General features: G+C 39.3%; 66 protein-coding genes (2 of these 66 cut by a window edge). 58 read left to right on the forward strand and 8 right to left on the reverse strand.

Translation table 11 applies throughout. From position 1 onward, the window contains the following. Positions 1–230: the 5' end (the start) of a DUF309 domain-containing protein gene (locus PQ511_RS12365; protein ID WP_273852212.1), read on the reverse strand. It extends 298 nt beyond the left edge of the window; 230 of the gene's 528 nt are visible here — the first part of the coding sequence; it begins with the start codon at positions 228–230; the stop codon falls past the left edge of the window. 158 nt (positions 231–388) lie between these two features. Between PQ511_RS12365 and PQ511_RS12370 the strand changes: the two genes are divergently transcribed. From PQ511_RS12370 to PQ511_RS12440, 15 genes are all read left to right on the forward strand, one after another. Continuing rightward, entirely contained in the window at positions 389–1138 is a 750-nt protein-coding gene (locus PQ511_RS12370; protein WP_273852213.1) for a segregation/condensation protein A, read from the forward strand. Further along, positions 1135–1713 carry an SMC-Scp complex subunit ScpB gene (gene scpB / locus PQ511_RS12375; protein ID WP_273852214.1) on the forward strand — a complete coding sequence of 193 codons (579 nt, stop codon included), beginning with the start codon at positions 1135–1137 and terminating at the stop codon, positions 1711–1713. The genes PQ511_RS12370 and scpB overlap by 4 nt, the downstream gene beginning before the upstream one ends. Positions 1714–1743: 30 nt before the next feature. Next, entirely contained in the window at positions 1744–2085 is a 342-nt protein-coding gene (locus PQ511_RS12380; protein WP_273852215.1) for a hypothetical protein, read from the forward strand. A gap of 156 nt (positions 2086–2241) precedes the next feature. Then, entirely contained in the window at positions 2242–3336 is a 1095-nt protein-coding gene (locus PQ511_RS12385; RefSeq protein ID WP_273852216.1) for a type III polyketide synthase, read from the forward strand. Further along, complete coding sequence (locus tag PQ511_RS12390; protein ID WP_273852217.1) at positions 3337–3885, forward strand: isoprenylcysteine carboxyl methyltransferase family protein; 549 nt, start codon at positions 3337–3339, stop codon at positions 3883–3885. Positions 3886–3951: 66 nt separating this feature from the next. Continuing rightward, positions 3952–5106 carry a D-alanyl-D-alanine carboxypeptidase family protein gene (locus PQ511_RS12395; protein ID WP_273852218.1) on the forward strand — a complete coding sequence of 385 codons (1155 nt, stop codon included), beginning with the start codon at positions 3952–3954 and terminating at the stop codon, positions 5104–5106. Continuing rightward, entirely contained in the window at positions 5099–5692 is a 594-nt protein-coding gene (locus tag PQ511_RS12400) for a nucleoside recognition domain-containing protein (RefSeq protein WP_273852219.1), read from the forward strand. The genes PQ511_RS12395 and PQ511_RS12400 overlap by 8 nt, the downstream gene beginning before the upstream one ends. Further along, entirely contained in the window at positions 5689–6207 is a 519-nt protein-coding gene (locus PQ511_RS12405) for a spore maturation protein (protein ID WP_273852220.1), read from the forward strand. The genes PQ511_RS12400 and PQ511_RS12405 overlap by 4 nt, the downstream gene beginning before the upstream one ends. Before the next feature lie 140 nt (positions 6208–6347). After that, complete coding sequence (locus PQ511_RS12410; RefSeq protein ID WP_273852221.1) at positions 6348–7085, forward strand: pseudouridine synthase; 738 nt, start codon at positions 6348–6350, stop codon at positions 7083–7085. Between the two features lie 64 nt (positions 7086–7149). After that, positions 7150–7677 (forward strand): thiol-disulfide oxidoreductase ResA, encoded by a 528-nt coding sequence (gene resA / locus PQ511_RS12415; RefSeq protein ID WP_273852222.1) that lies wholly within the window; start codon positions 7150–7152, stop codon positions 7675–7677. 12 nt (positions 7678–7689) lie between these two features. After that, on the forward strand, positions 7690–9315 hold the full coding sequence (gene resB, locus PQ511_RS12420; protein ID WP_273852223.1) for a cytochrome c biogenesis protein ResB: 1626 nt from the start codon (positions 7690–7692) through the stop codon (positions 9313–9315). A gap of 29 nt (positions 9316–9344) precedes the next feature. After that, positions 9345–10544, forward strand: a complete 1200-nt coding sequence (ccsB, locus tag PQ511_RS12425) for a c-type cytochrome biogenesis protein CcsB (RefSeq protein WP_273852224.1) — start codon at positions 9345–9347, stop codon at positions 10542–10544. Positions 10545–10729: 185 nt separating this feature from the next. Next, positions 10730–11446 carry a response regulator transcription factor gene (locus PQ511_RS12430; RefSeq protein ID WP_224591781.1) on the forward strand — a complete coding sequence of 239 codons (717 nt, stop codon included), beginning with the start codon at positions 10730–10732 and terminating at the stop codon, positions 11444–11446. Beyond that, the gene (locus PQ511_RS12435) at positions 11446–13227 is read left to right on the forward strand and encodes an ATP-binding protein (RefSeq protein ID WP_273852225.1); all 1782 of its coding nucleotides are present in this window, start codon (positions 11446–11448) and stop codon (positions 13225–13227) included. The genes PQ511_RS12430 and PQ511_RS12435 overlap by 1 nt, the downstream gene beginning before the upstream one ends. A 157-nt stretch (positions 13228–13384) precedes the next feature. Then, positions 13385–14194 carry a histidinol-phosphatase gene (locus tag PQ511_RS12440; protein WP_273852226.1) on the forward strand — a complete coding sequence of 270 codons (810 nt, stop codon included), beginning with the start codon at positions 13385–13387 and terminating at the stop codon, positions 14192–14194. 42 nt (positions 14195–14236) lie between these two features. Here PQ511_RS12440 and serA read toward each other — a convergent pair whose 3' ends face one another. Continuing rightward, positions 14237–15820 (reverse strand): phosphoglycerate dehydrogenase, encoded by a 1584-nt coding sequence (serA, locus tag PQ511_RS12445; RefSeq protein WP_273852227.1) that lies wholly within the window; start codon positions 15818–15820, stop codon positions 14237–14239. 164 nt (positions 15821–15984) lie between these two features. Then, positions 15985–16233, reverse strand: a complete 249-nt coding sequence (locus PQ511_RS12450) for a ferredoxin (RefSeq protein WP_098444014.1) — start codon at positions 16231–16233, stop codon at positions 15985–15987. A gap of 167 nt (positions 16234–16400) precedes the next feature. Here PQ511_RS12450 and PQ511_RS12455 point away from each other — a divergent pair, with 167 nt between their 5' ends. The 4 genes from PQ511_RS12455 (at position 16401) to PQ511_RS12470 (ending at position 20319) form a co-directional block, all read left to right on the forward strand. Next, on the forward strand, positions 16401–17498 hold the full coding sequence (locus PQ511_RS12455; RefSeq protein ID WP_273852228.1) for a YpbB family protein: 1098 nt from the start codon (positions 16401–16403) through the stop codon (positions 17496–17498). After that, positions 17498–19036: a RecQ family ATP-dependent DNA helicase gene (locus tag PQ511_RS12460; protein WP_273852229.1), complete on the forward strand. Its 1539-nt coding sequence runs from the start codon at positions 17498–17500 to the stop codon at positions 19034–19036. Before PQ511_RS12455 ends, PQ511_RS12460 begins: the two co-directional genes overlap by 1 nt. Beyond that, on the forward strand, positions 19017–19613 hold the full coding sequence (locus tag PQ511_RS12465; protein WP_273852230.1) for a CPBP family intramembrane glutamic endopeptidase: 597 nt from the start codon (positions 19017–19019) through the stop codon (positions 19611–19613). Before PQ511_RS12460 ends, PQ511_RS12465 begins: the two co-directional genes overlap by 20 nt. Before the next feature lie 265 nt (positions 19614–19878). Further along, entirely contained in the window at positions 19879–20319 is a 441-nt protein-coding gene (locus tag PQ511_RS12470) for a DUF2663 family protein (protein WP_273852231.1), read from the forward strand. Positions 20320–20322: 3 nt separating this feature from the next. On the opposite strand, the gene PQ511_RS12475 is transcribed toward PQ511_RS12470, so the two are convergent. Continuing rightward, the gene (locus PQ511_RS12475) at positions 20323–20538 is read right to left on the reverse strand and encodes a hypothetical protein (RefSeq protein WP_273852232.1); all 216 of its coding nucleotides are present in this window, start codon (positions 20536–20538) and stop codon (positions 20323–20325) included. Between the two features lie 210 nt (positions 20539–20748). Here PQ511_RS12475 and PQ511_RS12480 point away from each other — a divergent pair, with 210 nt between their 5' ends. The 5 genes from PQ511_RS12480 (at position 20749) to PQ511_RS12500 (ending at position 24343) form a co-directional block, all read left to right on the forward strand. Next, entirely contained in the window at positions 20749–21384 is a 636-nt protein-coding gene (locus PQ511_RS12480; RefSeq protein WP_273852233.1) for a CBS domain-containing protein, read from the forward strand. 58 nt (positions 21385–21442) lie between these two features. Then, a complete protein-coding gene (locus PQ511_RS12485) occupies positions 21443–21841 on the forward strand; it encodes a hypothetical protein (RefSeq protein ID WP_273852234.1) in 399 nt (132 codons plus the stop codon). Then, the gene (locus tag PQ511_RS12490; protein WP_273852235.1) at positions 21838–22596 is read left to right on the forward strand and encodes a metallophosphoesterase; all 759 of its coding nucleotides are present in this window, start codon (positions 21838–21840) and stop codon (positions 22594–22596) included. The genes PQ511_RS12485 and PQ511_RS12490 overlap by 4 nt, the downstream gene beginning before the upstream one ends. Before the next feature lie 93 nt (positions 22597–22689). Further along, positions 22690–23613 (forward strand): MerR family transcriptional regulator, encoded by a 924-nt coding sequence (locus PQ511_RS12495; protein ID WP_273852236.1) that lies wholly within the window; start codon positions 22690–22692, stop codon positions 23611–23613. A 139-nt stretch (positions 23614–23752) separates the two neighbouring features. Further along, the gene (locus tag PQ511_RS12500; protein WP_273852237.1) at positions 23753–24343 is read left to right on the forward strand and encodes a genetic competence negative regulator; all 591 of its coding nucleotides are present in this window, start codon (positions 23753–23755) and stop codon (positions 24341–24343) included. Positions 24344–24373: 30 nt separating this feature from the next. On the opposite strand, the gene PQ511_RS12505 is transcribed toward PQ511_RS12500, so the two are convergent. Next, positions 24374–25087, reverse strand: coding sequence for a PIG-L deacetylase family protein (locus PQ511_RS12505; RefSeq protein WP_273852238.1), 714 nt, complete (start codon positions 25085–25087; stop codon positions 24374–24376). A 203-nt stretch (positions 25088–25290) separates the two neighbouring features. Between PQ511_RS12505 and PQ511_RS12510 the strand changes: the two genes are divergently transcribed. From PQ511_RS12510 to PQ511_RS12520, 3 genes are all read left to right on the forward strand, one after another. Continuing rightward, the gene (locus PQ511_RS12510; RefSeq protein ID WP_273852239.1) at positions 25291–26205 is read left to right on the forward strand and encodes a D-alanine--D-alanine ligase family protein; all 915 of its coding nucleotides are present in this window, start codon (positions 25291–25293) and stop codon (positions 26203–26205) included. Between the two features lie 276 nt (positions 26206–26481). Continuing rightward, positions 26482–27762: a Glu/Leu/Phe/Val family dehydrogenase gene (locus PQ511_RS12515; protein ID WP_273852240.1), complete on the forward strand. Its 1281-nt coding sequence runs from the start codon at positions 26482–26484 to the stop codon at positions 27760–27762. A 119-nt stretch (positions 27763–27881) separates the two neighbouring features. Beyond that, positions 27882–28877 (forward strand): YpdA family putative bacillithiol disulfide reductase, encoded by a 996-nt coding sequence (locus tag PQ511_RS12520; protein WP_273852241.1) that lies wholly within the window; start codon positions 27882–27884, stop codon positions 28875–28877. Between the two features lie 35 nt (positions 28878–28912). Here the strand turns inward: PQ511_RS12520 and PQ511_RS12525 are convergent, their stop codons facing one another. Continuing rightward, entirely contained in the window at positions 28913–29884 is a 972-nt protein-coding gene (locus tag PQ511_RS12525) for an asparaginase (RefSeq protein WP_273852242.1), read from the reverse strand. 125 nt (positions 29885–30009) lie between these two features. Here PQ511_RS12525 and prsW point away from each other — a divergent pair, with 125 nt between their 5' ends. The 7 genes from prsW (at position 30010) to rpsA (ending at position 35893) form a co-directional block, all read left to right on the forward strand. Further along, positions 30010–30699, forward strand: coding sequence for a glutamic-type intramembrane protease PrsW (prsW, locus tag PQ511_RS12530; RefSeq protein WP_273852243.1), 690 nt, complete (start codon positions 30010–30012; stop codon positions 30697–30699). Positions 30700–30920: 221 nt separating this feature from the next. Next, on the forward strand, positions 30921–31625 hold the full coding sequence (gene sleB / locus PQ511_RS12535; RefSeq protein WP_273852343.1) for a spore cortex-lytic enzyme: 705 nt from the start codon (positions 30921–30923) through the stop codon (positions 31623–31625). A 14-nt stretch (positions 31626–31639) separates the two neighbouring features. After that, complete coding sequence (gene ypeB, locus PQ511_RS12540; RefSeq protein ID WP_273852244.1) at positions 31640–32989, forward strand: germination protein YpeB; 1350 nt, start codon at positions 31640–31642, stop codon at positions 32987–32989. A 13-nt stretch (positions 32990–33002) separates the two neighbouring features. After that, a complete protein-coding gene (locus PQ511_RS12545; protein ID WP_273852245.1) occupies positions 33003–33170 on the forward strand; it encodes a DUF5359 family protein in 168 nt (55 codons plus the stop codon). A gap of 134 nt (positions 33171–33304) precedes the next feature. Next, on the forward strand, positions 33305–33976 hold the full coding sequence (gene cmk / locus PQ511_RS12550; RefSeq protein ID WP_273852246.1) for a (d)CMP kinase: 672 nt from the start codon (positions 33305–33307) through the stop codon (positions 33974–33976). A gap of 4 nt (positions 33977–33980) precedes the next feature. Continuing rightward, entirely contained in the window at positions 33981–34565 is a 585-nt protein-coding gene (locus PQ511_RS12555; protein WP_273852247.1) for a lysophospholipid acyltransferase family protein, read from the forward strand. Between the two features lie 182 nt (positions 34566–34747). Beyond that, positions 34748–35893, forward strand: a complete 1146-nt coding sequence (gene rpsA, locus PQ511_RS12560; protein ID WP_273852248.1) for a 30S ribosomal protein S1 — start codon at positions 34748–34750, stop codon at positions 35891–35893. A 65-nt stretch (positions 35894–35958) separates the two neighbouring features. Here the strand turns inward: rpsA and PQ511_RS12565 are convergent, their stop codons facing one another. Beyond that, on the reverse strand, positions 35959–36099 hold the full coding sequence (locus tag PQ511_RS12565; RefSeq protein WP_273852249.1) for a YpzI family protein: 141 nt from the start codon (positions 36097–36099) through the stop codon (positions 35959–35961). Positions 36100–36221: 122 nt separating this feature from the next. Between PQ511_RS12565 and PQ511_RS12570 the strand changes: the two genes are divergently transcribed. From PQ511_RS12570 to ndk, 17 genes are all read left to right on the forward strand, one after another. Then, positions 36222–36821, forward strand: coding sequence for a YphA family membrane protein (locus tag PQ511_RS12570; protein ID WP_273852250.1), 600 nt, complete (start codon positions 36222–36224; stop codon positions 36819–36821). Next, the gene (locus tag PQ511_RS12575) at positions 36818–37708 is read left to right on the forward strand and encodes a YIEGIA family protein (protein WP_273852251.1); all 891 of its coding nucleotides are present in this window, start codon (positions 36818–36820) and stop codon (positions 37706–37708) included. The genes PQ511_RS12570 and PQ511_RS12575 overlap by 4 nt, the downstream gene beginning before the upstream one ends. Beyond that, the gene (locus PQ511_RS12580; protein WP_273852252.1) at positions 37705–37890 is read left to right on the forward strand and encodes a capping complex subunit for YIEGIA; all 186 of its coding nucleotides are present in this window, start codon (positions 37705–37707) and stop codon (positions 37888–37890) included. The genes PQ511_RS12575 and PQ511_RS12580 overlap by 4 nt, the downstream gene beginning before the upstream one ends. Before the next feature lie 196 nt (positions 37891–38086). Then, a complete protein-coding gene (gene der / locus PQ511_RS12585; protein ID WP_226657405.1) occupies positions 38087–39400 on the forward strand; it encodes a ribosome biogenesis GTPase Der in 1314 nt (437 codons plus the stop codon). Between the two features lie 49 nt (positions 39401–39449). Then, positions 39450–40049, forward strand: a complete 600-nt coding sequence (gene plsY, locus PQ511_RS12590) for a glycerol-3-phosphate 1-O-acyltransferase PlsY (protein ID WP_273852253.1) — start codon at positions 39450–39452, stop codon at positions 40047–40049. A 12-nt stretch (positions 40050–40061) separates the two neighbouring features. Then, positions 40062–41117, forward strand: a complete 1056-nt coding sequence (locus PQ511_RS12595; protein WP_273852254.1) for an NAD(P)H-dependent glycerol-3-phosphate dehydrogenase — start codon at positions 40062–40064, stop codon at positions 41115–41117. A gap of 69 nt (positions 41118–41186) precedes the next feature. After that, a complete protein-coding gene (locus PQ511_RS12600) occupies positions 41187–41438 on the forward strand; it encodes a stage VI sporulation protein F (protein ID WP_098443984.1) in 252 nt (83 codons plus the stop codon). Positions 41439–41764: 326 nt separating this feature from the next. Continuing rightward, positions 41765–41962, forward strand: coding sequence for a DUF2768 domain-containing protein (locus PQ511_RS12605; RefSeq protein WP_273852255.1), 198 nt, complete (start codon positions 41765–41767; stop codon positions 41960–41962). A 30-nt stretch (positions 41963–41992) separates the two neighbouring features. Next, positions 41993–42712 carry a YphF family lipoprotein gene (locus PQ511_RS12610; protein WP_273852256.1) on the forward strand — a complete coding sequence of 240 codons (720 nt, stop codon included), beginning with the start codon at positions 41993–41995 and terminating at the stop codon, positions 42710–42712. A gap of 220 nt (positions 42713–42932) precedes the next feature. Beyond that, positions 42933–44411: a stage IV sporulation protein A gene (spoIVA, locus tag PQ511_RS12615; protein WP_160918975.1), complete on the forward strand. Its 1479-nt coding sequence runs from the start codon at positions 42933–42935 to the stop codon at positions 44409–44411. Positions 44412–44775: 364 nt separating this feature from the next. After that, entirely contained in the window at positions 44776–45048 is a 273-nt protein-coding gene (locus PQ511_RS12620) for an HU family DNA-binding protein (protein ID WP_048309232.1), read from the forward strand. Positions 45049–45167: 119 nt separating this feature from the next. Beyond that, positions 45168–45734, forward strand: a complete 567-nt coding sequence (gene folE, locus PQ511_RS12625) for a GTP cyclohydrolase I FolE (protein ID WP_224594272.1) — start codon at positions 45168–45170, stop codon at positions 45732–45734. 22 nt (positions 45735–45756) lie between these two features. Beyond that, positions 45757–45978 carry a trp RNA-binding attenuation protein MtrB gene (mtrB, locus tag PQ511_RS12630; protein WP_098443979.1) on the forward strand — a complete coding sequence of 74 codons (222 nt, stop codon included), beginning with the start codon at positions 45757–45759 and terminating at the stop codon, positions 45976–45978. A 203-nt stretch (positions 45979–46181) separates the two neighbouring features. Then, the gene (locus PQ511_RS12635) at positions 46182–47009 is read left to right on the forward strand and encodes a heptaprenyl diphosphate synthase component 1 (RefSeq protein ID WP_273852257.1); all 828 of its coding nucleotides are present in this window, start codon (positions 46182–46184) and stop codon (positions 47007–47009) included. A gap of 3 nt (positions 47010–47012) precedes the next feature. Then, positions 47013–47741 (forward strand): demethylmenaquinone methyltransferase, encoded by a 729-nt coding sequence (locus PQ511_RS12640; protein ID WP_273852258.1) that lies wholly within the window; start codon positions 47013–47015, stop codon positions 47739–47741. Between the two features lie 20 nt (positions 47742–47761). After that, on the forward strand, positions 47762–48733 hold the full coding sequence (hepT, locus tag PQ511_RS12645) for a heptaprenyl diphosphate synthase component II (protein ID WP_273852259.1): 972 nt from the start codon (positions 47762–47764) through the stop codon (positions 48731–48733). A gap of 101 nt (positions 48734–48834) precedes the next feature. Continuing rightward, a complete protein-coding gene (gene ndk / locus PQ511_RS12650) occupies positions 48835–49278 on the forward strand; it encodes a nucleoside-diphosphate kinase (protein WP_273852260.1) in 444 nt (147 codons plus the stop codon). A 93-nt stretch (positions 49279–49371) separates the two neighbouring features. Here the strand turns inward: ndk and PQ511_RS12655 are convergent, their stop codons facing one another. Then, positions 49372–50790: an amidase gene (locus PQ511_RS12655; protein ID WP_273852261.1), complete on the reverse strand. Its 1419-nt coding sequence runs from the start codon at positions 50788–50790 to the stop codon at positions 49372–49374. Between the two features lie 220 nt (positions 50791–51010). Here PQ511_RS12655 and aroC point away from each other — a divergent pair, with 220 nt between their 5' ends. The 7 genes from aroC to PQ511_RS12690 form a co-directional block, all read left to right on the forward strand. Next, positions 51011–52183: a chorismate synthase gene (gene aroC / locus PQ511_RS12660; RefSeq protein ID WP_273852262.1), complete on the forward strand. Its 1173-nt coding sequence runs from the start codon at positions 51011–51013 to the stop codon at positions 52181–52183. 2 nt (positions 52184–52185) lie between these two features. Beyond that, positions 52186–53262, forward strand: coding sequence for a 3-dehydroquinate synthase (gene aroB / locus PQ511_RS12665; RefSeq protein WP_273852263.1), 1077 nt, complete (start codon positions 52186–52188; stop codon positions 53260–53262). Next, positions 53259–53621, forward strand: coding sequence for a chorismate mutase (gene aroH / locus PQ511_RS12670; protein WP_273852264.1), 363 nt, complete (start codon positions 53259–53261; stop codon positions 53619–53621). Before aroB ends, aroH begins: the two co-directional genes overlap by 4 nt. A gap of 274 nt (positions 53622–53895) precedes the next feature. Further along, positions 53896–55416 carry an anthranilate synthase component I gene (gene trpE / locus PQ511_RS12675; RefSeq protein WP_337957765.1) on the forward strand — a complete coding sequence of 507 codons (1521 nt, stop codon included), beginning with the start codon at positions 53896–53898 and terminating at the stop codon, positions 55414–55416. After that, positions 55409–56434, forward strand: coding sequence for an anthranilate phosphoribosyltransferase (gene trpD, locus PQ511_RS12680; protein ID WP_273852266.1), 1026 nt, complete (start codon positions 55409–55411; stop codon positions 56432–56434). Before trpE ends, trpD begins: the two co-directional genes overlap by 8 nt. Then, a complete protein-coding gene (gene trpC, locus PQ511_RS12685) occupies positions 56427–57197 on the forward strand; it encodes an indole-3-glycerol phosphate synthase TrpC (RefSeq protein ID WP_273852267.1) in 771 nt (256 codons plus the stop codon). The genes trpD and trpC overlap by 8 nt, the downstream gene beginning before the upstream one ends. Beyond that, positions 57145–57198 carry the beginning of a phosphoribosylanthranilate isomerase gene (locus PQ511_RS12690; RefSeq protein ID WP_273852268.1) on the forward strand. 624 nt of this gene lie beyond the right edge of the window, so the window shows 54 of its 678 coding nt (coding positions 1–54); the start codon lies at positions 57145–57147; its stop codon lies off the right edge, out of view. The genes trpC and PQ511_RS12690 overlap by 53 nt, the downstream gene beginning before the upstream one ends.

The raw sequence follows: 57198 nt of genomic DNA on the forward strand, positions 1-57198 counted from the left end.
TCATTTAAGACGATATGTTTCGCATTCGCTATCATTCTCTTTGCACCAGTAAAATTACCCCGTCGATGGTGATAAAGACCAACAGCAATTTGGATAAGCCCTACCCAATGCAACTTACGACTTCCTCGGGCATCTTCCTTCCAATGTTCTTCAAGAATTTCATGACATTCAAAATAGTCACGAAGACCGTGGAAATGAGCCAGATATTGAATGTAAGCTTCTGGATACATAGTGATTCCTCCATTTCTTTTTGTAGTTTAGCACAATTGCGTAAGGCATCGAAAGTGCATGACTTCTCAAGCGTTTAAAAGAGATCAGTCATCCGTCGTATCGTTTAAATATGATATAATCGGTATACTCAATGGACATGAATAAAGGAAGATGGAAAATGATGCAATATAATGTAAAAGTTGATGCGTTTGAAGGTCCGCTGGATCTACTACTGCACCTTATAAATAAGTACGAAGTTGATATTTATGATATACCAGTCTCGCAAATTACGGATCAATATTTAACGTTTGTACACACCATGCAAGAGCTAGAACTTGATATCGCCAGTGAATATCTCGTGATGGCTGCAACGCTACTTGCAATTAAAAGCAAAATGCTACTTCCACAAAAAGAAGAAGAAATGCTAGAACAGGATCCAGAATTTGAAGAAGACCCTCGTGATGAGCTTGTTCAACGACTTGTTGAGTATCGAAGGTTTAAAGAAGCGGCGAATGATTTAAAGAAAAAAGAATCTAGTCGTAGCTTGCTCTATGCCCGACCTCCAGCTGACATAAGTGAATTTAGCACTGAAGACGACCAAACTTCAATTGGTGATGTCACTTTATACGATATGCTAGCAGCATTTCAAAAGATGTCGAGACGAGTAAAAGACAAAAAGCCAAAGCGTACAACAGTTCAAAGTGAAGAAATACCAATTGAAGATCGAATGAATGCGATTCGTTATCAGTTACAAGGGGGGCATAAGAAACGGTTTAGTGATCTCTTTAGCGAAGCCGATCGTGGACATATGATTGTAACGTTTCTCGCTGTTCTTGAATTAATGAAAACGAGAGATGTTGCATGTGAACAAGATCAAAACTTTGGTGAAATCATGATTTTTGAAAGAGAAGGGAAGGCATCAGTGTGACAAATGAAGAAATAAAGAGCATCATCGAAAGTCTTCTGTTTGTGGTTGGTGATGAGGGGATTACAGTCAAAACCCTTTGTGAAACCATTTCATTGCAAGAAGACACCCTTCTAGATGCAATAAAAGAACTCCAACATGAATATGATGAAAAAGAACGCGGTTTTATGATTAGCTTTATTGGTGGAGGTTATCAGCTAACGACCAATGCCAAAAACGCATCTTATATCGAGAAATTAGTGGACACACCAGGTAATCATAATCTGTCGCAAGCTGCTTTAGAAACACTTGCGATCATCGCCTATAAACAACCGATTACAAGAATTGAAATTGAAGAGATTCGAGGAGTTAAAACAGATAAGCCTCTTCAAACGTTAATGAGTAAATTACTTATTAAAGAAGCCGGGAGAGCCGAAAAAGCAGGGAGAGCGATTCTTTATGGAACGACACGCGAATTTCTTTTTCATTTTGGATTGAGCTCAATTAACGATCTCCCGCCTCTTCCAGATGGAAGCGAAGATACAGAGGAGGACGAAGCAGATTTATTCTTCGAAAAATTCCAAGAACTTCCAGATTAATCTGTGGTTAATGGTGAAGGAGGATAATTGATGAAAATTATTGATGTCACTTATGAACATTTGAAAAAAGAGCGTTCAAATTCCCCAGAAGATTCATTTGTTCGCTCTACTGCCACATATGTGCTGGACGGGAATGAAAAGAAATTTCATGTCTTGTATCCTGCTGTCTTTGGGGAGAATGCGGTAGCGAAAGGGATATGGGAGTATGAGGCACCTTTACATGAAGCTATTGCTTTAATTCTCATTTCATCTTACCCAGGGAGAAAGCGTCTCTATATTAATAGTGAAGACGATTTTTTCAGTATACTTGAAAAGACCGATTTACATGAACTAAACACGAATTTAACGAACATTAAGAAACATATTGAATAGGTGAATTTGAGAGATGCCTCGGAGTAGAGGCGTCTCTTTTTGTAGTAGATTATCATTTTGAAACGAGATAAATAAGTTCCTCTCAGATGGAACTTCCTGTATAAAAAGGTGGCGGATTCCGAAAACTAGTTGAAAAGATAAAAGGAGTTAGAGTCGATGATCCTATCAATCGGGAAATGTTTACCTCCTTATTGCCTCGAGCAAAAGGAAGCTGCCTCGTTTGCAAAAAAACAGTTTGGTCAGCACTTTAAAGATATTGAGCGCCTTCTTCCTGTTTTTGAAAGTGCAGGAATCGATACTAGATATTTTGCGATGCCGTTAGATTGGTACAGTACCGGTCCTAGCTTTGAAGAAAAAAACGATCGATATATTAAGCTGGCTGTTGAATACGCCAAAAAAGCAGTTGAGGACTGTCTGCAAAATCCATTTTATCTCAATGAGGCTGTAAGCTGTGAAGAAGTGGATGCAATCTTTTTTGTTTCAACGACCGGTATTTCAACGCCAAGCATTGAGGCAAGACTTATGAACGTTCTTCCATTTTCTTCTCATACCAAACGAATCCCGATTTGGGGGCTTGGCTGTGCAGGTGGAGCTTCAGGTATTGCAAGAGCACACGATTATTGCCTTGCTCACCCGGATGAGGCTGTTCTTGTTATTAATGTGGAATTGTGCAGTTTAACCTTCCAACACGGCGACTATTCAAAAAGTAACCTCATAGGAACTGCCTTATTTGCAGACGGCACTTCTTCCGTCTTAATGATTGGAGATCAGTCACCTATTAAGGAACGGACCAACATGAAAAGTCTTCCTAAAGTCGTCGCCACCCGATCGACATTAATGCCGGATTCGGAAGGTGTGATGGGCTGGGAAGTAAGTAATGAAGGCTTACACGTTGTTTTTTCTAAGTCAATTCCATCAATCGTCGCCAATTGGCTTGAACCCAATGTATTACAGTTTCTCTCCTCTTTGAATAAAACGACCCACGAGATTGATTATTTTATTGCCCATCCTGGAGGGACAAAAGTATTAACTGCTTATGAGGAAGCACTCGACTTCAGTCATGTGATGACATCTGTGTCTCGCGAGGTGTTAAGAAAGTACGGCAACATGAGCTCGGTGACGGTCATATACGTACTAGACCAATTCTTGCGGAATGGATGTAGGGAAGAAGAGATTGGACTTATGGCTGCACTAGGCCCGGGATTTTGTTCAGAATTGCTGCTTTTAAAATGGATGAAGGGCGGGGTGTAAATGGTTTTTTTGTTTGCTGGAATTTTTATTATTCTTATCATACAACGATTAGGTGAACTTCAGCTTGCAAAGAAAAATGAGCGATGGATGAAAGCAAGAGGAGCAAAGGAAGTAGGTCAAGATCATTACAAATACATTGTGTGGTTACACATCAGCTTTCTTCTAGCTGTAGGCATTGAAACGATATTACGCGGCTTTTCGTTATCGATGATTTGGATGGTGATGTTAGGAATATTTGTTCTAGCCCAAATACTTCGGATTTGGACCATCCGAAGTCTAGGAAGGTTTTGGAATACAAAAATCATTGTATTGCCAGAAGCGAATGTTGTTCAAAAGGGACCTTATCGGTTTATGAAACACCCCAACTATGTCATTGTGGCACTTGAAATCATGTCTCTCCCACTTATTTTTTCCTCTTACATTACAGCGGCTGTTTTTACACTTTTAAACGCGTTATTGCTCTTAAAAGTACGAATTCCTATTGAAGAAAAAGCGTTAAAAGATGTCACAGACTATCAGGTTATTTTTTCAAATGTGAAAGGTGATTGAGAGACATATCCCGCCATTTAGGCTCATAGACTTGTACAAATACAGAGCCTAAGGGACGTGGATGTCATGAAGAAATCGTTAAGGACAAAAATTGGCGTCTTTATTTTCATTGCCGCTCTGCTGTTCCTCATGCTTCCAGGAGAGGCATTTGCAAGCATCGGCGTTTCAGCAAGAAGCGCTATATTGATTGAACAAGAAACAGGGAGAGTTCTTTATGAGAAGGACGCTTATACTCAGCGAAGAATAGCAAGTATCACAAAAATAATGACAGCTATTCTTGCTATTGAGTCAGGAAAAATGAATGAAAAAGTGACGGTTAGTCAGAATGCTGCCGGAACGGAAGGGTCCTCTCTCTACTTAAAAGAAGGTGAAAAGATTACGCTTGAAAATTTAGTGTATGGATTAATGCTGCGTTCAGGAAATGATGCTGCTGTCGCTATTGCTGAAGAAGTTGGAGGAAGTTTAGAGGGATTTGTGACATTAATGAATCAAAAGGCTGAAGAAATTGGGATGTCGCATACCGTATTTATGAATCCACATGGTTTGGATGATCATGAAAATCATCTTTCAACAGCGTATGATATGGCTATTTTGACACAGTATGCCATGAATAATGACACGTATCGCATTATTTCAAGCACGAAGGTACATAAGGCACCCAATGCTTCAGAAGATTGGGATTATGTATGGCGTAATAAGAATAAAATGTTGAACTTATATCCAGATTCGACCGGGGGAAAAACTGGTTATACGAAACGTGCTAAAAGAACGCTTGTTTCAACAGCAGAAAGAGACGGGATGACGCTTATTGCTGTCACGTTAGATGCTCCTGATGACTGGGATGACCATATTTCAATGTTCAATTGGGGTTTCTCGAACTATGAGCTTACTCTACTTGAGCCAAAAGGAACCTTGAAGGCCGTGAAAAAAGAACCTTACAAAGGCAACGTCATTTTAAGTAGGGATCTAATTTACCCGTTAGCCAAAGAAGAAAGAGACCAGGTTAAATCAACGATACAACTTGTAAAGCCACCGGATAAAGAAGATTGGGATAAGCTAGGTTCAAATGAGCCGGTTGGTATGTATTTCGTAAAATTAAATAATGAAACAGTCATCAAAGCTCCAATCATCTATGAGTCAGCCAAGAAAGAAACGAAAGGATTTTGGAATTTCTTTAAAAACCTATTTACGATTGACACCGGACGTGAGTTAAATGGTTAATCTCATTTGGGCTGGTTTATTTCTGATAGGTATCCTCTACGCATTTATTAATGGAACGATGGAAGAAGTGAATAAAGCAATCTTTACAGGTGCAGAAGAAGCAGTAGCAGTGTGTATCGGGTTATTAAGTGTTCTAATCTTTTGGCTAGGATTAATGAAAATCGCTCAAAAATCTGGCCTACTTGACTTACTGGGGAAAGGATTTAAACCCATTGCTAGCAAACTTTTTCCGGAAGTACCACCAGAGCACCCAGCAATGGGGTATATTCTCTCTAACATGATGGCGAACATGTTTGGTCTTGGTAATGCAGCAACACCGATGGGGATAAAAGCAATGGAAGAACTTAAGAAGCTTAATAATATGAAAGATAGCGCATCGAGATCAATGATTACGTTGTTAGCACTTAACACCTCTAGCTTAACACTGATTCCAACTAGCGTAATCGCAATAAGGATGAAGTATGGTTCAGTATCACCGACTGAAATCGTAGGTACCACAATTGCCGCAACAGCATGTTCGACTATTGGTGCAATTCTCATTGATCGTTTTTTTTATAGAAGAAGCAAAGGGAGGAATTCGACATGAATGCGTCAATTTGGATCATCCCTTTGATGATTGGCTTTATTCTAGCGTATGGAACGTGGAAAAGAGTCCCAACCTATGAAACATTTGTGGAGGGTGGCAAAGAGGGGCTTTCCATTGCCGTATCAATCGTTCCATACCTTGTTGGAATGATGGTTGCTATTTCTGTATTTAGAGCTTCAGGAGCTATGGCTTTCCTAAGCAGTTTATTAAAAGTGCCATTAGAGGCGCTGGGTATACCTACTGAAATTGTTCCGTTAGCCCTTATTCGACCCATTTCTGGGACAGGTGCGCTCGCCATGACGACGGATATCATAAGCACTTATGGACCAGATTCATTTATTGGGAGGTTAGCTTCTACAATGCAGGGGAGTACGGATACAACTCTTTATGTGATTACAGTCTACTTTGGAGCAATCGGTATAAAACGGATGGGAAATGCACTAAAAGTAGGACTACTAGCGGACGTTGTAGGAATGGCTGCCGCAGTTGTTTTTGTCACCATTGTTTTTGGATAAAAACTATCTCATGAGATGGTTTTTTTTTTATTTAACTGAAGGTTTGGAACATTCCAGTTTGAGCATAATAAATGATAGAATGAATCTGTGCTTGAGGTTTGACGGTGACAAGAGTATGATGTTTTAGTGAGGTGAATTTGATGGAACGTTTGCAAAAAGTAATTGCTCAAGCTGGAGTAACATCCAGACGAAAAGCAGAAACATTGATTGAAGAGGGTCGAGTGAAAGTAAACGGCAAAGTCGTAACAGAGCTTGGCACAAAAGTATCTGAACGCTGTAAAATTGAAGTGAACGGGATTCCGGTAGAACGAGAAGAACCGGTTTATTTTTTGTTTTATAAACCAACAGGCGTCATTTCTTCAGTAGAAGATGATAAAGGAAGAAAAGCGGTTACCGATTACTTCCATGAAATTGAAGAGCGGGTTTTTCCTGTTGGAAGACTTGATTACGATACGTCAGGGGCTCTGCTTCTAACAAATGATGGGGATTTTGCGAATAAGCTGATGCATCCAAGCTATCATGTGGATAAGGTTTACGTGGCGAAGGTGAAAGGCTTAATGAACAAAGAAACCATTCAAAAGCTTGAAAGAGGTGTGCAGCTTGAAGATGGCAAAACATCAAAAGCACGCGCAAGAATCTTGTCTGTTGATAAACAAAAAGAGAAATCGATTGTCGAACTAACGATTCACGAAGGGAAAAACCGTCAAGTACGTCGGATGTTCGAAACATTAGGTTTTCCATTACAGAAGCTAAAGCGAGAACGCTATGGCTTTTTAGAACTTACTGGAATGAATCCTGGGGATTATCGTGAGTTAAAACCTTTCGAAGTAAAGCAGCTTCGAAACCAAGCTGTCACACAAAATTCAAAAAAACGATAAGGTGACACCTTAACGACACGTTATAGTGAGAGTAGTATTGCTTTGTTTGATTGGAGTTGGTTCGATGAAAAAGAAAAACCGGCTGATCGTGCGGACTGTTATATTGGCAATTGTCTTTATAGCAGTCGGCTATACGTTCTATACAAACTTCTTCGCAAATGAAAGCGGAATCGTACAAGCCGGAGATCAGGCACCTAACTTTATTTTAACCGATTTAGAAGGAAATGAAGTAGAGCTTGAAGACTACAGAGGAAAAGGTGTCTTTCTGAATTTCTGGGCAACTTATTGCGAGCCTTGTAAAGATGAGATGCCAGCAATGGATAAAAAATATAAAGAATACAAAGAAAAAGGCGTAGAGATCCTTGCAGTGAACGTTTCAGAACCTAAGTTGACTGCAGAAAGCTTTGCTGACCGATATAATCTGAGTTTTCCAGTGTTGCTTGATAAAAGCAATGATGTGACCAATCACTATGGAGTTGGGCCAATTCCAGTCACCTTTTTAATTGATAAGGATGGAAAGGTCGTTCAAAAAACGGAAGCTAGTCTTTCAGAAAAAGTCATTGATAGCTATATGAAGCAAATCCAACCGTAATGGGGTGTTCCAATGAGCGACAAAAACATCACCTGTGAATGCGGACATATAAACCCTTATGGAACTGAGATATGCGAAGTATGTGGTAAACCGCTTCAAGGAGATTTAGAATCTAAGAAACTGTTGAACATGAGATACGAGGGAAGTGCTCGGAGGTCTCAAACATACAAAACGACGATCATTGATAAGATTTGGAACTTTTTTTCATCCGTTAAGGTTGGAATATGGATCATCGTATTATTGCTCGTGGCTTCTGCGATAGGCACGATTTTCCCACAAGAAATGTACATACCACCACTGTCAGACCCGACAGTGTATTACAAAGAACAATATGGTGTACTTGGCCAACTGTATTATGACCTTGGTTTTCATAATTTATACGGCTCCTGGTGGTACATGCTGTTAATTGCTGCACTTGGACTATCTTTAATTGTGGCAAGTCTTGATCGATTTGTTCCATTGTACCGTTCATTAAAAAAACAGCGTGTCATTCGTCATGAGAGCTTTATGAAACGCCAAAAATATTTTGGTGTCACAGAAATGAAAGAGAATACGGCGAACTTACAGGAAATTAAAAAAGCTTTAGAAAATAAGCGCTATCATGTAAAAGAAGAAGATGGTCACCTTTTCGCTGAGAAAAACCGATTTTCAAGATGGGGACCATATGTGAATCATATTGGACTTATCCTATTTTTGATCGGCGGTATGCTTCGCTTTTTCCCTGGCATGTATGTGGATGAAGTTCTCTGGTTAAGAGAAGGCGAAACAGAAAAAATTAAAGGCACGGAAGAAGCCTATTATTTACAAAGTGATGGGTTTATATTAGAAACCTATGATAATAACGATGAAAAATTTAAAAATGCGATTGAAGAATCAGGACAAGCAGCTGTTGCGAAAAATTACCAAACAGACGCTGTGTTGTATAAGCAGGTTGGGGAAAGAATTGCGGGAACTGAACCGAAACTTGAGAAAGTAAAAGAGCATCCTATTCAAGTCAATAAGCCTCTTAAGTTCGATGGTTATGCGGTTTATCAAGTGGATTATAAGTTAAATGAACTTCAATCGATGTCGTTTACAATGGACAATAAGGAAACTGGGGAATCTGTCGGAGACCTTACCATTGATTTGTATAATCCAGATAAATCATATGATCTAGAGAGTGGATATCGTGTAGAAGTCATGGATTATTTTCCTGACTTTGAATTTAACGATGAAGGTGAACCCACGACTAAATCGAAAGTTCCCAATAATCCTGCATTTATTCTAAATATGGTTTCACCGACCCATCCGGATGGAGAAGTCGCTTTTGTTGCAATTAAACAGAATTTAGAGCCGCTCGGAGAAAATGATTACAAAATGTCGTTTCAAAACGTCGATACTAAAAATGTTTCTGGACTGGTTGTGAGGAAAGACAATACGCTATGGATTCTCGCTATCGGCGGAGCCATTTTTATGATTGGAGTTATTCAGGGAATGTACTGGAATCATCGTCGAATTTGGATTCGACGAAAAGAGAATGACATCTGGCTATCTTCTCACACCAATAAAAACTGGTATGGTCTAAAGCGTGAACTTGAAAGTATCACCTCGCAAACTGGACTTCAAATGCCAATGGATCAGGCAGAACAAAAGAAATAGATGATTAGCACGAAGGGAGGCAAGATAAGATGGCTCAATTAAGCAGTAACTTGCTTTATGTCGCTTTTTTTATCTACTTTGCAGCGAGTATCGTTTTCGCCATTTCTCTATTCGGAAGAAAATGGAGAAAGTCAGATGAAGAAACGCACGCAAGAAAATGGGGAATGTGGGGCTTTGCTTTATCCACGGTCGGATTTCTTTTTCAACTGAGTTATTTTATTACACGATGGATTGCTGCTGGGCATGCACCAGTTAGTAACTTGTTTGAATTCACCACATTTTTCGGGATGGCAATGGTCTTTGCTTTCTTGATTATCTACTTAATCTATCGAAGTAACGTAATCGGCGTTTTTGCCATGCCGGTTGCTATTATTGTCATCGCTTATGCAAGCGTATTTCCATCAGATATTCAACCGCTTATACCAGCTCTGCAAAGTAACTGGCTAAAAATCCATGTCACTACAGCAGCTCTTGGAGAAGGGATTTTATCCATTAGTTTTGCTGCAGGGCTAGTTTACCTTGTCAAAACGGTCAATCAAACGAAGGCAAGCAAATCGACTTTTTGGCTTGAATTTGTCATGTACTCTTTAATTAGTACGATTGCTTTTGTTGTTCTTTCACTTGGTTTTGAAGCAGCGGGATATTCCACTACTTATCAATTTATTGATCAGAATGAGCAACAAGTGACAGTAGATTATACGTTACCAGCGCTTGCTGGACCAAATAATGGAGAATACGTAAGTGGTAATGAGTTTGGACCCCTTTTTGAAACACCAGGCTGGATGAAGGGAGAAAAAGCTGCTCATAAATTGAATACGTTAATCTGGTCAATGGTTGGTGGACTCGTTTTTTATGGATTGATTAGGTTAATTTTACGCAGGCGAATTGGCGCAGCTATACAACCTACCCTAAAAAATGTAAACGAAGAACTCGTAGATGAAATCCAATACCGAGCAGTCGCGATCGGCTTCCCAGTCTTTACACTTGGCGCCCTCATCTTCGCAATGATTTGGGCACAGGCAGCTTGGACAAGATTTTGGGGATGGGACCCTAAAGAGGTTTGGGCGCTAGTGACCTTCCTCTTTTATGCGGCATATTTGCACTTACGTCTATCAAGGGGTTGGCAAGGTGAAAAGTCAGCTTGGCTTGCTGTAGTTGGATTTGTGATTATTATGCTAAATCTTGTTGTCGTTAATCTAGTTATTTCTGGTCTTCATTCGTATGCATAACAAAGAAAACCTTCACGAATAGTGAAGGTTTTCTTATAAGCTGACCATGGTTGTCAATTCATTTACTATCCAAGGTTTACTGGGATAGGCAACGGAGGAATAAGAGCATGACTCCCTGGCGCTGGTCTGACATGCTTAGTACATGGTAGAATAGAACACATGAGCTCATGTAGGAGGTAATCTTCTTGGAAAAAGATGCACGAATATTAATTGTAGATGACGAAGAGCGTATTCGTAAGTTACTACGTATGTACCTAGAAAGAGAAAACTATGAAATTGAAGAAGCAGAAAATGGTGAACAAGCACTTGAGATTGCGATTGAAGAGGATTTTGATCTCATTCTGCTTGATCTTATGCTACCAGGCATGGATGGCATTGAAGTTTGTCAGCAAATGCGTGAACAAAAAGCAACCCCTGTCATTATGTTAACAGCAAAAGGGGAAGAAGCTAACCGCGTTCAGGGTTTTGAAGTTGGAGCAGATGACTATATTACGAAACCATTTAGCCCGCGGGAAGTCGTTCTTCGAGTGAAGGCGTTACTAAGAAGGTCTTCAACAACCAAATTTCTACAAACAGAAACGACGACTAAAAACGTGATTGTGTTCCCGCATCTCACGATTGATCATGATGCCCATCGCGTCTTAGCTGAGGAACAAATTATTAATCTAACACCGAAAGAATATGAGCTTTTGTATTACCTTGCAAAAGCCCCGGATAAAGTATTTTCTCGTGAAGACCTATTGAAAGATGTATGGAATTACGAATTTTTTGGAGATCTTCGTACCGTAGATACTCATGTGAAACGACTGCGAGAGAAGTTAAACAAGGTCTCTCCAAAAGCTGCTGCGATGATCTCAACGGTTTGGGGTGTTGGGTATAAGTTCGAGGCAGTTAAAGACTAATGATTTGGAGAAGTGTCGTTGGTAAGCTCTGGCTGACCATTATCTTATTGGTAGCGTTTGTATTATCCATCTTAACGATTTTGTTACTTCAGTTCTTCGAGGATTTTCATGTTGAAAAAGAAGCAGAACAGATGGAAAGACTGGCGAATAAAGTGGCTTCTGTTATTGAACGATATGACGATCGTGATCAAGCGCTTGAAACTGCGTGGGAGATCACGGATTTCTACCCAACTAGGGTATTGATTATTGAAAAAGAAGAAAGCGGAGAGTTATGGTATTCACCTAATTCGCATGAACTACCAAAATTACCATTAGACGTATTTAAAGAAGATGCCATTCTAAAAGATGTATTTACTGAACGAAAAACCGTTGTGAAACAGGGAGACTTTGAAACGGATCCTGATTCACATAATGAGCTCTTAATCGTAGGCGTACCAATGGAAATTGACGGGGAAGACGATAGTGCGGTGTTCTTATACCAATCTCTCGATGTTATAGCCAAGACAACCAGTCAGGCTAGGAATTTAATCTACATAGCTGCTGGAATTGCTATTGTGTTAACAACCATATTCGCTTTTTTCTTATCAACCCGAATAACCGCTCCATTACTTAAAATGAGAGAAGCAGCTACTCAGGTAGCTAAAGGGAAATTCGATACAAAAGTTCCAATGGTGACACATGATGAGATCGGCGAACTTTCTGTCGCTTTTAATCGTATGGGACGACAATTAAATAATTATGTTACCGCTTTGAATCAGGAGAAAGAGCAGCTTTCGAGTATTTTAAGTAGCATGGCTGATGGTGTTATTACATTTGATAAAACAGGTGCAATTTTAAGTACGAATCCTCCGGCTGAACGTTTTCTAAAAGCATGGTATTACGAACAGGGAATGGAAGAGGACCCTGAAAAGGAAGTGCCAGAGGATATTAATGAATTGTTCAGTTTAGTCGTCATGCTCGAACGTGAGCAACTGACTGAAGTGGAATTTCAAGGAAGAAGCTGGGTTGTTGTGATGACGCCTCTCTATAATCAGTCTACCATCCGCGGGGCCGTTGCGGTATTTCGGGACATGACTGAAGAGCGTAGGCTCGATAAGTTAAGAAAAGACTTTATCGCAAACGTCTCACATGAGCTGCGAACGCCGATTGCGATGCTTCAAGGGTATAGTGAGGCGATCGTGGATGATATCGCTAGCAGTGAGGAAGAGAAGAAAGAAGTAGCACAGATCATTTATGATGAATCCCTAAGAATGGGGAGGCTAGTGAATGAACTGCTTGATCTCGCTAGAATGGAAGCCGGTCACAATGAATTGCATTATAGCTCCGTTCATTTGCAAGACTTTGGCCAAAGGATATTACGTAAATTCTCTGGTCTTGCGAGAGATCGTGATGTGATTCTAAAGTTTCACGTCTCAAATAAGGATCGAATGTTAATGATTGATCCTGACCGAATCGAACAGGTGTTAACCAATTTGTTAGACAATGCTGTAAGACATACACCAGGCGAAGGTGAGGTGAGCTTACTAATCACGTCCCTTGAAAAAGGTGTTCAATTTGATGTTACAGATACAGGTTCAGGCATTCCTGAGGATGATCTTCCATTTGTATTTGAACGCTTTTATAAAGCAGACAAAGCGCGTACAAGAGGAAGGGCAGGGACTGGTCTAGGGTTAGCGATTGCTCGTAATATTGTTGAATCTCATCTAGGTCATATATCGGTTCACAGCAAAAGCGGAGAAGGGACAACCTTCTCGTTCTTTATCCCAGATAAGTCAGAGTGACAGCGCTGGTCATGTGAACGAATAAAGAAAGCTTCCGTGAATGACGGAAGCTTTTTTAGTGAAGAAAAAGGAGAGGGAAAGGTATCCTTTCTTCCCGTTAATGCGTTACAATAATAATGGAAACTGTCAAACTAGTGCGATAAAAGGAGCTGAAGCTATGTATACGGATTATCATAATCATCTTGAGAAAGGTACGTTGACTCTGGACTATTTAACTCAGTTTGTTGAGGAAGCAAAGAGAAAGAACGTAAGTCATTTTGGTATTTCTGAGCATGCGTATCATTTTTATGAAACACAAAATATTTTAAGTAATCCATGGGTAAATGAACGAAGATGGTACCACATGGAGGATTATGTTCGCCTCTTTCAACAAGCAGAGGAGAAAGGCATGGACGTTAAAATGTCCATTGAAATGGATTACACTCCTGGGAAACATCACGAGATGAAAGAATTTATATCTGGCTATAACTTTGATTATGTCATTGGATCAATTCATTGGGTGGATGATTTTGGTATTGATTTAGCAGAGTATCGTCATCTTTGGGACGAAAGAGATGTTAACGCAGTCTACCGTAACTATTTTAACCAAGTCGTTACGCTAGCAGAATCAAATTTATTTGATATAGTCGGCCATCTCGATTTGGTAAAGATCTTTAAATACAAGCCAAAAAGTCGTGACTTTCTACTAGAACAATATGATCGAGCAACAAATGCGTTATCCCAATCCAAAACATGTGTTGAAATTAGTACAGCAGGTTTAAGAAAGCCTGTAGGAGAGCTCTATCCTGATCCTGAGCTCCTGAAAATGTGCTACGAGAAGGATATTCCGATTGTTCTCTCATCAGACGCTCATGTTCCTACAGACGTAGGGGCAGATTATGATCAAGCTGTAGCTCTTGCGAAATCAGTAGGATATTCTAAGTTAATGACATTTGAAAAAGGGGAACGAAAATCAATCTCCTTATAGAAAAAAGGAACAAGAGTTCAATCCTCTTGTTCCTTTTTAATATCATGAAACACCACCAATTTGTTCAACCTTCACAATATCCTGTACGGTTTCTAGCGTTTCCTCAATATTCTTCGGTAACGGTGCATCAAACGATAACATCATAATCGCCTCACCACCGGCGGTTTTTCTTCCTACCTGCATAGTGGCGATGTTTATTTCATGTTCTCCAAGTACTTTCCCAACGTTACCAATAACTCCAGGACGGTCATTGTGTTGAATATAGAGAAGATGGCCCTGAGGATGGAAGTCGATATCAAATCCATTTAATTGTGTGATTCGATCACCATACTCTTTTATATAAGTGCCCTGAAGAGAGAAGGCTTCTTTATCACCTTTTACTGAAACCGAAATAAGGTTTGAATAGCCATGAGTCTCAGAACTGTGTTTTTCGCCATAAGTAATTCCTCTTTCTTTTGCAATTGAAGGCGCATTAACTTCATTAACCGTTGTATCTAATCTTGACTTTAGGAAAGATGCCATTAAGTTTCTAGTTAAAATAGCGGTATCCAATTCAGTCAGTTTACCTGCATAAGTCACTTCTACTAGGTTCACTGCTGATTTCATACATTGAGACAATATGCTTCCCATTTTACGAGTAAGCTCATAATAAGGCTTGATTTTTTCATATTCCTCCTTGGAAAAACCTGGCAAGTTTATGGCGTTACGAATTGGTTTTTCTTTTAGAAAATGGAGGACTTCATCTGCAACCTGAGCAGCAACGTTGAGCTGAGCTTCTTTTGTAGAAGCTCCCAAATGTGGAGTGGCAATGACTTGATCATAACGAAGAAGTGGGTGATCGGCCTCTGGTGGTTCTGTCACAAAAACATCTAGCGCAACACCGCCAATGTGTCCTGAATCCAAATATGGAATAAGGGCTTTTTCATCGATAATTCCACCACGAGCGCAGTTAATTAAGAATACCCCTTTTTTCGTTTTTGCTAGGGTTTCTTCGTTTAAAAGACCGCGCGTTTTGTCTGTTAATGGCGTATGAACAGTAATAATATCTGCTACTTCAAGTAAATGGTCAAATTCAACAGACTGAACATCTAATTTTTCAGCTCGATCATTTGTTAAGAATGGATCAAATACCACCACGTCCATTCCAAAAGCTCTTGCTCGTCTAGAAAGTTCAGTTCCGATACGGCCCATTCCAACAATGCCTAGGGTTTTTCCGCTAAGTTCGGTACCAACGTATTGCTTTCTCATCCATTTCCCACTTTTTAAAGAAGAAGTTCCCTGTGGGATGTTACGAGCTAAAGAAGCCATCATTGCGAAAGTATGTTCCGTCGTGGAAATCGTATTCCCGTCTGGAGCATTTACGACAATAACGCCTCGCTTTGTTGCAGCATCAATATCAATGTTATCGACTCCAACTCCTGCTCTCGCAACAATCCTTAACGCTGGCATTTGGTCAAGCACTTCTGCAGTTACTTTTGTGGCGCTTCTGACAAGTAAAGCTTCATACTGATCAAGACGATCACTGTAATCATTTAAAGATCCAATGTCACATGTGAGGGTACTTTCATTTAACAGCGGCTGTAAACCATCTTCTTTAATACCATCAGTTACTAGAACGTAAGCCAACTTCTCCACTCCCTTTGTCTCTCTCTTCGCATTTTTTAGAAAACTAATACTTTACTTTTTATCATGAAAGCACTAAAGTGTCAATTTCTATAGTGACATTTCCTAAGGAAACTTATAAAATAAAAAAATCCCCGATTAAAAAAATCAGGGATTTCAAACAAGGTTTATTCAAATTTTGTTGCGTCTCCATCAAAAGACTCGTCTGCAATCTTGATTGAATCAGTAGGACAACCTTCAAACGCATCCATCATATCTTCGTGAAGCACTTCAGGAATCTCAACGATCCCTTCGTTATCATCAAGTGTTACAAATGCAATACCCTCGTCGTCATAATCATAAATATCAGGTGCTGCTGCGCCACAAGCTCCACAGGCAATACATGTGTCTTTATCTACAATAGTATACTTAGCCATGATTTAACCTCCTATTCAATACTTCTATATGCCTTTCATCGTCTTTTTATTCGTAAATGAAAGTTTTTAATAATCTTATTGTAAAGGTGATGCCTTGACTTTTCAATAGTTTAATCCTTTTATTAACACCTATTTGAATCTTTCCCGGTTTTAAAAGAAGTAAACTAATGAAAAAATTTGATACAATAATGGGGAAGGAAATAGGTGATGGATTCATGCAATATTTTGACGTTGTGCTATTATATATTTTTGACCGGTTTAAGGGAGAACGTTCACTATCAGCTGTTTACCATCTTCTAACTGGAAAGAAATCTTCTCAAACGATTCAGGATGGAAAGCTTTTTAATATAGGACAGTTCTTTGGGGTTCTAAAGAAGTTAAAGCGGGCTAAGCTTGACCACCATGTGTTCTCTCTTCAACAGGACGGTTTAATTAAACCAAATGAACATGAGGGTTACATCATTACATCAAGTGGGAGAGAAATAGTAACTTCTTTTTTGGACTCAAACCCTTTACCAGAATATTTAGCAGGCTGGCAATACCATCAGATAAGTGATGTATACTGGCAACGGCTTAGTTTATTCATACAAAGCCTTTCTTATTCAATACATGATAACATGAGCTTTTATCCAATTAGTAAAGATGAAACAATTCAAAACTGGGTAAAAAAACATTTCCCAGGCACTAAAGAAAAGCGACTGCTCGTTGCAGAAAAGCTGTTTCAAGAAATGGAAACGATTCTTAAAAAAATACCAGATCGTGACGCCTGTTTGTTTGTCATGAGGCTTAGCGGCAGAGAAAGAACGGGTTTAACGATTAGTCAACTAGCGGATATGCAAAAGATCAGCTACGAAGAGACATCGATACGTTTTCAAAGCGTCATTCATGCTTTTCTGAAGTTAGTTCGTGACCACTCATCTCAATTCCCTATTCTTACATCAATGATAGAAGGAGTAGGTGGTGAGCTACCGTTAACTTTATCAACAAAGCAAACGTATAAACTGATAGAATCTGGTATGACAATGGAGCAAATCGCTGACTTTCGACGACTTAAAAGAAGCACCATTGAGGATCACGTTGTGGAAATAGCGATAAATGTCCCTGATTTCTCTATTGATGCATTTGTTGACCCACAGGCTCAAGAGGAAATTCGCTTAGCTAGTAAAGAGATCAATAGCCAGCGATTAAAATTGATAAAGAACTATGTGAAAGATCAATATACCTATTTTGAAATCCGATTAACTCTTTGCAAAGAAGGGATTTAATGCCGTTAACAGATTTATTATTTAAACATTTTGGCTACCGAGAGTTTCGTTTTGGCCAGGAACAAATTATTATGGACGTACTTAACAAAAGAGACGTTTTCGCAATGCTTCCTACAGGAGCAGGGAAATCGCTATGTTATCAACTACCGTATTATACGGGGATTTCTCCCATTCTTATCGTTTCCCCGCTCGTGTCATTAATGGAAGATCAAGTTCAACAACTTAAAGCGAGAGGGGAAAAGCGGGTTATCGCATTAAATGGTTTTCTAGATTATGAAAAAAGAATCGATATTCTAAAGAATCTATCCTATTATTCGTTTATCTTTGTATCACCAGAAATTCTTCAAAATAAATTTGTTTTCCAATCATTAAAGAAAATAAATATCGAATTAATGGTGGTGGATGAAGCACACTGTATCTCTCAATGGGGACATGACTTTAGAACGGACTATTTAAAGCTTGGAGAAATACGAGAAGCGTTTGGTGATCCGCCAATTCTTGCTCTTACCGCTACAGCTACCGAAGATGTTCGTCGTGATATTCTTCATCAATTAAATATGCGCAATCCGGCTATTCACGTACATAGTGTCGATCGCCCTAATATTGCAATTAAGCTTGAAAAACATTCTTCTCTTGAAACAAAGGTCCAGGCGGTTAAGAAATATGCACTTGAACTCAAAGGTCCAGGGATTATTTACTTTTCAAGTCGAAGTTGGGCAGATAAGTTAGCGAAAGCCTTAAGTGATGAGGGTGGAGAAAGTGCAGCATATCATGCAGGAATGGAACAGGAAGATCGTCTTTTAATTCAACAACAGTTTTTAAATGATGAACTAACGATTATTTGTTCTACTAATGCTTTTGGAATGGGAATTAACAAAAGTAATATCCGGTTTGTGATTCATTTTCATCCACCTTCTACTATTGAGAGCTATTTGCAAGAAATAGGTCGTGCTGGAAGAGATCAACTTCCATCCATCGCGATTCACTTGTATACAGAAGAAGATGAGTTTTTACCACTTTCTTTTATTGATTCAGAACTCCCTAAGGAACAAGAAGTAGAAGAAGTGTTACGAGACTTTTCAGGTAGAGTAGGAACAGCATACTCCAGTTTTCAGCTTGAACGTGAAGGAGATCGGTTTGGTTTTACCGAAACGGCATGGCGTTATTTGCTTCATCAGCTAGAAGGACTAGGGATTGTCCAAAATAAACAGATTCAATCATTTGAAGTAGAGGTCAGTTTTAAAAAAATACAATCAGCCACTGAACAACATCGAAAAGCAAAGCTTCTCAAATGGTTTCGATTTAAAAGCTGGCTAGAAGAAAAGCAGTGCAGAAGGAAAGGTTTATTAGAGAGGTTTGGAGAATCCAATCATCAGGTGGATATCTGCTGTGATTATTGTGGGCTAGACCTTCAACGATATAAAGGAAGTAAATCTCAATTACAGCCTACCACTCAACATGGAGTGGATTGGGGAAGTGAATTGAGGCGCTTGCTTACCGTAAGCAAGGAGGACCACGGTGAGAAATCGACAGGCTGAAGCAGTGAAACAATTAACAGATCGAGAACTTTTACTAAATGTATATTTAACTCAGGGGATTTTGCTTCTCCTAGCAGCATTAGTTGGTTCTTTACTATTTCGAGATATAGTTTTTTTTCTGGAATTAATTGAATTTTCCTGGATCGAGATCATTGTTCTAGGTGGAGGAACAGCCTTTCTTGTTATTGGAATTGATCTTTTGCTTATGCATCTACTCTCTGAAGAAATGTTGGATGATGGAGGAATTAATGAACGGATTTTTTCTCGTCTTTCTGTTTCTCATATTTTTATACTGTCAGCTATTATTTCATTTAGTGAAGAATTGTTATTTCGAGGTGTCATTCAAACATACTTTGGGTTAATCTTTTCAAGCTTGTTATTTGCGTTTATCCATGTTCGTTATCTTTCTAAACCAGTCTTATTTATCTCTGTGGTTGGAATTAGTTTTTTAATTGGTATTTTATATGAAGTAACTGGAAACTTACTTTCAACGATCACAGCACATTTTTTAATTGATTTTATCATGGGTTGTTTCATAAAAAAGAAAGCGCGTATGTCATTACATCATGAAAGGTGAGTTTAATGAAAAGCGAAAGCCCTTTGCCTTCTAGAAAGGAATACCACCGAAATAAAAGCACAAAAAAAAAGCAGTCTCGACGTAAGGATAGTGAAGGACGGGAATCCCCTTCCTTCACGCTAATTCGAGTACTCGCTCTTCTTTTTATTGGGATGGTTGCGCTCTTCCTACTGTATTCCTACTTTCTTTGAAAATTGATTGGCCCCCCCAGTCGTAACTAGACTAGTTGATGCATAAACTAGTCTCAACTAAAGGGGGGGAGAAAGTGGACGCGCTAAAAGAATGGAAACTTCCGCAACAGTCTAAAGTAACCATTGTGCTATTACAAGAATTAGTGGAAAGAAAGAACTCTGAAAAACAATATAAAGCAAAGTCACAAACTTATGGATATTTTCTTGCTTTTATATTACTTGCCATGGGCGGGGTAGTTTGGTACGAGTTAGATCATAGTACATCTTTTTTTATAAGTGAGCTTTCTATGAGATCGCTACCGATCATGTTAATAATTAGCGGTGTAATCACTTATTTTCAGTTAAGGAAGTATTCAAAAAAAAGCAAGAAAGCGGAGGATGAGTTTGAGTCTTTAAGACTGGAGATTATCGATCGTAGCGATGAACTATTTAAAGATCAAAAACAGTGGGAAAGTCGTCATGATGTCTTTGATTATTTAAAAGAGACATATGACATTAATCTATATTATAAATAAATGTTATCTTTGCTCAGGACAGCCAAAGAAGAGATACTGTTCAATTTGGAAGTTGTTTCCATTTATAGAAAGTCCATCTTCACCAAACATCTCGATTTTTCCAAAGGCAACAGTATCTTTTAATTTTGGGCAGAAAACTTCGACGGGCATACCTAAACGACGATTGTAATCCAAATCCTCACTTCCTAATAGTGATTTGGTTTTCAGTTTGTTTATCATGATCCATCATCTCCGTTTTATTGTTTCCGTTCCAAAATGGTCTGGTTATATCTCAATCTTACCTCAAAAAGACTGAATCTTCAAGAAATTTAAAAGCACAATTTACGGAAGAAAACGATCCATTTCATCATTAATTTTTATTTTAGAAGGATATTATCTTGAAAATGTGGTATTAATTAAGTGTAGTGATTTTACAAAGAGGTGATAGTAATGTACGTACGAAGCGCAATGAAACCAATTCGAGAAACTGTTTATGTGAATGATGACACAAAGTTGGATGAAACATTAAAATTATTAAAAGAACGTGAAATTGACGGTGTGCCGGTAGTTAAAGGAACAAAGTACGTTGGAATTGTAACGTTTAATCGTATTTATAAAGCTTTCTTTAAGAGTGATATGACAGATAAGCAGAAATTCCTGTCTGAAACAAGTGCTGGTGAAATTGCATACCAAAAAGAAGTCACGGTAGATCAAGAAGAAGTGTTTGAAAACACTCTGTTGTTAGCAAAAAACGCTCCCTTAGTTGCTGTAGTTGATCAAAATGAGAATTTTATAGGAATCATAACGCGGTCGGATATACTTGATCAATTTCAAAGTGCTTTTGGCATGCGTAAGCCAGGCATAAGAATTGCTTTTGCCTCCTCAGAAACAGAAGGACGGATTGCCAGACTAGCAAAAATAGCAAAAAGTTTTCATGAAAATATCATTTCACTGTCTACATTCGATGAATCGAATCAGAATGTAAGAAGAATTGTTATGAAGATTGAAAAGAAGGAAAACATTGATCAGTTTATTGCGAAACTTGAACAAAATGGATTTAAAGTTCTAGATATAAAAGAAGTATGAGTGATTAATACCCATAAAGCCTCCTACTCTTACATAAGTTAGAGTGGGGGGTTTTACTATGCCGCTTCTACTGATAAGGATGATCGCGATATTTGGTTTGCTTTTTTTAGCAGAAAGCAACTTGAATTTTAGAAGCATGACTTTTACTGACCTGATGTTAAACAGTGGTCGTTATGGGTTTGGAGCACTTTGTTTTTTGTTTGGTTTTCTTCTCGTAGCCCGCGTAATTAGAGAACATGTCGAGGCATTTCTTGCATTAGGAATAAAAAATAAAGCTCACCGCACCACTTTGTTGGTAGAAGGAAGTTTATTAATTGGTGTTTATTGGGTAATGTTTGAAACGAATATTTGGCTATCTCTTGCATCTCTAGTAATGGCCACTATTTATGGAGCTTTAACTGCTAATATAAGAGCAGCAAGAGAATTGAAGCGTTTTCAGAGGAGTAATGAGACATGATTTATTTATTTGGGGTCGTTTTAATTGGGGTATTGCTATTCATTTACATGTGGATAGAGGCGCATTTAAACAGAGTGATCACGAAAGAGATTGAGATCAGCAATTTACCAGAAAGTTTCGAGTCGTATCGCATTTTTTTTATTTCAGACATTCATAATCGTGTCATCTCGAATAAAGTGTTGGAAAAAGTGAAAAATCAGGTCGACATTGTGGTCATTGGTGGAGATGTTATGGAAAAAGGAGTTTCGTTTTCGAAAGTACGCCAAAATATGAAAGCATTACGTGCGATCGCGCCATGTTATTTTGTTTGGGGCAATAATGATTATGAAGAAGACCCCAATCATCTTGAGCTTCTCCTAAATGAAGAAGGTATACGAATTCTAACTAATCGAGCAATCAAACTCCGTAGTGGGAAGGATAAGATTAGCTTACTTGGAATTGATGATTTATCTACAGATAATGCTTCACTTGAAGATGCTCTGAAAGAAGCAACGGAAGAAACGAAAATCCTAATTAGTCATAATCCGGACATTAAACAAAATTGGCCTGACAATAGTGGCGTACAACTGATCCTTTCAGGGCACACTCACGGAGGCCAAATTCGACTTTTAGGATGGGGAATCCGAGAAAAAGGTGGCATAAAACAAGTGAAGGGGACGACGGTTGTAATTAGTAATGGATATGGTACAACAACCTTGCCTCTGAGACTAATGGCTCCGGCGGAAACTCATATTTTTATATTAAAAAGGAAATAAATACAAAAAAACAGCGAATTGCTTATACAAAGTTTACACAAACATCATTCACCCCTTATACTAGGTGTGATAAAGGCTGTATTAGAGGGGAAGATGACGATGTCTGCAGGTAAGTATAATATAAAAGCGGTCTCAAAAAAATTGGGTATACAACCAGGGACCTTAAGGGCATGGGAAAGACGTTATAATATTATTTCTCCGATAAGAAATGAGGCAGGTCATCGTCTTTATTCGGAAGAGCATATGTCTATTCTAAAATGGCTTGTCCAAAAAACAGAGCAGGGATTTACCATAAGTCAAGCTGTGGAACTCCTTGAAAACGGGAACGATTCAACGGATACAGATAGTATGGGAGAAGATTTGGAAAGAGATCGAGCTCATATACTAGCCGATGAAATTTTAGAAGCACTATTAGCATTTGATGAGAATAAAGCGCAAGATTTACTTAACCAGGCATTTTCTGTCTTTAGTATTGATAAGGTCGTGCACGATATCCTTGCTCAACTTCTCGTCAGGGTGGGTGATTTATGGGAAAATGAGAAAATCACGATCGCTCATGAACATTTTACAAGTGCTTTTCTAAGGTCTAGAATTGGTATGATTTTCCACACACTTCCTGTGGATGGTTACCTACCAAAAGTAATGGCGGTTTGTTCTTCAGGAGAGTATCACGAACTTGGTTTGTTAATATTCACCCTTTATTTAAGACGTAAAGGGTTTGAAGTCATCTATCTTGGTTCAAGCATTCCAGAGGATGATATTGAAACAGTTGTAGAAGATACAGATCCCAAAATTTTGTTTTTATCTTGTACGCTAATGGCTAATTTACCAAGGTGTCTCGAGCTCGTTGATCGTCTAGATCAGCGTTTCTCGGATTTAACCATAGGTGTGGGCGGAGCTGCAATTGGGCATTTGCGTGGTGAAAAGAGACAAGCCTATGAGCCGTTTTTCGTTGGAAATAACAAAGAAGAATGGGATGTGTGGATTAAAGATAAAATTCAAAAGCTGACAACTTAGTGTATAGGTGTCATGACTTGTCTAAGCTCCCTTTTACAGTGTAAACTAGAAGAATATCGTCAACCATGAACCATCTTTGACTTATCACATATAGTATGAACAAAGGAATTGCGGGTGACAGACGGTAGGGGGGAAATAGATGCGTCTTGAACGTTTAACTTATGATAAAATAAAAATCTTTCTAACTTATGATGATTTAAACGAACGTGGAATTACAAAAGAAGAGCTTTGGCAGGACGTACCGAAAGTCCATAGGCTTTTTCGTGAGATGATTATGGAAGCAGATGATGAACTCGGCTTTAAAGTTGATGGTCCAATTGCGGTAGAAGTATTTTCTCTTCCTGCTCAAGGAATGGTGGTTATTGTCACTAAAGGTTCTGCCGAGAGTGAGTTTGAAGATGATTATAATGATGAATACATTGAAATGCAGGTAACTCTTGATGAAAGCGACGAAGTCTTTTACGAATTTCGATCCTTCGAGGATGTCATTGATCTTTCTAAAAGGTTAATCAATGTAGGGATTGAAGGTGGTACACTCTACTCCTTCCAATCACAATTTTACCTTAAATTCGATGAAGAGGAATTTGCGGATTTTGAGTTAGATTCTCTTGTTGCATTACTTGCTGAATTCGGGAATCCTTCAACCATTACAAGTTATCGTGTGATGGAGTATGGTAAGCCAATTATGCAATCAACTGCGATTGAACAGTTAAATCATTATTTCAACTAACAAAACCTCCCGCTCGGGAGGTTTTGTTAGTTAATCAAGCATTGAACTAGAGGAATAGTTGGGATTCTGCCATGCTTTAATGAAATATTCTTTATTATTAAATTTCATAAATTCGGTTTCATTATAAATGGTCGGAAAAACGCGTTCAACGGATAGATGCTGAGTACGATGAGCGATAAGTGCTTTTCTAACAGGTTTTAAATGGTCACTTGAGAAAGATTTAATCAAAGTGATGGAGTCATCTGGATCAGCATATGCTGGATTTCCTGTTTCATCAGCTAATGATTGAGGGAATGTAGCGTAATACAACTCCTTAACAACCTTTGTTTCTTTTACAGCTTGAAGTGTTGCAAGCTGGATGGCTTTATGGTCAGGGTGACCTGACAAGCCATGAGGTGGGAATGTGATTACAACATCAGGTTGAATAGCCTCAATACGTTTTAACACATCGTTCTTGAGCTCATTATGAGGAAGCTGATTTAATTTCCCGTCATGATAATCCCCAATATGGAGTTCATCAATTCCAAGTAGATTGGCGGCTTCTTCCAATTCTTTTTTTCTAACTTCAGCCAGCTCATCGGCTTGACAAAGAGGTGGTTCTCCACACTTGCCTGCATCACCAGGTGTAGCACTGTATAAAATTGTTTTTGTATCATTTGCTTTAGCTAATTCGATTAATGTCCCCCCGCAAGTAAAACTTTCATCATCAGGGTGAGCAAAAATAAACATGAATGTACGAGACATAAAGACATTTCCTTTCATATTAGATTATGGCAAGTATACAAAAGACCATTACCTTTTTTCCAATGATATTACTTGAAGATGGTCATTCCGAATCACATAGCTATCGAAAAACATGGTATGATGAGTAGAGTTTTTGTTAAGTTCCACTCGATTAACAATCGAATATAATGACATACATAAAAGTAGCCCAGGAGGTATAGCTTATGAAAATTGGAGTACTTTATGGAGGAACTTCTGCGGAAAGAGAAGTTTCCCTATCTAGCGGTAAAGGAATTATGAAAGCTTTAAAAGAAAATGGTCATGAAGTCGTAGGTGTAGACTTTCATCCTGAACGATTGTCTGAAGTGATGGAGCTTGATGTTGATATTGTGTTTATTGGTCTTCATGGTAAATATGGAGAAGATGGAAGAATTCAAGGACTTCTTGACATGTTGAAAATTCCATATGTGGGATCGGGAGTTCTTGGATCAGCCGTTGCAATGGATAAAGCTAAAAGCAAAAAAGTATTAAAAGATTCCGGAATTCGACTTGCACAGGATCTCGTTCTCCATAAATCAGATGATCTTCAATCAATGAATTTACCATTTGGTTATCCTGTTGTAGTGAAGCCTAATAGCGAGGGATCGACAATAGGATTAACGATCGCTCACTCGGAAGAAGAGCTTCAAAAAGGGATCGAAGAAGCCTTTCGTTTCGATGATACAGTGATTCTGGAAGAGTTTATTTCTGGTACAGAAGTAACAGTTGCCGTGATGGGTTCAAAGGGAGAAGTAAAACCACTTCCCGTTGTGGAAATCGTTCCCAAGAATGCTTACTACGATTATGAGTCGAAATACGCAGAAGGAGGAAGTGAACACATCGTTCCCGCGCGGATCTCTAAAACATTTACTGAACTCATTCAGAATCAATCTGTTGTTGCACATGAATTACTTGGTTGTGATACGTATTCACGTGTAGATTATATCGTACCAAAAGATGGATCCGCACCAGTATTTCTTGAAGTGAACACGCTACCTGGCATGACACCGACTAGTTTATTCCCGGATGCTGCGAAAGAAATTGGATACTCTTATGAGCAAATGATTGAAAGCTTAATTCAATTAGGCTTAAAGAAATAATGATACGAGACCTCACAAACGTGGGGTCTTACTTGTATTTCGCTTAAGAATAGCGTTTCTAAAAGTAAGCGTTTTCAAAGCTGTGGAACAATTTGCATAAATGTGGTATGAATGCCTTCTCATAGCTTACTTAAACGTGTATACTATGTTTTGAAAGCAGAGCAATAGAACATTCTATAAACAACATGAGACGTTTTCCAATTAAATTGAAATAGGCTATTTGTATTAACTAAACAAAAACAGCAGAGTAAGTGCACAGTAATGGGAGGTATAGCAATGGTCGACAAAAACGAAACAGATAATGGACAAGGAAACAAAAAGAAGCGGAACGTATTAGAGTCGACGCAATCGGTCATTCACGAAGCGCTAGACAAATTAGGCTACCCGAATGAAGTGTATGAATTATTGAAAGAACCAATGCGATTAATGACGGTTCGGATTCCAATTCGAATGGATGATGGCTCTATTAAAATATTTACAGGATATCGTGCACAACACAATGATTCAGTAGGTCCTACTAAAGGGGGCGTTCGCTTTCACCCGGATGTTACAGAAACTGAAGTGAAAGCACTTTCTGTGTGGATGAGTTTAAAAGCTGGAATTGTGGATCTTCCATATGGCGGTGGTAAGGGGGGGATCATCTGTGATCCTCGTGAAATGTCATTTAGAGAATTAGAACGTTTAAGTCGTGGTTATGTACGGGCGATAAGTCAAATTGTTGGACCAACGAAAGATATTCCAGCACCGGACGTATTTACAAATTCTCAAATTATGGCATGGATGATGGATGAGTATAGTCGCATAAGAGAATTTGATTCTCCTGGCTTTATTACCGGTAAGCCATTAGTCCTAGGAGGGTCTCACGGACGCGAATCTGCAACTGCAAAAGGTGTGACGATTTGTATTCGTGAAGCGGCTAAGAAAAAAGATATTAAAATAGAAGGTGCACGTGTCGTTATTCAAGGATTTGGGAATGCAGGTAGCTTTCTTGCGAAGTTTATGCATGATGCTGGAGCAAAAATTGTAGGCATTTCGGATGCATACGGGGCTTTACATGATCCTGAAGGTCTAGATATTGATTATTTATTAGATCGCCGTGACAGTTTTGGTACAGTAACGAAGCTCTTTAAAGAAACGATTAGTAATCAGGAGTTACTAGAGCTTGATTGTGATATTCTTGTTCCAGCAGCGATCGAAAATCAAATTACTGAAGAAAATGCACATAACATAAAGGCAAGCATTGTGGTAGAAGCAGCAAATGGTCCTACGACAATCGAAGCGACCAAGATCTTAACGGATAGAGGCATTTTACTCGTTCCCGATGTACTAGCTAGTTCTGGTGGAGTAACCGTTTCTTATTTTGAGTGGGTTCAAAACAATCAGGGTTACTATTGGACAGAAGAAGAAGTCGAAGCTAAACTTGAAAAAGTTATGGTTAACGCATTTAATTCGATTTACAGAACATCAGAAACTCGTCGAGTGGATATGAGACTTTCTGCTTATATGGTCGGCGTTAGGAAAATGGCTGAGGCTTCCCGTTTTAGAGGCTGGATATAAATAGTTGCCTTTCCGAAAAAAATTCCCTATCATTCAGGTAGGGAATTTTTTTATCGTACTGAGTAGAATAATAAAAAGAAATGGTCTATTTCTTATGGAGTGGTTCGGGAGTGAGAGAAATGAGAGAAGAACAAATTGTCATTATTGGTGCTGGGCCATGTGGCATGTCTGCAGCAATTGAATTAATGAATAAAGGGTATGACCCCCTACTTATTGAAAAGGGGAATATCGTCAATGCCATTTATCATTATCCTACGCACCAAACTTTCTTTAGTTCAAGTGAGAAGCTTGAAATTGGTGAAGTACCTTTTATCATTGAAGAACGAAAACCTAAGCGCAACCAGGCGCTTGCTTATTACCGTGACGTGGCGAAGCGAAAAGATTTGCGAATTCATTCTTTTGAGAAAGCAAACGTCATTACAAAGGAAAATGATGTTTTCATCATCGAAACTGAAAAAGTACATGAATCTAAAAAAATGACCTACCGTGCTGAACATTTAATTATAGCTACCGGTTATTACGATAGCCCGAATTATATGGGGATCAGAGGGGAAGATCTAGATAAGGTCTTGCATTATTTTAAAGAACCACATCCTTATTTTGATCAGGATGTTGTGGTTATCGGAGGAAAAAATTCTGCTGTAGATGCAACTTTAGAACTTGAAAAAGCAGGAGCTCGAGTTACCGTCCTCTATCGTGGATCAGACTATTCTAAGAGTGTAAAACCATGGATTTTACCAGAATTTGAAGCGTTAGTGAGAAACAATAAGGTAATAATGGAATTTGACGCATCCCTAGTTGAAGTGAGAGAAAAAGAAATTGTTTATGAAGTCTTGGGAGAAGAAAAAACCATCCCCAATGATTTTGTATTCGCTATGACCGGCTATCATCCCGATCATTCGTTCCTTACTAAGATTGGTATACAGATTGATCAAAAAAGTGGTCGTCCTACTTTTAATTCAGATACAATGGAAACTAATGTGGAAAATTGCTATATTGCAGGGGTGATTGCAGCTGGGAACAATGCAAATGAAATCTTCATTGAAAATGGAAGGTTACACGGCGCAATGATTGCTCAATCAGTGATTAAGAAAGCAAAAAAACCTACCAATTAAGGTAGGTTTTTTGTGAATAACACCCTAAATAGGAACTATCTGAGAAAAAAGTTGTGCAATTCTCTATCATCTTCCGTCGCTTCAAGTGTGACGAGTAACTTTAAGCGGGCTTTTTGTCCATTTAAGCCGTTCGAAAAGATGACACCATGCTCTTTTAAATGCTTTCCTCCACCTTTATATCCATACACATCTTGAACGATGCCATTAAAACAGCGAGAAACCATCACAATTGCGATTCCTTTCGCTCTAAGGTACTTTATTCCGTCCATCATATCAGGGGGTAAATTACCCTGTCCCAGTGCCTCTATCACGATCCCATCAATGCCAAGCTCAGCTACTGCAATAAGTAATTTTGAATCCATTCCAGCATATGCCTTTAGAAGCATTACTTTTTTCGTTAATCCGGAGATATGATAGCGGTCTCTGACTGTTAATGTATGGTGAAAGAACACTCTTTGTTTTGTTACGATGCCAATTGGGCCGTATTGGGGACTTTGAAAAGTGGACACATTACTCGTGTGGGTTTTCGTCACGTTTTTTGCCGTATGTATTTCATCATTAAGCACTACAAGGACACCTTTCCCCTTTGCTTCCTGGCATAAAGCAACTTTTATAGAGGAAAGTAAATTATAAGGTCCATCAGAACCAAGTTCGTTACTTGACCGCATGGCGCCTGTAACAACAACTGGCAGATCCGTTTGAAGTACCAGATCTAATAGATAGGCTGTTTCCTCTAGTGTATCGGTACCATGGGTAATCACAATGCCTTGAATGGGTTCTTCTTTTATTTTATTTTCAATTCTTTCTGCGATAGCAAACATCATTTCAGGCGTCATATGAGGAGAGGGGATGTTGATAAAATCGTCAATCACCACATCATCTCCCGTTAATAATTGGGTAAGTGTTGCATTTAATGGGTTTTCTTTACCTGGACTAACAGCCCCTGATTCTTTGTTTTCCTCCATAGCAATGGTTCCTCCGGTATGGATAATCAATAGTTTACTCATAGCTTCACCTCATCATTTTCCTAATTATTGTTTCCTTAAATAAAGTAACATGATACGATTATAAAAGTATAGGTATGACTGAACCTGCTAGTATAAGAGGTGCAGGATAGAAATGGGGAAAGCCTATGTTAGCAGCCATAACTGCTGGAATAGCACCAGGCATTGCGCTTCTTTGTTTTTTTTATCTTAAACAGCATCAATATGAATCCGAGCCAATTGGTCCGGTTGTTCGAAGCTTTGTATTTGGTGCCATGCTCGTGTTTCCTGTAATGGTCATTCAGCATGGTTTTGAAGTTGAGAATTTTTTGCAATCACCATTCAGTCAGGCTTTCATCATGTCTGGGCTTTTGGAAGAATTCTTGAAATGGTTTATTTTCTATTTTACAGTTTATATCCATATAGAGTTTAGTGATTTTTATGATGGTATTGTCTATGGCGTAGCAATCTCATTAGGATTTGCATCAATAGAAAATGTATTCTACTTGTTTGCATTTGGGATTCAGGAAGCTTGGTGGCGAGCGCTTTTACCAGTGTCAAGTCACGCCTTGTTTGGCTTAATAATGGGCTCGTATTTAGGTAGAGGGAAGTTTTCACTACAGAATAAAATTGGGAAATGGATTGCTCTTTCGTTGTTCATTCCATTTATTTTTCATGGGACGTATAATTTTTTAGTTCTTCAAGTAAATAGTAATACGATCTATCTCATGATTCCTTTTGTGCTCATTCTATGGTTTATAGGTTTACGTAAAATTAAAGCTGCTAATCATAACCAGGCAGAATTAATGCAAACGAAAGAAAATATGCCAATTTCATAGTTAGCCTTAAAAAAGATGCCAATTTGGCATCTTTTTTTGTTATTGAGAAAAAGTGAGGTGCCACTAATTCTAAGGCTAACGCTTCAATTGTATAAAATACCTTCCGTTACAAAAACTACACATGTGAAATCAGAATGATCAGGGAGGTTCACTGCATGAGAAAGGCATTTAGTATTCTGAAAATCCCTTTGGTAATCGGCTTAATATGTGCACCGCTTATCATGGTTTTAGATGGAGAAAATGAAGCAGGTGCATTTTCAAATCAAATCATTCAAAAGGGTGCGACGGGAACTGATGTTATTGAATTACAAACCCGGTTGAAGTACATCGGTTTTTATACCGGAAATGTTGACGGTGTTTTTGGATGGGGAACCTATTGGGCCGTAAGGAATTTTCAATATGAATTTGGAATGGATGTTGACGGACTTGTTGGACCTGAGATGAAGGCGAAATTAGCTAAGACGACGAAATATGACTCTAGTCAGGGTGCAAAAAGTCCTGGTAGCTCACAACCAAACAAAAGTAAGCCAAAAGACACAAATGTACAAGCTAAAAACGTGCCTTCAGGCTATTCTCAAAACGATATCAAGCTTCTTGCTAATGCGGTTTATGGAGAGTCACGTGGTGAGCCTTACGAGGGCCAAGTTGCTGTTGCGGCCGTCATATTGAACCGCGTCCAGAGCGCATCGTTTCCGAATACGGTATCAGGAGTTATTTTCGAGCCTCGCGCGTTCACGGCTGTATCGGACGGTCAAATATGGTTATCGCCGAATGAAAAGGCAAAAGAAGCTGTCATTGATGCGATAAACGGTTGGGATCCAACGGGTGAAGCACTCTATTATTTTAATCCAAACACCGCTACATCAGGTTGGATTTGGACCAGACCGCAAATTAAGCAAATTGGAAAACATATATTCTGTGAATAATGGAGGTGGTTTGATTGATTCGTTCAATACTGATCGGTGTACTTGCAGTTGGTGTTATCGGCACAAGTTATTGGGGTTACAAAGAGCATCAGGAAAAAAATGCTGTATTAATTAATGCAGAAAATACGTATCAACGTGCATTTCACGATTTGAATTTTCATATGGATGCGCTTGAAGAGAAAATTGGATCTACGCTAGCGATGAATTCAAGAGGTAGTTTATCACCAGCGCTAGCTGAAGTATGGCGCTTAACTTCCGAAGCACAAAATGATGTCGGTCAGCTCCCGTTAACCCTTCTGCCTTTTAATAAAACAGAAGAGTTTTTGACGAATATTGGTTCATTTAGTTACCGCGTTGCGGTTCGAGACTTGGATGAAAACCCCTTATCAGATGAAGAATATGAGACGTTAAAAAATTTGCACAGCCATTCAAATGACATAAAAAACGAATTACGGAAAGTTCAGGCCATGGTGATTGATCATAATCTTCGCTGGATGGATGTAGAGCTTGCTCTGGCTTCAGAAGGGCAACCACAGGATAATACGATCATTGATGGATTCAAAACGGTTGACAAACAAGTAGAAGGATATAGCGAGGTAAACTGGGGACCAGAGGTCACTCATCTTAATGCGAAAAAAGAGAACCTTGATAAAAACATTAAGGGAAAGAAGCTTAGTGAAGAGGAAGCGAAAAAACACGTCATTGATTTTTTGGATATCGATCCTAAAGCCAAGATAGATATTACAGCGACTGGCAATGAATCAAATTATAAAGCTTATAGTGTATCGATTGAGAACAAAGACAAAAAATCGTCAACAAATCTTGATGTGACACAAAAGGGTGCCAATCCAATTTGGATTCTAATGGACAGAGAAATCGGTGAGCAAAAGTTAAGCTTAAATGAAGCAGCAGATCAAGCAAGAGCTTTCTTGAAAAAGCATGACATTACGAATATGACTATTTCAGAAAGTAGCCAGTATGATCGAATGGGTGTTTTTACATTTGTTTATCAACAAGATGATGTTTCCATTTATCCAGATGCCGTTCATATTAAAGTGGCGTTAGATAATGGTGATATTGCTGGATATGAATCACAAGAATATTTAACCAACCACCATGAAAGGTCTCTCCTCACTCCAACTATTTCTAGAGATGAAGCATTAGATCAAGTGAATCCAAATGTTCAAATCATGGACCAGGGGTTAGGCGTTATTCGAAATGATATTGGTGAAGAAGTATTATGTTATGAATTTATGGGTACGATTGAAAAAGAAACGTATCGGATTTTCATTAATGCGGAAAATGGAAGAGAAGAAAGAGTCGAAAAGATGGACGGAACTGAAATGAATTATGATACGGCCTAAGCGGGGTGAAGGAATGGCGAGAGTCGAAAAACTGCTAATAAAACTGATCGTCATTCACTTTTTGTTTCTAATAGCCTCTCAGGTCTTGTTAGCGCAAGAAGAATACAGGATTTATCTTAGCAAGGCCATCTACTATGAAGGTGTATTGAAGGATTTGCCTCCATTAATCAAGCGTCAATAGACCGATAAAATGTCTTATGTTATGATAAATAAGACATTTCGGTCGTACAAAGAAAGCAGGATACCCTGCTTTTTTTGTACGTTAAGTTGTCAATTAACTGTTTTGATTGAATGGAATTTGGAGGCAAGAAGACGATGAACAAACGAATAAATATAGCTATTGATGGACCTGCTGGCGCTGGTAAAAGCACAGTAGCAAGAAAAGTAGCCGATTACCTATCTTTTCTCTACATTGATACAGGCGCCATGTATCGCGCATTAACGTTTAAAGCGATTGAAAAAAATGTTGATTTAGAAGATGGTCCCTCACTTAAATTATTGTTGGACAAAACGGTCATCGACCTACAAGTTGGCGAGAAAGAACAGCTTGTATTAATCGATCATCGTAACGTGACAACTGAAATTCGATCTTCACATGTAACGAACAATGTTTCGTTTGTAGCAAGACAAAGTGAAGTTAGAGAAGAAATGGTTAAGCGTCAAAAATTACTCGCAGAACGTGGTGGGGTCGTGATGGATGGTCGTGATATCGGGACACACGTTCTTCCTAAGTCTGAGCTGAAAGTTTTCTTGAGCGCTTCAGTTGAAGAAAGAGCTTCACGACGCTATAAAGAGCTTGTTGATAATGGGATAGAAGCAAATTATGAACAGATCAAAGAAGAAATAGCATTAAGAGATAAGCGTGATACCGAACGAGAAGTAGCCCCTCTTGTAAAAGCAAGTGATGCGATTGAAATTGACACGACAACTATGACAATCTTAGAAGTTGTGGATCATATTTTACAACTAGCGAAAGAAAGGGCTTGATCACGTGAGTTTATACGGTGTCGGTAAGGGTTTGTTTCACGCATATTTTAAACTATTTAATCGCGTAACGGTGGTGGGAAGAGAGAACATTCCGAAAGATAAAGGGATTCTCCTCTGTTCAAATCATATTAATAACCTTGATCCTCCACTTGTTGGAGCCATGTTTCCAAGAGATGTTCACTTCATGGCCAAATCAGAATTGTTTTCTATTCCTGTTCTCGGGAAATTGATCGAAAAAGTTGGAGCTTTTCCAGTTAAACGAGGAATGAGCGATAAACAAGCGCTGCGAAGCGGAATGAAGATTCTTAAAGATGGTGGCGTTGTTGGATTGTTTCCTGAGGGGACGAGAAGTAAAGATGGTAAGCTTGGTGAAGGTCTTTCGGGAGCAGGCTTTTTTGCACTTCGTCCGGAAGTAACGGTTGTCCCATGTGCGATTCAAGGATCTTATAAGCCATTTGGTCGTTTAAAGATCGTTTATGGAAAACCAGTAGACCTTTCGCCTTTACGTGAGGAGCAGGGAGCTGCAAAAAAAGCGACGCAGGCAATTATGAAAGAAATTAAAGATTTGATTGAAATTCATCATAAATAATTCAATATTGTTAAAAAATTTAAATAAATGTGTCGGGATACTTGACAAATCCCTCATTTTTAGTGAAAGTTAGAGGAAAGGGTGCTTAACTTTTCAATAAATTTCTTTCGCTACAAGTGAAAGACTTTTATAAATCATATCGAAAAGTTTTATTTCTTTTGGATTGAAGGAGGAGTTTGTCAATGGGTGAAGAGATGAATCAGGAAATGACTGAGTTCAAATCATTCGAAGTTGGAGATGTGGTGACAGGAAAAATCTCTAAAGTCGAAGAAAAACACGCATCAGTCGATGTTGGTTTTAAAGTTGATGGAGTGCTGCCAATCAGCGAACTGTCAAGCCTTCACGTCGAAAAGGTTAGCGACGTGCTCTCAGAAGGTGATGAAATAGAAGTTAAAGTAATCAAAGTTTCTGAAGATGAGCTTGTGCTTTCTAAGAAAGCAGTCGAAGCTGATCAGGCATGGGATGCATTGCAGGAGAAGTATGAAAATTCTGTGGCATTCGATGTTGAGATTGCTGATGTCGTTAAGGGTGGTCTTGTAGTGGATCTTGGTGTTCGCGGATTTATTCCCGCTTCCCTTGTAGAAAGACACTACGTAGAAGATTTCTCGGACTACAAAGGTAAAAGCCTGAGTGTGAAAATTGTTGAATTTGATCCAGAGAAAGCAAAAGTGATTCTATCACATCGCGCTGTTCTTGAACAAGAAGCGGATCATAAAAAACAAGAAACGCTCGCATCTCTTCAAGCAGGACAAGTTGTAGAGGGAACGGTTCAACGATTAACTGATTTTGGTGCATTTGTCGATATCGGTGGAGTTGATGGACTCGTTCACATCTCTCAGATGGCTCACCACCGTGTGGAAACGCCGTCTGAAGTTGTAACAGAAGGTCAGCAAGTGAATGTTAAAATCCTCTCTGTTGATCGCGACAACGAAAGAATTTCACTATCCATCAAAGAAACACTCCCAGGACCGTGGGAAGAAGTGAAGGGCAAGCTTAGTACTGGAGATGAAATTGAAGGTACGGTTAAACGCTTAGTTAGCTTTGGCGCATTTGTTGAAGTAGCTCCTGGCGTTGAAGGTCTTGTTCACATTTCAGAAATCTCAAACAAACATATTGGGACACCTCAGGAAGTCCTTTCAGAGGGTGAAACCGTTCGAGTGAAAGTACTTGATGTGAATCTCGATGAAAAACGAATTTCACTTAGCATTAAAGTTCTTGAGACGGATCAAGTATCAAGCGAAGTTGAAGAATATCAAAAAGAGAGCGATGGAAATGCTCCGTTCTCACTTGGTGATATGATCGGTGATCAGCTTAAAAAATACAAATAATGACTTCTAAAAGCTCTCTGCTTTATGCAGAGAGCTTTTTTGTATGCCATAAGCATAGGCGTTCTTTATGGTTTCTGACCATTACGCTTTCTAGCATTGGAAGCGCCTTCTAACATTGTTGCCCCATCAAGCTCCAAAGACTGATCACGATCTGACTCTACGCGCTTAGACTTCTTAAGCTTTTTTTCTTGGCGATCTTTCCCCATTCTTTAACCTCCTTTCAATTGAACCTCTTCTTATCATGAAAAAAAGGTTTGAAAGTTATGCATTTTTGGTCTATCGATCATGAAAATATCCCATACTGATCATAATGAGAGGAGGAGAAGTGGTGGATGGGATCATTTTTGTGTGGTTTGCATGGATCGGTTGGGTTATTGCGGCCTTCTTCCAAAATGCATCCAGCAAGCGTACTCGATTCATATTCGTGCTCTTACTTGCGATTTGTTTGATTCATGTCACGTTACAATTTTTTTATTTTACCGTGTCAGCTATCTGGCTGCTTGCACTAGCAACAGGTTACTTTCTGTTAATGAAATATCGCATTAACACAATTTACGCCGTTATTATTCTCCTTACACTAACGGCGGCTTTTACAGCGGTCAAATTGTTTTCCGTTTATGATCCAGTATTTACTTTCTTATATACAAAATGGGCGGTTTCTGCTATTCTCCTTGTCATCATTCATTTAACGATCAGTGGTACGGTTGAACGCTGCTCATTCCTCATTCTTAGCATCGTGCACGGTGAATTGATTTTAGGAATGATTTTTAAAGGAATGGGGTTTGATCGATTTATTGGAGAATTAGCTTCACTAGACATAATGGCTATTTCAATCATGAGCACAGTTGCATGGTCAGGGTTCGTTAATGTAACGATTCACCTTGAAAAGCTCTTGAAAAAACATCAAGAAAGACGGGGATATTCGTGAATGAATATACAATTCCAATATTATTTGGAGTAATCGCAGGTACGCTCGCAAGAATCTATATGTTTCGTACGGACTATCGGCAATACCCTACATACCCACATGGAATGATTATTCACCTAGCGCTTGGATTTATTGCCGCTTCCTTAGGTGCCCTCGTTGTCCCTTCCATTATGGAACAAGAGTTTACTGCCGTAACCTTTTTAACGCTTGCAGCGTCGCAATTTCGAGAAGTGAGAAATATGGAAAGAAAAACTCTTACTGAAATGGATTCACTTGAACTTGTTCCTAGAGGAGCATCATACATTGAAGGGATTGCTGTGACATTTGAAGGAAGAAACTACTTAGTTATCTTTATTTCCTTTGTTACTTCATTTGCTTATTTGGCTCTAAATGTATGGGCGGGTTTTATTGCTGCCTTTCTTGCATTTTTAGTAGCGAAGAAATACATGACTGGTAGTAAATTAGGGAAAATCGCCACGATTGAACAAAAAGAAGTGACGTTTGATGGCCCTGGGCTATATGTTGATAACATTTATATTATGAACATTGGAATTCCTGCGAGGCAGAAAGAAATTTTGCAACATGGATTGGGATTTATTATCTCACCGAAAAACTTTGATGCTAGAATGACAATAGGAAATCTTGGACAAAGACAAGCGATCCTTCATGACCTTGCTATTTCAATGGGTGTTTATCGAGATTCCGGAACGCCAGCTCTTGTGCCGCTAATTAAGCGCGATCTCGATGATGGTCGTATTGGGGTATTTATTCTACCTCAAAACAAAAATGTCAATCTTGCTATGAAAGTGATTTCTCAGGTGCCTACGTTAGAAAATGCGATTCGCATGCCAACAGAAACAAAGGAAAAGGAAAGTGATGAATCGTGAAATTAGAAAAAGCGATACTCGCAACCGTAACTCTTTCTATAAATAAGGCTCCAGTAGGTGCAAATGTTTTTGTATGTGAATCTGAGGAAGAGATGGATGGAGTAGCGGCTGATCTTGAAGCCATTTTGGATGGAATTGCGCATAAATTAAGCAATGGTGTTTATATTATCGTAAAACATTAACAGTTTTCTATAGGGGTCTAGAGAAGTTTCGTTTGATCCTCTGTTGTTCAATGGTTGCTTTTTTGATAAGATATAAAAGCTATCGAAGACTACACCCTTCTTATAGAGGAGGGTTTTTATCATGAACTCCTGGAAAGTTTGTCCACGACTTTCTGGTTTCAAGCTTAGATAGTCTTTTAGAAAGGGCGTGCATAAAATGACAAAACCAGTTGTTGCAATAGTAGGTCGACCAAATGTTGGGAAATCGACCATTTTTAATCGTATAGTAGGAGAAAGAGTGTCGATCGTAGAAGATACTCCGGGAGTAACAAGAGACCGCATTTATAGTACAGGAGAATGGCTGAACCGTGAATTTAATATCATTGATACCGGTGGTATTGAGATCGGTGATGAACCGTTTCTTTCCCAAATACGTTACCAAGCAGAAATCGCCATTGACGAAGCAGATGTCATTATATTTATGGTAAATGGACGAGATGGGATCTCAAACGCAGATGAAGAAGTTGCAAAAATTCTTTATCGTTCCAATAAACCAGTTGTCCTTGCCGTTAATAAAGTAGATAACCCAGAACAGCAAACGCTTATTTATGATTTTTATGCGTTAGGTTTTGGTACTCCATTTGGTATTTCGGGTTCTCACGGACTTGGGCTTGGCGATCTTCTAGATGAAGTGTTTAAGTCTTTTCCTGAAGAGAATGAAGAAGAATATGATGAAGGTACCATTAAATTTTCATTGATTGGTCGTCCTAACGTAGGGAAATCCTCTCTAGTTAATACGATTTTAGGTGAAGAACGTGTCATTGTAAGTGATATCGCAGGAACGACACGTGACGCGATCGATTCGATGTTTACGCGAGATGGTCAGGACTATGTCATCATTGATACGGCCGGAATGAGAAAAAGAGGAAAAATCTATGAAACGACTGAGAAGTACAGTGTTCTGCGAGCTATGCGTGGGATTGAACGTTCTGACGTCGTTTTAGTCGTTATTGATGGAGAAGAGGGGATTATCGAGCAGGATAAGAAGGTAGCGGGTTATGCTCACGAAGCTGGTAAAGCCGTTGTAATTGTTGTAAACAAATGGGATGCTGTTGAAAAAGATGATAAGACAATGCGTGAATTTGAACAAAAAATTCGTGATCATTTCTTGTTCCTTAGCTATGCACCGATAGTGTTCTTATCTGCAAAAACGAAACAACGCCTTCACACGTTACTACCTGTTGTGAACACAGTAGCTGAGAACCATGCATTACGTGTGAAAACAAATGTATTGAATGAATTAATTATGGATTCAGTTGCGATGAACCCAACACCGACAGATAATGGGAAGCGATTGAAAATTAACTATGCGACGCAAGTGGCTGTTAAGCCGCCTACCATCGTTTTATTTGTTAATGATCCTGAACTTCTTCACTTTTCATATCGACGTTTCTTAGAAAATCGTATTCGTGAGACGTTTGGTTTTAAAGGAACGCCTTTACGCATTCTTGCTCGTAGAAAAAGCGAATAATAAGCCTTGTTTCGTTGGGGGACCTTGCTAATAAAAAGGGGGAAATGAGATGATCGCGATCCTGATTTGCATTGCTGCGTACTTGCTCGGTTCAATAAGTTTTAGTTATTTAATTGCAAAAATCGTGAAAAAAATAGACATACGAGATCACGGAAGCGGCAATGCAGGAGCGACAAATACACTTCGAGTGCTGGGAACAGGGCCAGCTATAGCTGTACTTGCTCTTGATGTGGTAAAAGGCATACTTGCTGTATGGTTAGGGTATTGGTTCACTAGTGAACCAATTGTTCCCTTCCTTGCAGGAATATGTGCAATTTTAGGTCATAACTGGCCAATATTTTTTGGGTTTCGAGGCGGAAAAGGTGTGGCAACAACGATTGGGGTATTTGCAACGATTGCGTTCTTACCAGCGCTTTATGCAGGAATTATCGCTATTTTTGCAATTGTGATTACAAGATTTGTTTCACTTGGTTCCCTGATTTTTGTCGTATTAACACCGGCATTTATTTTCTTACTTGGAGGAAATCCAACATCTTATATTTTGTTAGGGACGATTCTAGCGATTCTTTCAGTTTGGCGTCATCGTACAAATGTGAAACGTTTGTTCACTGGTACTGAGAGCAAGCTCGGTCAGAAGGTCGAGCAGTAAGGAGGAAGTTCAATGGCAAAAATTTCAGTTGTAGGTGCAGGAAGCTGGGGGACAGCTCTTGCAATTGTACTAGCAGATAATGAACATGATGTATCATTATGGGCAAGGAGAACAGATCTTGCCGAGGAAGTAAACGAGAAACATACAAATAACAAATATCTTCCTGGCATTAGTCTTCCTAATGGGATTAAGGCTACTAGTTCACTTGAAGAAAGTGTTAAAGATGCCGAAGCTATTTTGCTTGTTACACCAACGAAAGCGCTTCGAGAAGTACTTCCTGAAATTAAGACATACTTATCAGCACCCGTAACGCTTATTCATGCCAGTAAAGGAATTGAACCCGAAACGTCTAAACGAATTTCTGAAGTAATTGAAGAAGAGATTCCTGAATCCTTAAGAAAATCAGTTGTTGTTCTATCAGGACCAAGTCATGCTGAAGAAGTAAGTTTGCGTCATCCAACAACAGTTACATCTTCTTCTAAATCCATGGATCAAGCTGAGTACGTGCAAGACCTTTTTATTAACTCGAATTTCCGTGTATATACGAATCATGACATTATTGGTGTTGAACTTGGAGGCGCACTGAAAAATATTATTGCGCTTGGTGCTGGTTTGTCTGATGGACTTGGATATGGCGACAATGCAAAAGCGGCCCTGATTACAAGAGGGTTAGCTGAGATTGCACGACTTGGGGCAGCAATGGGAGCAAATCCGCTTACATTTATGGGGTTAACAGGGATTGGCGATCTTGTTGTAACGTGTACTAGCATACATAGCCGTAATTGGCGAGCTGGTAACCTTTTAGGTAAAGGGAATAATTTAGATGAAGTACTTGAAAATATGGGTATGGTTGTAGAAGGGGTCCGTACGACGAAAGCGGCTTACCACCTTGCGAAAAAGCAAAACGTGGAAATGCCAATCACGTCCGTATTGTTTGAGGTGCTCTTCAATAATAAAGACCCAAAAGACGGTGTAGATCAGTTGATGGGACGACTTCGGACGCATGAGACAGAAGATCTTACTTCATTACTTGCCGACCGTTTTGAATTAAATCCGAAAGAACTATAAATAGGCTACGCACGAAGTATTCCTCCTTGCATACACTATGTTGAAAGTTAATGGTAAGGAGGAAACAGCGTGAGCGATCTGTTCGATAACATAGAAAAGAAAACGAATGTTAAGAAAGAAGACATCTTCAAATTAGCCAATTCGGTTCAAGGCGCAGATTTTACAGACGAGAAGACAGTGCGTAGATTAATTGCGAATGTTGCACGCGTTGCGAATGTACCTGTCTCAAAAGAAAAAGAAGATCGAATTGTTAAGGCTATCGTTAACAAAAACATGCCGTTCGATTTATCTGCGATTGCAAAACTTTTTAGTCAAAAATAAAAAATGTGATGAAACTTAGGCTAATCAACGATACCGCCTTCGATGAAAAACCATATACTAAAAAGGAACCATCAATGTGCAAAAGCCTGCTTCTATAAGAAATCCATATAGTCAAAGCTGAAGAAAAGCCCCTTTCTTCAGCTTTTTATTTTGTTCTGTAAGCGTTTATGGAATGGAGTATTTTATGCTCTGCGATTTAGTGAAAACGGTGATTATTTGAAAAAGCGAATCTCAAAATAATTAAACCTCTATAGGTAAAAAGGGATAAGGTTTGATATAATGATTGGCAGTGTAAGCTAGATTTTGTCATACTAGGGGGATTTATCATGTCACCAGCGTTAATTAAAATGTGGGTAGCACTTTCTGCACTTGGTTTAATGTTTATTGCTGTTATGGCCATTATGCTTAGTCGCACGAAGTTGAAAGGGGTTTTTCGAATACTTGTATCGACTTTTGCCTATTTGTGTATGTTTGTTGCAGGTATCCTTATGCTTCTTGTAGTGTTCACTGGCCCAACTAACTAATGAGTAAACCTCGATTAAGGAATGAGTAAAATGAAACGATTCGCTACAAAACTTGTATTATGGACAAGTCTCGTGACCCTACTTTCAGGTTGTTTGTATCCAGAAAGTCAAAAAAACGAAAATCAGATTCCATATACCGATCAAATCCAATCTGTGCAATCAGCTGTTGAACAGTATCAGGAAAACAAAGCGGTTCTTCCAATTAAAACAAGAGATCAGGACACGCCAATCTATCAAAAATACCCGATTGATTTTAAAAAACTAGTACCTGCTTTTTTGCAACAAGCACCAGGGAATTCTTTTGAAAAGGGAGGGGTTTTTCAATATGTTCTTATTGATGTGGAAGAAAATCCAACAGTAAGATTAATTGATTTAGTAACGATTGAGAAAGTAAAGGATCTACAGTTAAGAATCAATGACTACAGACGAAAAAATGATTATCCTCCTTTCAAAGATGTGCTGGCAAAAGATCGTTATTCAATTGATTACGATGCGATGGGAATGGATGAAGAGATGACAGTGAAAAGCCCCTTTACAAACGAGCAACTGCCATTTTTTCTTGATCAGAATGGGGATGTACATATTGACTATACAAATGATCTTACAAAAGCAATTGAAAACAATCCAGAGCATAGTTATCAAAATGGAGACGATATTCGAGATCTTTTAGCGAATAATTCTTTTTTTGTCCCTGTAGCATCCGTTCCATATACAATTGAAAATGATAAAGCTGTTTTTTTAGTGAAATAGGTATTTTCCCTTCTCTTTAGCAATACAACTATTAAAAAGAGGAGGGACTTTTTTATGGAACGATACGGTAGGGGAGCGAAGGTTTACTTGTTGCATCAAATCCTTTTGCTTTAAGATGTCATATTTATTGGACAACATCATAGAATGGTAGTGTTCAAGAATGTCTGCGGTGTGAAGTGAATCATTTCGTCCTTTGAGGCGGAATTCAGGAGGCGATCACGTGGAGAGAGTAGATATCTTCAAAGATATCGCAGAGCGTACAGGGGGAGATATATACCTTGGAGTCGTAGGTTCTGTACGAACAGGTAAATCAACGTTTATTAAAAAGTTCATGGAACTTATCGTCCTGCCCAATATGGAAAGTGACTCAGACCGAGCTAGGGCACAAGATGAGCTTCCGCAAAGTTCTGCTGGCAGAACAATTATGACAACGGAACCTAAATTCGTTCCAAATCATGCCGTTCAGATTCATGTCGAAGATGGTCTTGATGTGAATGTTAGGCTGGTTGATTGTGTAGGGTATGCTGTACCTGGAGCTAAGGGGTATGAAGATGAAGATGGCCCCCGAATGATTAATACACCATGGTATGAGGAGCCTATCCCCTTTCAAGAAGCGGCTGAAATTGGTACAAGAAAAGTTATTCAGGAACACTCTACTCTTGGCGTTGTGATTACGACAGATGGTTCAATTGGAGAGATCCCTCGTCATGATTATCTTGAGTCGGAGGAGCGGGTCGTTGAGGAATTAAAAGAAGTGGGCAAGCCATTTATCATGATTGTGAATTCTGCTCACCCACATCACCCACAAACAGAAGCCTTACGTGGAGATCTTTCGAACAAGTATGATATTCCCGTCATCTCATTAAGTGTAGAAAGTATGACGGAACATGATATTAACAATGTTATGAGAGAAGTATTATACGAATTCCCTGTATTGGAAGTAAATGTTAATTTACCTAGTTGGGTAATGGTTCTTCATCAAGATCATTGGTTGAGGCAAAATTATGAAGAATCTGTGAGAGAAACCGTAAAGGATATTAAGCGCTTGCGCGATGTTGATCGTGTAGTTGGACAATTTGAAGAGTTTGAATTTATTCAAGATGCTCGACTTGCTGGAATTGAAATGGGTCAAGGGATTGCTGAAATTGACCTTTATGCACCCGAGGATCTTTATGATCAGATTCTTAAAGAAGTGGTTGGCGTAGAAATTCGAGGCAAGGATCACCTCCTTCAACTGATGCAAGAATTTGCATTTGCAAAGGCAGAATATGACCACGTCTCAGATGCACTTCGTATGGTAAAGCAAACAGGTTACGGAATAGCTGCACCAGCAATTGAAGATATGAGCCTGGATGAGCCGGAGATTATCCGTCAGGGATCAAGATTTGGTGTAAGATTAAAAGCGGTTGCTCCATCCATTCATATGATAAAAGTGGATGTAGAATCCGAATTTGCCCCGATTATTGGGACCGAAAAACAAAGCGAAGAACTTGTGCGTTATTTAATGCAAGATTTTGAAGAAGACCCGCTGTCCATTTGGAATTCTGATATTTTCGGTCGTTCGCTCAATTCAATTGTAAGAGAAGGAATTCAGGCAAAACTTGGTTTAATGCCTGAGAATGCTCGATATAAATTAAAAGAGACGTTAGAGCGCATTATTAACGAAGGTTCAGGCGGTTTAATTGCGATTATACTATAACGAAATCGACTCCAATTTATGGAGTCGATTTTTTGCTTTAAAGGTTTAACCTTACTTGCTTAAGGGGTAATATAGTTTTTACGAGCGGTAAATGTAGCCCTTTGCGAGGTATTAACGGAATTGATTGAATTAACCAACTACTAAGAAAGTGATCGTTAGAGCGTTTACAAATAGTGAATATAGCAGATAATAGGTAAAAAAACACTGAAAAATCGTTGAAATCGACACAAACGTATTGAATTCTTTCGCATCTTCGTATAATATAGGGCTTGCAAACGTACTAAACGTGCATTGCAACGTATAAATAGTGGTCATTAAGTGAATGAATGTATTTATCCATCTCTCTTGAGAGGAGGTGAACAGAATGAACAAGACAGATCTAATCAATGCTGTTGCAGAATCTGCAGAGCTTTCTAAAAAAGAAGCGACAAAAGCTGTTGACTCAGTTTTTGATAACATTATGCAATCCTTGCAAGAGGGTGACAAAGTTCAACTAATTGGTTTTGGTAACTTTGAAGTCCGTGAGCGTTCTGCTCGTAAAGGGCGTAATCCTCAAACTGGCGAAGAAATCGAAATCGCTGCAAGTAAGGTTCCTGCATTTAAACCTGGTAAAGCCCTTAAGGATGCAGTTAAGTAAGAAATACATAGGGCAAAAGAAGAGTCGCACATTATGCGGCTCTTCTTTTTTGCTAACTTTTTCTCCATGTGCTAGAATCTTCATAGGTAATAAAGGCCCTGAATGGAGGAGTAAGAACAATGTATGAAGTTAATCATGAAAAAATACAGGAAGCAGTGACAATGATCCTTGAAGCCATCGGTGAAGATCCGAATCGTGAAGGGTTATTAGATACTCCGAAACGTGTTGCTAGAATGTACGAAGAAATCTTTCAGGGGCTACATCAAGATCCAAAAGAGCATTTTCAAACGATCTTCGGTGAAGATCACGAAGAGCTTGTATTAGTGAAAGATATTCCGTTTTATTCAACTTGTGAACATCATCTTGTCCCTTTCTTTGGAAAGGCTCATGTAGCATACATACCAAAAGGCGGGAAGGTAACTGGCCTTAGTAAGCTTGCTAGAGCTGTTGAGTCTGTTACAAAACGTCCTCAGCTTCAAGAGCGAATTACCTCGACTATTGCGAATTCAATGGTAGATACCCTTGAACCCCATGGCGTCATGGTGGTTGTAGAGGCTGAACATATGTGTATGACGATGAGAGGCGTTAAAAAGCCTGGTTCATCAACCGTAACATCAGCAGTAAGAGGTGTGTTTGAAAATGACGCAGCTGCACGAGCTGAAGTGCTCGGTTTGATTAAAGGCTAATCCTTTAAACGGAGTGATTGATATGAAAAGTGATAGCAATGATTTTTTTGTCATTAAAGCTTTAGAAAATGGCGTGAACGTAATTGGGTTAACTAGAGGGTCTGATACAAGGTTTCATCATTCTGAGAAACTTGATAAGGGAGAAGTAATGATTGCCCAATTTACTGAACATACTTCTGCCGTTAAGGTAAGAGGGAAAGCCGTTATTCAAACAGAACACGGTGAAATAAGTACAGAAGAGTAAAGCAGGACATTGAAACCTGCTTTTCTTTCATTTTAAAACAGGGGCAGTCCGTTTTAGCTCTTGGGTTAATGTGCTATACTAGGGTTGAATACATAATTGAGACTTTACGGATATGGGTGCTCGAAAGAAGATAATGCAGCTTTCACCCTTTATAAGCGGGGCGCACACTTTTCTAATTGGAAGACATGTTAGGGGTATGGGATATGACAAATCCGAAGGAAACGACACATAAAAAAATAGCAGGAGTTCGAGACATGCTACAGTCTCGCCTATCCCATTCATATTTACTTCGATTTATCGACTTTCCAGTGATAGATGAAGAGAAGTTATATGTGTTTTATGGCATGCTAGAACAAGCGAAGCTCGAACATAGAAGGAAACAAGATACGCTTCTTTCCATCATGCTAGTCCAAATTGCGCTTGATACGCATGAACTAATATCACTTGAAGAGATTGATAATGAAAGCGATCGAAAGAATCGTCAGTTAACCGTTCTTGCGGGCGATTATTTTAGTAGCATGTATTATCATCTTCTTTCTAAATGGGAGGATAACGAGCTTATTCGAACACTTTCTGAAGCCATTCAAGAAATCAACGAAGCAAAAATGTCTTTTTACCAAACAGACTATAGCACGATTGAACCGGTGTTCGAAAATTTAAAGGAGATTGAATCCATTTTAGTAAGAAAAGTTGCTGAGCATTATGGCCTTTCAAACTGGAAAAGCTTCGGTTCACATTATTTCTACATGAATCGTCTTTTAACGGAAAGAAAGCAGGGGATTATTCAATCAGGTTCATTTATGTTACAAAAAATTGCTTCGACGCTTCTTTCGGTAAAAAGTGCGAAACTATCAACAAATCAAGCGTCCAAAGCAAAAATTGTTCTCGATTCTTATATTGCTTATGCAAAAAAAGAGATGGACCAACTTCTCCAACAGCATTCAGAACTCCATCAGCTATTTCAGGAGCGATTCGAATACAACTGGGGAATGACTGGGATTCAGGAAAAGAAAATGGCGGAAGAGGGATAAGGCATGGCTTCATCTAAAGAAGAACGCGTCCACGATGTGTTTCAAACGATTTCAAAGCGTTATGACGTAATGAATTCAGTGATTAGCTTTCAACGTCACAAAGCTTGGCGAAAAGATACGATGAGACTTATGGATGTTCAAAAAGGAGCATCTGCACTTGATGTATGCTGTGGGACTGCAGACTGGACAATTGCAATGGCAGATGCAGTTGGTGAAAACGGTACTGCGATAGGACTAGATTTTAGTGAAAACATGCTTGAAGTAGGTCAAGTAAAAGTGAATGAAAAGAAAAAAGAAAATGTAACTCTTCTTCACGGGAATGCAATGAATTTACCGTTTGAAGACAATTCGTTTGACTACGTTACGATTGGTTTTGGTTTAAGAAATGTACCAGATTATAACCAGGTGATTAAAGAAATGTACCGTGTCGTTAAGCCAGGGGGACAAGTGGTCTGTCTTGAAACGAGTCAGCCAACGATTCCGGTTTTTAGAGAAGTCTATTATGGCTATTTTAAGCACGTCATGCCGGTACTTGGGAAAGTATTTGCCAAGAGCTATGAAGAATATTCGTGGCTTCAGGAATCAGCTAGCACGTTTCCTGGACGAGAAGAGTTAAAACAACTATTCTTTAAAAATGGCTTCAGCCGTGTTGATACGAAGCCTTACTCTGGTGGTGTGGCAGCGATGCACAGAGGTTTTAAACCAATTAATAAGAGAACAGATATTTTGTGAAAATCAGTTAGGTGGATCTCATGAAATTAAAAACGATATACGCTTCTTTAAAAAAAGATTTGTCATTTATTGAAACTGAGTTGGAGCATACGGTAAATGCTCATCATCCCGTTCTTAGGGATGCCTCTAACCACCTATTAAAAGCTGGAGGGAAACGAATCCGTCCTGTTTTCGTTTTGCTCTCAGGGAAGTTCGGTCATTACAATTTACCACTCATGAAAAACGTCGCGGTTGCGCTTGAACTGATTCATATGGCTTCTCTTGTTCATGATGACGTGATTGATGATGCAGAAATGAGACGCGGAGCTAAAACCATAAAAGCAAAATGGGATAACCGGGTTGCAATGTATACAGGTGACTATATATTTGCTAGAGCCATTGAACTTGTGACCGAATTAAAAGATCCTGCTGCAAATCGTATTTTATCCCATGCTATTTTAGAGATGAGCATTGGGGAAATTGAACAGATTCGAGATCAATTTAATTGGGATCAAAATGTTCGCGATTATTTTCGTAGAATCAAACGAAAAACGGCCCTTCTCATAGCCACGTCATGTGAGCTTGGAGCTGTTGCTGCGGGTGCTTCAAAAGAAGAGCAGCTTCACTTGAAGCAGTTTGGTTATTACGTTGGCATGTCTTATCAAATTACGGATGATATTCTAGATTATACTGGAACCGTAAAGCAGCTCGGGAAACCAGCAGGGGGAGATTTGCTTCAAGGAAACATTACGCTCCCGGTTCTTTATGCGATGAATCAGAAAAACGAAAAAGAGAAAATCATGGAAATTTTTTCAGAAGAAGTTCATTCTTCTCAAGAGCAGGTAGATCAAGTTCTCTCCATTGTAAAATTATCTGGTGGAATCGAACATTCCCGACAGATTAGTGATCGTTACCTACAAAAAGCTTTTTATGAACTAGAGCAGTTGCCTGCTTCCTCTGCAAGAACTTCATTGAGACAAATTGCGGAATATATCGGGAAAAGAAAACATTAAAAGGAAATGTTGTTATTTTTGCGAATATTTGATAGAATTTTGAAGGGCAGAAAAATGTTTCTGCCCTATACATACAAAGTGTTGAAAGTGAGGAGATTTCTATGGAGAAAACGTTTCTAATGGTTAAGCCTGATGGTGTTCAACGGAATTTAATTGGGGGTATTGTCTCACGCTTTGAGAATAAAGGATTTAATTTAGTAGGGGCTAAATTGATGACGGTTTCAAAAGATCTTGCCGAAAATCATTATGGTGAACATAAAGAGCGTCCTTTTTTTGGAGAACTTGTTGATTTCATTACATCTGGTCCCGTTTTTGCGATGGTATGGGAAGGTGAGAATGTTATTTCAACAGCTCGTACAATGATGGGGGCAACAAACCCGAAAGATGCTAATCCTGGTACAATTCGAGGTGATTACGGTGTTCAAGTGAGCATGAACGTCATTCACGGTTCGGATTCACCTGAAAGTGCGGAACGAGAAATCGCTTTGTTTTTTAACGAAACAGAATTAAATGAGTACACAAAAACCATTTCCAAGTGGGTTTAAATTTTTAGAAACAAATGAAAGCGCTTATATAAAAAGAGCCAGACCACTGTCTGGCTCTTTTTATATTTCATTAAAGGAAACAGGAAAAGATCATTATAGGTTTGGGAAGTGAAAACCCTTTTCCTTTTCAAGCGTATGAGCAATACGAAACAATAAACAATCGTTGAATTTGCCTGTCGCTGCCTGAAGACCTACTGGTAAACCTGAGGATGCTGTGCCTACAGGGATGGATATCGCTGGATGCCCGGTACAATTATATAGCTGTGTCATCATCCAATCAGATATCGGGGCTGTGGCTTTTCCACTTATCTTATTCGGACCGTCGATTTGATGTGAAAAAGCTGTTACACCAACAACAGGTGAAAGAAGAGCGTCATAATGATCCAATTCATTTTGAAGCGTGTTCCAAATGATTGTACGTTTCATTTCCGTTTCTCTCAATTCCACTGCACTAAGATTTCTACCAGATTCAATCATGTCAGATACAGACTGACTGAATTGTGAAGGAAAACGATCATAAAGTGCACCGTAAGCGGTTGCTAAACCGGCGAACCACATTTTGTTGAAAAATGAAATTAATTCTTTTAGGCTCATCCCGAATTGAAAAGGAATCTTTTCTACAATAGCACCTTGCTCACGTAAAAGACTGATTGCTTCTTCGAGAGGTTCTAATATTTCTTGCTCAAATGGATATAAACCAAAGTTTTCTGTAAAGGCGAATTTTTTTCCTTTTACCCCTAATTTCATTTCTTCAAGTAAGTTTTCTTTTGGCACCGGAACAGAAAAAGGATCACTGGGCTGATAGCCTTCCATTACAGAAAGGAGTAGGGCAATATCACCGGTTGATCGTGCCATTGGCCCATAGTGAACAAAAGGATGAATGGTACCAAACCGATTGAGGGGAGAACTGTCAAACGGAACACGGCCAAACGTAGGTTTATGGCCGACTATGCCATTTAGGCTAGACGGAATGCGAATTGAACCGCCGCCATCGCTCCCTTCTGCTAGTGGAACGCACTTGCTTGCAACTGCAGCAGCAGATCCACCACTCGACCCTCCAGCAGTTTTAGAAGAATCCCATGGGTTTTTAGTTGGTCCTACTAAGAGGTTGTCTGTTGTGCCTTTATGGCCAAATTCTGGCGTGTTTGTTTTTCCTATAATAATTGCACCTGCGTCTCGAATCCTTTTTACAATTGTGGGCTCTGAGTGTGATATGTGGTCCTCAAAAAGTGGAGAGCCAAAAGTAGTGCGACGACCGGCAATCGGAGTGAGATCTTTTAATGCGATTGGTACACCATGCAAAGGTCCTCTTGTGCCTGTATTCATCAGTTCTTTTTCAGCAGATTTTGCTTCTTTTATAGCTTCCTCTTCAAAAACAGTAATAAATAAATTCAGTTTAGGATTCAAACGTTGTATTCGATTAAGATGACTTTGCACAACTTCCACTGGTGAGATCTCTTTTGCTTTTATTTTTTCCGCCATCGATTGAGCTGTGAGGTTGGTGATTTCCATCTAGACACTTCCTTGTTGTAAGTTATATCTTCAAGATTAACGAAATAAATCAGCTGAGGCAATAATGCTAAAGAAATGAATAAAAATATTGTGTTTTTTTAGTTAAATTGTGTTAGGATATGCCCAACCATCATGGAAAAGTTAAAAATACTTACACGAATTTTATATGGTGTGATATAGTAGTACGTAAAAGCGCCAAAGCATAATGGAGGAGATTGAGATGAGATACTTAACAGCGGGAGAATCACACGGGCCACAGTTAACGACAATACTAGAAGGACTTCCTTCTGGTCTTGAGCTATTAGCAGAAGATGTTAATACGGAACTTGCGAGGCGCCAACTTGGGTACGGCAGAGGTCGCCGTATGCAGATTGAGAAGGATCAAGTTCAAATTCTAAGTGGTGTACGCCATGCGAAATCGACGGGTGCTCCTATTGCGCTTGTCGTAGAAAATAAAGACTGGACACACTGGAAAAATTATATGGGTGCAGAGCCGTTAACAGAAGAGCAAGAAGAGAACATGAAGCGTCAAATCTCTCGTCCAAGACCAGGTCACGCAGATTTAAATGGCGCAATTAAATACAATCATCGAGACATGCGAAATGTGCTAGAGCGATCGTCTGCACGAGAAACGACGGTAAGGGTAGCTGCGGGTGCAGTGGCTAAAAAGCTACTTAAAACGCTTGGTATTGAAGTTGCGGGGCATGTGCGTATGATTGGTGGCATAGAAAGCCAATATGATGGTGGTTTGTCTCTTGAAGAGGTTCAGCGGGTATCAGAACAATCGCCAGTTCGTAGTTTAGATGAAGAAGCAGGAAATAAAATGATGGAAGCCATTGATGATGCTAAGAAGAATGGTGATTCAATTGGAGGGATCGTAGAGGTCATCGTAGAGGGTCTACCTGTAGGTCTTGGCAGTCATGTTCACTATGATCGTAAACTAGATGCCAAAATTGCAGGAGCTGTTATGAGTATCAATGCTTTTAAAGGTGTCGAGTTTGGGATAGGGTTTGAAGCGGCTAGAAAGCCAGGTAGTGAAGTTCATGACGAAATTCTATGGTCCGAGTCAGAAGGATATACCCGTAAAACGAATCGACTTGGAGGTTTTGAAGGTGGAATGACGACAGGAATGCCAATTGTAGTTAAAGGGGTTATGAAACCAATTCCAACTCTTTATAAACCACTTCAAAGTGTAGATATTGACTCAAAAGAACCATTCCAGGCAAGCATTGAACGTTCTGATAGCTGTGCGGTACCGGCAGCAAGCGTGGTGGCTGAGAATGTGGTGGCATGGGAAGTTGCTTGCTCCATTCTTGATAAATTTGGTCATGATCGTATTGAAGAAATTGCTGATGCCCTTGATCGCTACAGGACTTATAGCCGGGAGTTTTAGGAATGAATCGTTTATCAATTGATACAAACAGCGGCAGTTATTCTGTCTATATCGGTACTGGAATTCGAAACAAATGGCGAGAGCTGGTTGATTACGCTTCTTACTCAAGGTTTTTCATTATTACAGATGAAGCGGTGGAAGCAAGGTATTTACCATCTATTCTAGGGGATGAGAATATCCCAACTTTTGTAGTGCCTTCTGGAGAAGGATCCAAATCTTTTACCATGTACCATAAGGTAATGACGGCATTACTTAAAGCCGACTTAGATCGAAAAGCCTGCATTATTGCTCTTGGCGGTGGGGTTGTTGGCGATCTCGCCGGCTTTGCTGCCGCTACATATATGAGAGGTATTGACTTTATCCAGATTCCTACAACGCTATTGGCTCATGATTCTAGTGTTGGTGGGAAGACAGGGATAAACCATGAAGTAGGTAAAAATTTAATTGGTGCTTTTCATCAGCCATCTGCCGTTATTTTTGATACGGAGTGTTTAAGAACTCTTCCTGAACGTGAATGGCGTTCAGGTTTTAGCGAAGTCATTAAGCATGCACTTATTCATGATGAGTCGTTTCTGCGCTGGCTTATGGAGAGAGGCAAACCAGTCCAGGATTACACTGATGAAGAGCTTCAACTTATTATTGAGAAGGGCATTAGTGTCAAAGGTGCTATCGTAAAAGAAGATGAGCGTGAAAAGGGAATAAGGGCTTACTTGAATTTTGGTCATACGCTTGGTCATGCTATTGAATCAGAGCTTGGCTATGGAAAAATGACTCATGGAGAAGCGGTCGCTATAGGCATGATCTATGCCCTTAAGCTAAGTGAGGAATATTTTCAAACCACGCTTCGTATGGATGAAATAACAAAATGGTTTCAAGAAATTGGCCTTCCTACTGAAGTGCCCAAAGAGCTTAGAGCTAACAAGTTAGTTAACCGCATGAAGAAAGACAAAAAAGCAGAAAACAAAACCTTGCAGTTTGTTTTGTTAAAGAAAATTGGTCAGCCTGTTAAGGTGTCGGTAGATGATGAGTCTGCCCTTGAACTGCTTCAAGCTTGTATAGAAGGGAGCGGCACACATTGATTCGAGGTATTAGAGGAGCAACGACAGTTAACCTAAATGAAAAAGACGAAATTATTCGTGCAACGACAGCTTTACTAGAACAATTAATTCAACACAATGAAATCAATCCAGCTATGGTGGCGTCCATTCAGTTTACAATGACGGATGATTTAGATGCTGTCTTTCCTGCTGAAGCAGTTCGAACATTTAAAGGGTGGTCAAATGTCCCGTTGCTTTGCTCATCGGAAATCCCTGTTCAGGGAGCACTACCACTGTGCATTCGCTTGTTAATGACTGTAAATACAACAAGTGACCAGGATAAAATCAACCATGTTTATTTGGAGAAGGCTGTGGCACTTCGTCCAGACCTTGCAAGTTGACAAATTTATTTGGTCATACTAGGATAGAAATAAGTTTAGAGTAGAGGCAACATAAGTTATTAAGAGTTGAGAGAGCTGAGAATAGGATAGTTGAGTTGAGGAGAGCTTAGAGGGATACGTCTATACACCCCCTGAGGTTATTCAGGGGGTTTTTATATACCCTTTTATGGAATATGTAACATTCAGACGATTCGCGTCTGTTATTTGTTATACCTCTTTATTTTTAATCCTCGGAATACTCAATTTTCCATTCTCCATTACGAAACATGGAGAGGTGAGAAAGTTGACTACAGATTATTCTTCATTTCAAAGGGATGCCGAACAGTTTGGCATGATCCCAATGATGAAGTCGTATTTTCTTGATACGGCTACACCCATTCAAATATTTCAAAATATAGGTAAGCGAGCAAGCTTTCTATTAGAGAGTAGTGATCAGGAATCCAGGTGGTCACGTTACTCCTTTATTGGCGTCGATCCCATTTATTCTTTCATCGAGCAGCAAGGGACTTTCATCGTTACGGATGCAAGTGGGAACGAAATTTTACAGGAAAATAATTTTCAATCAGGTGTAAAGGCCCTTTTCGACTATTTAAACCCCAAACTTCCTGATCATGATTTTCCCTTTTACGGTGGTGCTGTCGGTTATATAGGCTATGACGCCGTCAGTGAATTTGATAAAATCCCAGTTCATCCAGATCGAGATGAAAAGATGCCGCTCGTTCATTTCATTGTTTGTGAGAATTTAGTCATCTTTGACCATCATTTAAAACGATTAACGGTTTGTCATCATGCAAGGGTAAAAGAAGGAGCAGATGTGAACGAAATTTACAACAATGCTTTCTCCGTGATGGAAGAGCTGGTGACCCTTTCGTCTAAGTCGAACCAATCAGAAGTAATGGTTCTACCGGAAGATGCATCTCATGAAGTGGATTTCTCACAAATTAAATCTAACTATGAAAAACAACAATTTTTAAATGATGTCAATAAAATAAAATCTTACATTGAGGAGGGAGATGTTTTTCAAGCTGTATTATCACAGCGATTTGAAAAGGATATCACGATTGGAGGATTGGATCTTTATCGGGTTCTCCGCGTCATTAATCCATCTCCCTACATGTTTTATTTAAAGATGAATGATGTTGAAATTATTGGAAGCTCACCTGAAAAATTAGTTCAGGTTCAGGATGGAAGGATTGAAATTGACCCAATCGCTGGCACAAGAAAGCGAGGCAGAACCGATCAAGAAGATAATGAACTCGCAGAAGAATTATTGCAGGATGAGAAAGAGCGGGCAGAACATTACATGCTCGTTGATCTTGCTAGAAATGATGTAGGGCGAGTAGCGGAATACGGAAGTGTGTCGGTTCCGCAGTTAATGGATATTGGTCGCTTTTCTCATGTCATGCACATCATTTCAAAAGTAACAGGGATTTTAGCTCCCCCATTCACTAGTTTAGATGCCGTTGTAGCTTCGTTCCCTGCTGGAACAGTGTCAGGTGCTCCAAAAGTACGTGCGATGCAAATCTTAAATGATCTCGAACCGACATCACGGTCTATTTATTCAGGTGCAATCGGCTATATTGGATTCGACGGAAATATCGATTCATGTATCGCAATTCGAACAATGGTGATCAACGATGGAACAGCCTACGTCCAAGCTGGAGCGGGAATTGTAGCAGATTCAATTCCTGAAAATGAATGGGAAGAAACGCGAAATAAAGCGAGCGCCTTAATAAAAGCAATTCAGGTAGCGGAAGCGATTTTCGATAAAAAGGAGGAGCGACTTAATGTTTAAAGAACAATTAAGTAGAATGATAGAAGGTCATACCTTGTCAGAAACGGAAGCAGAACAGGTGATGGACGTCATTATGGAAGGAAAAGCAAATGATGCCCAAATCGCAAGTTTCTTAACAATTTTGCACATGAGAGGCGAATCGGTTGCTGAGTTAACGGGATTTGTTCGCTCCCTTCGAAATCATGTCGTTCAGCTAGATCATGGTGGGCTCCCCCTGATCGATACTTGTGGTACAGGAGGCGACGGGCACTCTACTTTCAATATTTCCACTGCTTCAGCTATACTCGTTTCAAGTCTTGGAGTAAAAGTCGCAAAACATGGTAACAAAGCAGTATCGTCCAAAAGTGGTAGTGCGGACGTTTTAGATCAGCTTGGCATCCCTACGCAGTCAAGTCGTGAGGAAGCTGTCACAACGCTTAAAGATAAAAACATGTGTTTCCTATTTGCTCCAAATTACCATGTTGCTATGAAACATGCGGTAAATGCTCGCAAAGCGATTGGATTTAGAACCGTCTTTAATAGCCTTGGGCCGCTTGCAAATCCGGCTGGTAGTCAGGCACAGTTAATTGGTGTCTATCGTTATGAAAAGGCACTGAAAATGGCAGAAGCCTTAAAGCGATTGGGGACAGACCGTGCACTCCTCGTTACTGGTGGTGAAGGAATCGATGAATGTTCAATTTCAACGTATACTGATTTCGTCGAGTTAAGGAATGGGAACATTACGACGTATCGTCTTACACCTGAAGATGTCGGCCTTTCGAGGGGGAGGGCGCAAGATTTGGTAGTAAATAACTCAAAAGAAAGTGCCGATCTAATTGCACAAATCTTTAATAATGAAGGAAACGAAGCTAGCACTGGCATTGTTCTTTATAATGCTGGAGCAGCTCTCTATCTTGCAGGAGCGTGTGCCACGATTAAAGACGGTGTTCGAATGGCGAGCGAGGCCATTATAAATAGGACCGGTCAAAAACATCTAAATAGGTTAAGTGCAAAAAAGGAGCTGAATGTTCATGCTTGAGCAAATTATTAAAGTAAAACACGATGAGATGGAACGATTTGCTATGCCAGAAGACGAAAAAGTTACGAACGTTTCGTTAATTCAAAGCTTGCGTAAACCAACCCATGAGTTAAGTCTCATTGCAGAAGTAAAGAAGGCTTCACCATCTAAAGGGATGATTAATGCCAATTTTGATCCCGTAGAAGTAGCGAAAGCTTATGAAAAAGCAGGTGCGGATGCCATTTCAGTTTTAACGGATGAATCCTTCTTTATGGGGAGTAATGCTTTTCTAACAGAGGTGAAGAAGCACGTGTCTTTGCCGGTATTACGGAAAGATTTTATTATAGATACACGCCAAATTGAGGAAAGTAAGCGAATTGGTGCAGATGCGATTTTATTAATTGTAAGAGCACTTGGGGCAGAAAAGACAAAGGAATTTTACGATTTCGCTTCAAAACTAGGGTTAGAGTGCTTAGTGGAAGTCCATTCAAAAGAAGAGCTTGAAACACTTACCTCTCTTTTTACTCCCGCCATTATTGGCGTGAATAATCGGAACCTTGCGACGTTTGAAACTTCAACAAAACAAACCCATTCACTCAGCGAACATATCCCTTCCTCTACTTTAATGGTAAGTGAAAGTGGTATCTCAACCTACGAAGATATTAAAGATGTAAAAAGTGCGGGTGCGAAAGCTGTGTTAGTTGGGGAAGCTCTGATGAGGGATGGAACGTATGAAAAAGGAATTAGGCGTTTGTTCGGTGAAACAGTACATGACAAATCCTAAA

The organism is Guptibacillus spartinae (assembly GCF_028610625.1).
Classification (GTDB): domain Bacteria; phylum Bacillota; class Bacilli; order Bacillales; family Guptibacillaceae; genus Guptibacillus; species Guptibacillus spartinae.

What these genes read in the sequence shown, in the direction of transcription:
- PQ511_RS12370 (WP_273852213.1), top strand. Translation starts at nt 389, where the DNA reads ATGATGCAATATAATGTAAAAGTTGATGCGTTTGAAGGTCCGCTGGAT.
- PQ511_RS12380 (WP_273852215.1), top strand. Translation starts at nt 1,744, where the DNA reads ATGAAAATTATTGATGTCACTTATGAACATTTGAAAAAAGAGCGTTCA.
- PQ511_RS12385 (WP_273852216.1), top strand. Translation starts at nt 2,242, where the DNA reads ATGATCCTATCAATCGGGAAATGTTTACCTCCTTATTGCCTCGAGCAA.
- PQ511_RS12390 (WP_273852217.1), top strand. Translation starts at nt 3,337, where the DNA reads ATGGTTTTTTTGTTTGCTGGAATTTTTATTATTCTTATCATACAACGA.
- PQ511_RS12395 (WP_273852218.1), top strand. Translation starts at nt 3,952, where the DNA reads ATGAAGAAATCGTTAAGGACAAAAATTGGCGTCTTTATTTTCATTGCC.
- PQ511_RS12400 (WP_273852219.1), top strand. Translation starts at nt 5,099, where the DNA reads ATGGTTAATCTCATTTGGGCTGGTTTATTTCTGATAGGTATCCTCTAC.
- PQ511_RS12405 (WP_273852220.1), top strand. Translation starts at nt 5,689, where the DNA reads ATGAATGCGTCAATTTGGATCATCCCTTTGATGATTGGCTTTATTCTA.
- PQ511_RS12410 (WP_273852221.1), top strand. Translation starts at nt 6,348, where the DNA reads ATGGAACGTTTGCAAAAAGTAATTGCTCAAGCTGGAGTAACATCCAGA.
- resA (WP_273852222.1), top strand. Translation starts at nt 7,150, where the DNA reads ATGAAAAAGAAAAACCGGCTGATCGTGCGGACTGTTATATTGGCAATT.
- resB (WP_273852223.1), top strand. Translation starts at nt 7,690, where the DNA reads ATGAGCGACAAAAACATCACCTGTGAATGCGGACATATAAACCCTTAT.
- ccsB (WP_273852224.1), top strand. Translation starts at nt 9,345, where the DNA reads ATGGCTCAATTAAGCAGTAACTTGCTTTATGTCGCTTTTTTTATCTAC.
- PQ511_RS12435 (WP_273852225.1), top strand. Translation starts at nt 11,446, where the DNA reads ATGATTTGGAGAAGTGTCGTTGGTAAGCTCTGGCTGACCATTATCTTA.
- PQ511_RS12440 (WP_273852226.1), top strand. Translation starts at nt 13,385, where the DNA reads ATGTATACGGATTATCATAATCATCTTGAGAAAGGTACGTTGACTCTG.
- PQ511_RS12450 (WP_098444014.1), bottom strand. Translation starts at nt 16,233, where the DNA reads ATGGCTAAGTATACTATTGTAGATAAAGACACATGTATTGCCTGTGGA.
- PQ511_RS12455 (WP_273852228.1), top strand. Translation starts at nt 16,401, where the DNA reads ATGAAAAAATTTGATACAATAATGGGGAAGGAAATAGGTGATGGATTC.
- PQ511_RS12460 (WP_273852229.1), top strand. Translation starts at nt 17,498, where the DNA reads ATGCCGTTAACAGATTTATTATTTAAACATTTTGGCTACCGAGAGTTT.
- PQ511_RS12475 (WP_273852232.1), bottom strand. Translation starts at nt 20,538, where the DNA reads ATGATAAACAAACTGAAAACCAAATCACTATTAGGAAGTGAGGATTTG.
- PQ511_RS12480 (WP_273852233.1), top strand. Translation starts at nt 20,749, where the DNA reads ATGTACGTACGAAGCGCAATGAAACCAATTCGAGAAACTGTTTATGTG.
- PQ511_RS12485 (WP_273852234.1), top strand. Translation starts at nt 21,443, where the DNA reads ATGCCGCTTCTACTGATAAGGATGATCGCGATATTTGGTTTGCTTTTT.
- PQ511_RS12490 (WP_273852235.1), top strand. Translation starts at nt 21,838, where the DNA reads ATGATTTATTTATTTGGGGTCGTTTTAATTGGGGTATTGCTATTCATT.
- PQ511_RS12495 (WP_273852236.1), top strand. Translation starts at nt 22,690, where the DNA reads ATGACGATGTCTGCAGGTAAGTATAATATAAAAGCGGTCTCAAAAAAA.
- PQ511_RS12500 (WP_273852237.1), top strand. Translation starts at nt 23,753, where the DNA reads ATGCGTCTTGAACGTTTAACTTATGATAAAATAAAAATCTTTCTAACT.
- PQ511_RS12505 (WP_273852238.1), bottom strand. Translation starts at nt 25,087, where the DNA reads ATGTCTCGTACATTCATGTTTATTTTTGCTCACCCTGATGATGAAAGT.
- PQ511_RS12510 (WP_273852239.1), top strand. Translation starts at nt 25,291, where the DNA reads ATGAAAATTGGAGTACTTTATGGAGGAACTTCTGCGGAAAGAGAAGTT.
- PQ511_RS12515 (WP_273852240.1), top strand. Translation starts at nt 26,482, where the DNA reads ATGGTCGACAAAAACGAAACAGATAATGGACAAGGAAACAAAAAGAAG.
- PQ511_RS12520 (WP_273852241.1), top strand. Translation starts at nt 27,882, where the DNA reads ATGAGAGAAGAACAAATTGTCATTATTGGTGCTGGGCCATGTGGCATG.
- PQ511_RS12525 (WP_273852242.1), bottom strand. Translation starts at nt 29,884, where the DNA reads ATGAGTAAACTATTGATTATCCATACCGGAGGAACCATTGCTATGGAG.
- prsW (WP_273852243.1), top strand. Translation starts at nt 30,010, where the DNA reads ATGTTAGCAGCCATAACTGCTGGAATAGCACCAGGCATTGCGCTTCTT.
- sleB (WP_273852343.1), top strand. Translation starts at nt 30,921, where the DNA reads ATGGTTTTAGATGGAGAAAATGAAGCAGGTGCATTTTCAAATCAAATC.
- PQ511_RS12545 (WP_273852245.1), top strand. Translation starts at nt 33,003, where the DNA reads ATGGCGAGAGTCGAAAAACTGCTAATAAAACTGATCGTCATTCACTTT.
- cmk (WP_273852246.1), top strand. Translation starts at nt 33,305, where the DNA reads ATGAACAAACGAATAAATATAGCTATTGATGGACCTGCTGGCGCTGGT.
- rpsA (WP_273852248.1), top strand. Translation starts at nt 34,748, where the DNA reads ATGGGTGAAGAGATGAATCAGGAAATGACTGAGTTCAAATCATTCGAA.
- PQ511_RS12565 (WP_273852249.1), bottom strand. Translation starts at nt 36,099, where the DNA reads ATGGGGAAAGATCGCCAAGAAAAAAAGCTTAAGAAGTCTAAGCGCGTA.
- der (WP_226657405.1), top strand. Translation starts at nt 38,087, where the DNA reads ATGACAAAACCAGTTGTTGCAATAGTAGGTCGACCAAATGTTGGGAAA.
- plsY (WP_273852253.1), top strand. Translation starts at nt 39,450, where the DNA reads ATGATCGCGATCCTGATTTGCATTGCTGCGTACTTGCTCGGTTCAATA.
- PQ511_RS12595 (WP_273852254.1), top strand. Translation starts at nt 40,062, where the DNA reads ATGGCAAAAATTTCAGTTGTAGGTGCAGGAAGCTGGGGGACAGCTCTT.
- PQ511_RS12605 (WP_273852255.1), top strand. Translation starts at nt 41,765, where the DNA reads ATGTCACCAGCGTTAATTAAAATGTGGGTAGCACTTTCTGCACTTGGT.
- PQ511_RS12610 (WP_273852256.1), top strand. Translation starts at nt 41,993, where the DNA reads ATGAAACGATTCGCTACAAAACTTGTATTATGGACAAGTCTCGTGACC.
- PQ511_RS12620 (WP_048309232.1), top strand. Translation starts at nt 44,776, where the DNA reads ATGAACAAGACAGATCTAATCAATGCTGTTGCAGAATCTGCAGAGCTT.
- folE (WP_224594272.1), top strand. Translation starts at nt 45,168, where the DNA reads ATGTATGAAGTTAATCATGAAAAAATACAGGAAGCAGTGACAATGATC.
- mtrB (WP_098443979.1), top strand. Translation starts at nt 45,757, where the DNA reads ATGAAAAGTGATAGCAATGATTTTTTTGTCATTAAAGCTTTAGAAAAT.
- PQ511_RS12635 (WP_273852257.1), top strand. Translation starts at nt 46,182, where the DNA reads ATGACAAATCCGAAGGAAACGACACATAAAAAAATAGCAGGAGTTCGA.
- PQ511_RS12640 (WP_273852258.1), top strand. Translation starts at nt 47,013, where the DNA reads ATGGCTTCATCTAAAGAAGAACGCGTCCACGATGTGTTTCAAACGATT.
- hepT (WP_273852259.1), top strand. Translation starts at nt 47,762, where the DNA reads ATGAAATTAAAAACGATATACGCTTCTTTAAAAAAAGATTTGTCATTT.
- ndk (WP_273852260.1), top strand. Translation starts at nt 48,835, where the DNA reads ATGGAGAAAACGTTTCTAATGGTTAAGCCTGATGGTGTTCAACGGAAT.
- PQ511_RS12655 (WP_273852261.1), bottom strand. Translation starts at nt 50,790, where the DNA reads ATGGAAATCACCAACCTCACAGCTCAATCGATGGCGGAAAAAATAAAA.
- aroC (WP_273852262.1), top strand. Translation starts at nt 51,011, where the DNA reads ATGAGATACTTAACAGCGGGAGAATCACACGGGCCACAGTTAACGACA.
- aroB (WP_273852263.1), top strand. Translation starts at nt 52,186, where the DNA reads ATGAATCGTTTATCAATTGATACAAACAGCGGCAGTTATTCTGTCTAT.
- trpD (WP_273852266.1), top strand. Translation starts at nt 55,409, where the DNA reads ATGTTTAAAGAACAATTAAGTAGAATGATAGAAGGTCATACCTTGTCA.
- trpC (WP_273852267.1), top strand. Translation starts at nt 56,427, where the DNA reads ATGCTTGAGCAAATTATTAAAGTAAAACACGATGAGATGGAACGATTT.